Raw genomic sequence first — 57,671 nt, 5'->3', positions numbered from 1 at the left:
TGTCGACTTTCCTCCTCCACTCATCCCGACGAGCGCAATCGTCTCTCCTGCCTGAACGTCAAAATCGATATTTTGCAACACAGGTTGGCCTTCTTCATATTCAAATGAAACATTTCGAAAAGATAACTGTCCGTTCGCACGATTAATTGGTTTTGCAGACGGATCATTTTGAATGTCATACGGCTCGTCCATCAATTCTACAACGCGGTCCATCGAAGCGAATGATTGCGTCAATGTTGTCGAAGAATTGACGAGACGACGGAGCGGATTGTATAACTGATCGATATAGGCGATAAACGCAACCATCGTACCGAGTGTCAAGTTCCCTTGAATGACATGATACCCCGCATATCCGATGACGATGAGCGGTGCGACTTCTGTAATCGTATTGACGACCGCAAAAGCTTTCGCATTCCAACGCGAATGATTCAATGCTTTATCGAGAAATTGTCCATTTACACGGTCAAAATTTTCCTGTTCATGCTGTTCTAACGCGAAACTTTTCACAACACTAATTCCTGACACTCGTTCATGCAAATAACTTTGTACATTCGCGAGCGCTTGTGAACGTTCGCGAGTCAGTCCTCGTAAACGACCGAAAAAGTATTTAACACTAAACGCATAAAACGGGAAAGCAATCAATGTAATGAGCGTTAACTTCACATCGAGTGAAAACATAATACCGAGCGCGATCAGGATCGTCGCTAAGTCGAGCCAAACGTTCATGAGGCCAATCATAATAAAGTTTTTCGTTTGCTCCACGTCATTGATCACACGTGAAATAACTTCTCCTGCCCGTGTGTTCGAGTAATAACGCAAGCTTAACTTTTGTAAATGGCCAAAGAGTGACTGACGAATGTCGTATAAAATTTTATTGCTCACATTTTGAGCAAAATATTGACGGTAATACTCAACTGGTGGACGAATGACGAAAAATAAAATCGCCGTTCCCCCTAAATAAAGAAAGAGCTTCTCCGTCTTATCTGCCGCACTCATCGCATCGTTCGCCAAAATGCCATCGATTATAATCTTCATTAAAAATGGCAAAAATAACGGAATCGCAAACTTTAAAATTCCGATGACGAGCGTTAACGCAATTTCTCCCCAATACGGCTTCACAAAATCCATATATCTTGAAACTGTACTTCGTTTCGATTTCTCCATAGTACCTCCCCATTGAAAAAGCCTACTGCACATAAGCAGTGAGGCTAAAATTCTCGTTCATTTAATTGTTTGTAAAACTGATAGCGCTCTGTCCACACTTCGATAAACTCTGGCGCAAAAGGTCCTTTGCGCAGTTTAATCCAACGAATTAACTCTTCGATATTATGTTTCATGATCGGGTCAATTACAGGTGGATAGTTCATCAATCGTTTATGCAATGCATACTCGTCTTCATCTAATATGATGTAATTCATATCAGGGAAAACTTTCACATCGAGATCATAATCGATATATTTTAACGAACCGTGTTCAAATATAAATGGCGAGCTTAAATTGACATAGTAGTACACGCCATCTTCACGCAACATACAAATGATATTGAACCAATGTTTCGCATGAAAATAACAGATGGATGGTTCGCGCGTCAGCCACGTTCGACCGTCTGATTCCGTCACGAGAGTTTTTTCATTTCCACCGATGACGATATTTTTCGTCCCTTTTAAGACGACGGTCTCTTGCCAAACGCGGTGAATTTTCCCATCATGCTTGTAACTATGTACTTGAATTGTTTCTCCTTCTGTTGGAATTCCCATATTCATCCCACCTTTACACAACGAACGATTTAACTATATCTACCCATTATACCAACTCGTATGCAAAAGTTATACTAATTCACAATATGATATGATTGAGGATTTGTTTGAATAGGACTTGAACAGGCACAGCCATCGGAAGAGCTTTCATTTCTTCGATTGTAAAAAATTTCATCGTTGCTGTTTCTTTTATATCGTTTGAGTCGACAATTCGTCCATTTGTTGCGTAAATATTCCAATGCAAATGAGAAAAGATATGTTTATACGGTTCATACGTTTGTCCTACTTTTATTTTTGTGTTTAATTGTTTTTCGAGCTGTTGTTGTGGGTCTGTCAAATCTTCTGAGGCGCGCTCTACGTATGGAAACTCCCACATATTCGCAAGCAAACCTTCACTCGGGCGCTTCCTCATTAAATAACGCCCCTGTTCATCTTGCAAAACGAATGGAAAAATATCGACTTTGCGCACTTTCGTCTTTCCTTTTTTCACCGGATAGTCGAGAGGTGTGCCACTTGCATAAGCAGCGCAATGCTCTTGGACTGGACATAATAAGCAATGCGGATTACGCGGTGTGCAAACGACCGCTCCTAATTCCATAATCGCTTGATTAAAGCTAGATGGATCTTCATGACTGATCGTTTTCGTGACGAGTTCATCGAATATTTTTTTCGTCTTCGGCTTGCTAATGTCGTCCGGAATCTCAAACAACCTCGAATAAACACGCATCACATTACCGTCAACTGCATGTTCAGGCAAATTGTATGCGATGCTTAAAATCGCCCCTGCCGTATACGGACCGATTCCTTTTAATGAACTAATTTCTTTTCGCGTTTTCGGCACTTCGCTTCCGTAATGTTCCACGACTTCACGGACACCTATTTGTAAATTGCGCACGCGTGAATAATAACCGAGCCCTTCCCACAATTTTAAAAGTTCTTCTTCATCCGCTTCCGCCAATGACTCCATCGTTGGAAAACGTTCGATAAATTTTAAATAATAAGGAATGACCGTATCGACCCGTGTCTGTTGAAGCATAATTTCAGAAACCCAAATGTAATAAGGGTTTGAGGTGCGTCTCCAAGGTAAATCTCGCTTTTCCTTTTCATACCACTGTAATAAATCTTTTTGAAACTGTTCTTTGTCAAATGTTTGTCGCAATTGTAACTTCCTTCCTTAGCATATCGTTTACGTTTTTATAGAGAAAAAGGTATACTAGTGAGTAATTCATAGTGAGGAGTGATTATTTGGATACAGGCACACATATCGCGATGGGTGTTGCCTTAGGCGGATTAGCATTGATCGATCCCGTCATCGCTTCAGAACCGCTTACACATAAAGCAGTCATTTCAGGTGTACTCGTCGGTTCACTTATTCCAGATGTCGATACCGTTTTAAAATTTAGAAACAATGCTGTATATATTCGAAATCACCGAGGCATCACACATTCGATGCCGGCCGTCGCACTTTGGCCGATTTTAATTTCGGGGATTTTGTATTGGATTTACCCAGATGTGAACTTATTGCATCTATGGTTGTGGACATTTCTCGCTGTCTTTTTACACGTGTTCGTCGATATTTTTAACTCATACGGAACACAAGCGTTGCGGCCTTTTTCACATAAGTGGGTAGCGCTCAGCGTCATTAACACATTTGATCCGATTATTTTCGCTTTACATTTAATCGCATTCGGTGTCTGGTGGAAGACAGGAGAACCTGTTCCGACAATGCTCGGGTTGCTTGCGATTCTCGTTCTTTATTATATATTACGCTTCGCCATGAAACGAGCAGTCACTCATGCGGTCGAGCATACCGTTCCAAATGCTGAAGAAATTTTTGTCGCTCCGACGATGAGTTTCTTCCAATGGCGTGTTGCCGCTTCTACAAAAGAAGCACATTATGTCGGACGAGCATATGGCCGGTCTGTCACGATTTATGATAAGTTCGACCGCTTACCATTACCGACTGAAGAGAAAGTCGTCAAAGTAGCGATGACGGACTCCAATATGCGCGCTTTCACTTCATTTTCACCGACGTACCGTTGGGTCATCGATGAATTGAAAGACGGCGGATATGAAGTACGATTGATTGACTTACGTTACCGAAGTAAGGGATATTACCCATTCGTTGCCGTCGTCCATCTAGATGATGAATACAATATTTTAAATTCGTACACCGGATGGATTTTCTCCGAACAAAAACTTCAAAAGAAACTGCATATTGAAAAATAAAAAAGCGAAACAATTTTCGCTTTCTATATTGAAATATCCTTCACTTTTAAAAGGAGTGAAGGATATTTTTTATTTTATTTGTTCACTTTTCTTTAACGGTTTCAACATCGCAACAGGTAATGCTTCTTCTAACTTAGTCCCGCCGAGGCGATACCCCCAAGCGAAGCGCCCTTTTAAATAGTCGACGTGAAAATAAGCATCGTCCCCTTCAATCTTATAAATCTCTCCAGGAATAATGGTCGATAAATCGACGAGGTACGATTGCGCCATTAACGCTTTTCGTTGATAAACAGCATATTCATTAATGATGCCTAACGCTTCTGCTTTACGCGCTTTTTCCATTAAACGTCCGACTTCTTGACGAATTTCATGTTCTGACATGTCACGGTATGATTTTTCTTCAGTCATCTTCATTCTCCTTCATCTCGATGAACTCTTGAATGACTTCCATCGGGATTCCTTTACTATATAAATTTTGTTTCACACGATGATGTAAGTCTCGGCCACTATATTTGCGAGAAATGCGATTCCATGCTTTTTCTCCTTCTCGCTCTACAATTGCCCCCCACTCGTCTTCATCGCGGTCTAAATCAACTTCTTCTAATACATTTCGAATCATATCATAACTATACCCTTTTCTTAATAGATGTGATTCGATTTTTCTTTTGACTTGCAACGAAGCTTGACGCTCATTTTTACGCGCTACTTTTTCTGCTAAGTCTTTGGCGATTTCGAATTGTTCCGCTTCATTATACGTACTTAATAAATCATCTTGAATATCACGTGCAATTCCTTTTTGATTCATTTCACGCTTCAATGCTTGTGGACCTAGTTTTGTCGTTTGAATTTTTGTTTTCATAAATGCCTCCGCAAACTGTTCGTCGTTCACAAAATTTAAGCGTTTTAATTTTACAATCGCTTCTAATATGACCGCTTCCCCGTATTCTTCTTTTTTTAATTTATCTACAATCTCTTTTTCACTTCTCATGCGAAAGGATAAAAAATGCAACGCTCGGTTGAATGCTTTGTTAATCTCATTTTCATACTGCAATTCACCCAATGCCCAATCGTCTAACTCCATCCCTTTCGTTAAGCCAAATTGGACGAGTACAGATTCATGGACGCTAAAGCTATATTCCCCATCCAAAAAAATGTTAAATCTTTCGCTATCTCGTTTCTGTTGTGTTATTTTTGTAATAACAGCCAAAGTGAATCACCTCTCTCGTTACTATACATCGAACGGGAAGAGATTTCATACAATTGAAGCTTCAAAAGGGGGAAGATCAAATGCATATCGCAATTGCTGGAGGTTCTGGCCTCGTCGGTACTGCTCTACAAAATCTTTGGGACGCTGAGCATGACATAACAATTTTAACAAGACAGCCTTCTATGAAGAAAAATGGTGTACGTTACGTGCAATGGCTTTCAGACCGTAAGCAAACGATTGAAGAACTTGGATCTGTCGATGTTTTCATTAACTTAGCCGGTAAATCAATCAATGACGGACGTTGGTCAGAAGAGGATAAAAAAGCGATTTTACAAAGCCGCTTACAAGCGAGTGAAGAGCTCGTCGGTGTCATTCAAGAAATGGATACAAAACCGAAGCTCGTTTTACAAGCGAGCGCGGTCGGCGTGTACCATACAAGTGAAACAGAACGGTACACAGAACAGAGCGATACGTCAGGTGATGAATTTTTACAACGTGTCGTTCATCAATGGGAAGCGACCCTCGAGCCTTTACAATCTTTAGGCATCCGTACAGCATTCACCCGCTTCGGTGTCATTTTAAGTGACCAAGGTGGCGCATTCCCTCTCATGACGCTTCCTTATAAACTAGGCGTTGGAGGTAAAGTCGGAAAAGGAACACAATGGATTTCTTGGATTCATTTAGACGATGTGGCAAGAGGTATCGACTATATCGTTCAAGATGATCAGTTAGAAGGTGTATTTAATTTCACTGCACCGTTCCCCATTCAAATGGATGCGTTCGGTAAATTAATCGGCGAAGCATTACATCGCCCGCACTTATTCCCAGTTCCGGCACCTTTACTTAAAGTTGTGCTCGGAGACAAGCATATTCTCGTAACAAAAGGCCAATATGTCGAACCAGCACGCTTATTACAAACGTCGTTTACTTTCAAGTATCCGACTGCGAAAGAAGCGATCGATGCAATTTTAAAGAAGCCCTCTTAATCGAGCGCTTCTTTTTTCTTCATAAATAATGGTGAAAACAATAAAACGACAGTAATAAAAGCGAGTAAAATAACGAGAATCATTAAGTAATTCATCACCGTATGTTCCATCACATATCCACCTACGATAGGCCCTGATAAACTTCCAATGCTGAAAAAGAATCCGCACAATAAATTTCCCATCGGCAGTAATTGTTTCGGCACGAGCTCTGACATGTAAGCAATCCCTAAAGAGAAAGCTGATCCGATAAACATTCCTGCACAAAATACAGCGAACACGACCCACCACGAAGCGACGGGAATGAGTGTTGCAACGAAGAAAAATACCGTTCCCCCACCGAATGCAAGCAAGACGACCGCTCTTCTACCAATTTTATCACTTAGCATTCCGAGTGGTAACTGCGTTAAAATTCCGCCTAAAGCAAAGGCAGTCAATGTTTGCGAAATGAGGACGAGATTCGCTCCGTTACGCAAAGCATAAACGGGATACATCGCATTGAGTGATGATTCTAAAAAGCCGAATCCGAACGGACCTAAAAAGGCAGCCCAAGCAACAGAAGATGTTAATGTCACACGCTTCCAAAAGCCGACATCTTCCCCTTTCATTTGAACGTTTTCTGGAAACTCATTTTTCAATAAAAAGACGAAGGACCAGGCGAATAAACAAAGAAGACTTGAAACGATAAAAGGTAACCCTTCATAAATGTTCATGAGCGGTACGAATTGAGGTCCAACAGCGAACCCTACACCAAAAGACAATCCATAAATGGCGATATTTTTCCCGAGTCGATCCATTGATGAGAAACTCGTAATCCACGTTTGCGTCGCGAAATGAAGTGCGTGGTCTCCTATTCCGATTAACAAACGTAAAACGAACCAAAAGACGACAGACTTCCATAGTGGAAAAGCCATTAACGATACAAAGACGAGCGCCCCACCGTATAAAATGAGTGGTTTATAACCGAATCTTCTAAGTAATAATTCCATAAAAGGAGAGACGATTAACGTTCCAATATAGAGCGCCGTCGCGTTTAAACCGTTGAGCGTACTCGATACACCGTCTTTTTCAAAAATTGCTGATATTAAAGGGAGCAACATCCCTTGTGAAAAGCCTGAAATGGATACGATGATCACCAGTATCCAAAAACGTCTTGTTGGATTCATTTCACAAACTCCTTACTTTCATACAATACTTTCATTGTAATTCGTTTCACTCGCTTTGAAAACACATTCATTGTACTTCTTTCATCGCGAAGGTATACTTTTTACAAATATGAAAAACATTAGAAGAAAGTAGGAATAAGATATGAAATTTAATATGACAGACACAGGATATACGATGACGACAGACTTTGGCACAATCGATATTTCAGGAGATGCGACGAAAGGATTTAAACCGGGTGAATTGCTCGTTTCAGCAGTCGTTATTTGCAGTGCAGGGGTATTGCGTCAAGTGTTGAAAAAAATGCGCATCGATGTTAAAAATTTAGACGTTGAAGTGAAAGAAATCAAACGTGTAGAAGAAGAAGGGAATCGCATTAAAAAAATTCATTTCCACTTCACAGTAGAGGCTGATCATCTCACCGAGAAAAAGCTCGAAAAAGCAATTGAAGTGTCAACGAAAAACTGTGCGATGGCACAAACAGTTAAAAATTCGATTGAGCTCGTGAAGACTTATACAATCATCTAACTTCTCTATTGCGCTCCCTCGAAAAATCGCTTACGATAAAACGTGGAAATGAGGTGTCCGCATGTCTATCGAATCAAAAGACGATTCTGTTCAAACATTAAAAGAGAGATTCCACGTTCTTTTACAATCACTCGATCAAATCGAACCAGAAACGACAGACGTTCAACATATCGACGAATTATTATCGCTCATCGATGAAATCGAACAACAAGTCGAACGCATTAAAAACAATTAATTCAAAAAGTTGAGAGACTCCTCTCCCGCTAAAAAAGAAAGCCTTAATTACTCGAGGCTTTCTTTTTTTGTATTTATTCCATTGAAGAAGAGAATCTTTTTCATTTGCCTTCTCTCGTTCACATTTTAGACAAAATCAAAGTTTCACAATACATATTTGTTGCATCTATTTTCAGATGAAGTACAATTACATTATAATAATTATAAATAAAGAATTGTTGTTAAGAATCGTTTTCAATTATGAAAGCATTGATAAATCAACATCTCTTTATTTATGATAATTATTCTAAATGAAATAGATTATCAATTAGGAGGAATACAATGACAACTTGTGTAAATGATAAAATTCAAAATATCCAACAAGAAAAACCAAAAAACAATGCAAATCTCGAAGCGAAAATGGAATTAATCGCAGCGATTATCTCCGGAATATTGATTATCATCGCTTGGATTTTAGGAAAAAATGACTTCGAACAACCTTCTGTCATTATGTACATTATTGCTTTCATCATCGGAGGTTTTGCAAAAGCAAAAGAAGGAATCGAAGAAACGATTGCCAATAAAGAACTGAATGTTGAGATGCTTATGGTGTTCGCTGCAATCGGCTCTGGACTCATCGGCTATTGGGCAGAAGGTGCAATTTTAATTTTCATCTTTGCCATTAGCGGTGCGATGGAAACTTTCACATTGAACAAAAGTCACCAAGAAATCTCAGCTCTCATGGAAATGCAACCAGAAGAAGCTTGGCTCATTCAAGAAGATGGAACCGAAGTAAAAGTCGCAACTTCTTCTCTTCAAGTCGGATCGAAATTACTCGTCAAACCAGGTGAACGTATCCCTGTCGATGGCGCGATTATCCATGGTACAACGTCAATTGATATGTCAGCGATTAACGGTGAATCCGTACCCGTAACGAAGGAAATCGGCGATGACTTATTCGCAGGTACTGTCAATATGAGTGGTGCGATTCAAATGGAAATGACGAAACCGAGTGAGGATTCTCTATTCCAAAAAATTATTACGATGGTACAAAATGCGCAAAGCGAAAAATCTCCATCTCAACAATTTATCGAACGATTCGAAGGTACGTATGTAAAAATTGTTGTCGCATCTACGATTTTAATGGCGCTCGTCCCTCATTACACACTCGGATGGACATGGACAGAATCATTGTATCGCGCAATCGTTCTCCTCGTTGTCGCGTCACCTTGTGCATTAATGGCTTCGATTATGCCTGCGACACTCGCTGCGATTTCAAATGGAGCGAAGCGTGGCGTTCTCTTTAAAGGAGGCGTTCACTTAGAGCACCTCGCAACACTTGATGTCGTCGCTTTTGATAAAACAGGTACATTAACGACAGGTAAGCCAGTCGTGACAGACTTCATCGTGCGTGACGGTCTACAAAAAGAAGACGTCCTCGCTTTACTCGCAGGAATCGAATCACAATCGAATCACCCGCTTGCTGTTGCGATTACAAAATATGCCGAGGAACGCAATATTGCTTATAGCCGTTCACTAGAGATTGAAGACGTACCTGGTCACGGCTTGCGTGCTTATTCAAAAAATGAAGAAATTTTCGTCGGAAACCCACGTTTTATTGGAGAAAATCATGTAGCGAATTTCCAAAACAATGTCGCTGAACAACTTGCATCCGAAGGTAAGACAGTGATTTTCATGAAAGACGAACAAGGGATCATGGCTGCTGCCGCATTGAAAGATACGTTACGCCAAGAAGCGATCGATGCGATTCAAGCATTGAAACAACTCGGAATTGAAACGGTTATGTTAACAGGTGATAACGAACGTACAGCAGAAGTGATCGCGAAAGAAGCTGGCGTTGACCGTTACGTCGCTGAATGTTTACCTGAAACGAAAGTAGAGCAAATTAAAGCGATGATGCAAAATGGCAAACAAGTCGGAATGATTGGAGATGGTATTAACGACGCTCCAGCACTCGCTACAGCAACTTCTGGTATCGCAATGGGTGAAGGGACAGACGTTGCGTTAGAAACAGCTGACGTCGTCTTAATGAAAAATGATTTAACAAAAATTCCTTACACGATTCAACTTTCCGAAAAGATGAATCGTATCGTGAAACAAAACGTATTTTTCTCTGTTTCGGTCATTGCGATTTTAATCATCTCAAACTTCTTACAAGTCGTCGATTTACCACTCGGCGTCATCGGCCATGAAGGAAGCACCATCCTCGTTATTTTAAACGGCCTTCGTATGCTAAACCCTATCAAATAAAAATACCACCTTGTAGACTAGTCTACAAGGTGGTATTTTTATTGCGCTGTTCGATCGATCAATGATTCTTGTTCTTTTTTATGTTTTTCATGACGATCGTATAACACAGCATTCAATTGCCCACAGATGATTAAAATAATAGCTGAAAAATATAACCACATCATTAAAACGATAATCGCTCCGATGCTTCCATACGTACTAGAATAATTTCCGTAATTACTAATATAAAATGAAAACCCGAGCGATGTCACGATCCAACCGAGTGTCGCGATAATACTTCCTGGCAAAATGGTCATGAATGGCAAGCGTTTGCTTGGAACGACCCAATACATGAGCGTAAATGTAATAAAAATCATTAAAAATGGCACTAACCAACGCAGTTGATTCCATACTTGCATAAAACCATTTTCCAAACCTAAATAAGAGAATATTACAAGCCCAATTTGCTCACCAAAAATAGGTAAAGCTAATGCGCCTGTAATCGCTACAATTAACATAATGGTAAAGACGACAGACATCATACGAGCCACTGCAAAATTTCTCGTTTCTTCCACGTAATATGAACGGTTTAATGCTTTCGTCAAAGCATTCATTCCCTTTGATGCCGACCAAACTGTTGCTAATGCCCCGATAGAAAGCAAGCCTCCACTTCGATTTCCTAACACTTCTTTCAATGTCGTCTCAATTAAGGAAGCAACATTTTCAGGAGCATATTCACGAATGAACAGCAAGATTTGTGTTTGGTCTAAATTTAAAAATGGCAATAATGTCATCATAAATATGAGTAGAGGGAAGAGTGATAATAGAAAGAAAAATGCCAATTGGGAAGCAAGCCCAGACACGTCTACTTTTTGAATACGAACAATCAATTGTTTAACGAAACCTTCTTTCGTTGTCGCATCAAACTCTTCAATTGACCCATCCTTTAAATCATCGATAAATTGACCGACTTTCGTCTCTTCCATCAATTCTTCTTTTTTCTCTACAAATTTATTTTTCTTACCCATTGTCTCCCTCCCCCAGTTTCTTATTCTTTTTGATCAACGAACGCTTCTTTCGCTTCTACAACCATCTGTTTCACTTGTGGTGTTAATTCTTTCAAATCGCTAAATTGCTCTGCAAATGAAGCGATTTCGCCAGAGGCTTGCTCATAAATCGATGACCATTTATTCACTTGCTCTTCCACTTCTTCTTTTAAAATCGATGGGTTTTTTGCGTAGTATAAGGCACGGTCTGTACGTTCTTTCACAACTTCGCGTGTCCCACGATCCAATAAACTAAGTGCGCCACCTACGAGCGCTCCTAATACAATAAATTTCCCTAATTTGCTTTTTTTCATATAAAGCCCCTCCATATTAGTAATCATAACCTATCTGTATTATACCCTTTTCTCATAAAAAACAAACTGTAATCCACTATTCATACAATTGACTTCCACGTACATTCATGGAATGATAACAACATATGATTTTTTGAAAAGGAGGATTCACTTTGGACTTGTCACAACCTTCTTCAATCAATATCGAAACGATGATTGAAGCGATAAAAGATAAATTAAAAATGGCAAATGTCGATGCAATGAAAGCGGAACATTTCAATGATTCAAATTATGAAGATTTGAAATTCATTTATGAAATGGTTATGAAACGCCATCATATTTCAGCAAATGAAATGCAAGCCATTGCTGCTGAGCTGGGTAACTTACGCAAATAAAAAATCACCGTACTCTCATTTATTTGAGAATGCGGTGATTTTTTTATGGTAATGGTAATGAAGTGCCATCTTTCATAATGAGTGGTTGAATCAATACTTCTACACGACGGTTTTTACTTCTTCCTTCCGCCGTATCATTGGAAGCAATCGGCTGGTATTCCCCATACCCTTTCGCGCTGAAAAATGAAGGATCCATATCTTTATGTGCTACGAGCGCTCGCAAAAAGTTCAATGCGCGCATCATACTGAGTTCCCAGTTCGACGCATATTCCGCTGTATGAATCGGAATATTATCTGTATGCCCTGTGATAATTACTTGGCGTGGACGGTCAAATATTAAAAGCTCGGCCACTTCTTCAACTAATGGTAAATATTCTGCACTTACTTCAGCTTTTCCCATCTCGAACAAAATACTATCTCGAATCGTAATGAGCAAGCCTTCATCTGTCAAATGTGTTTCAAACTGCCCTTCTAATTCGTTTAATGCAATATATTCATCCAACTTATCTTGGATTTCACCTAACGAACGTTGATCCTCTAAATAAGATGCATCTTCTAATTCCTGATTGGAATCTCCCGGACGCGGAACTTCTGTCGGCGAGTTATTTTGCATAATTCCACTATTTCCATCAAAAATATCATTGAAAACAGAAGATAAACGTTGCATCCTTTCTTGGTCAATCGAACTCGATGCGAAAAGAACGATAAATAGAGCGAGCAGCAATGTTAATAAGTCAGCATAAGGTAGGAGCCAGGATTCGTCGGAACCTTCTTCTTGTTTTTTCTTACGTCTCTCTTTAGCCACTTACACTGTCACTCCTTTATTCATCATTGTCAGCCATCAATGCTTTGCGTTTGCTTGCTGGCAAGAATGATGCTAATTTTTGCTCAATGACACGTGGTGCTTCTCCTTCTAAAACAGAAAGTATTCCTTCAATAATCATCATTTTTTGTTGTGCTTCGACTGCTGATTTACGTTTTAATTTGTTAGCAAACGGGTGCCACATCACGTACCCTGTAAAGATACCTAATAATGTTGCGACAAATGCCGCAGAAATCGCAATCCCTAAAGCATCAATGTCGTTCATGTCTTTCAAAGCTGCAATCAATCCGACAACCGCACCTAGTACCCCTAATGTAGGAGCATATGTACCTGCTTGAGAGAAAATCAATGCACCGGATGCATGTCGTTCGCTCATCGCATCTACTTCCTCTGTTAAAACATCTCTTATGTAATCTGCGTTTTGCCCATCAATCGCTAAGTTCAATCCATTTTTCAAAAATGGGTCGTCGATATCTGAAGCTTTTGATTCTAATGATAAAAGTCCTTCACGACGAGCGACATCTGCCCATTCGGAAAACATTTTAATCAACTCTTCGTCTGACTGTAGCTTTTGTTCTTTGAATAATACGCCAAACAAACTAGGTATACGTTTTAGTTCGTTTAATGGGAAGGCGATAATAACCGTACCGATTGTCCCAGCAATAATGATGAGAAGCGCGGCAGGGTTAATTAACGCGTCAGGAGTTACTCCTTTAAAGTACATCCCGAGAAGTAAAGAGACGAACCCGACAATCAGACCAACAACTGTTGATATATCCATTTCCTAACCTCCAAACATTTTATTTCATTGTATTCGTAGTATACAATTTAAAAGTGATAATATGTGCAATTTTTATATTTCTTCTCAAATAATTGTACATACGATTACGACTTGATACCATTATAGCAGAAATTGAAAGGAGTTTTTAAGAGATGTTTGAACTAAATAGCAAACTTTTGAATTATGCTGAACTTATTATGAAAGTCGGTGTAAACTTACAGAAAGGCCAATCTCTACACATTCGATCCTCCCTTGAGTCGAAAGAACTGACACGTCTTCTCGTGGAAAAAGCTTATAATAATGGTGCTAAAGTAGTCCATGTTGATTGGACAGATGAACAGACGTCCAAAATCCATTATGAGAATGCACCTTTGGAATCACTTCAAACCTTCCCAGCTTGGAAAGCGCTCGAACGTAATACGTTAGCCGAGGAAAAAGCAGCATTTATTAGTATTGTATCTGAAGACCCTGATGCATTTGCCAATATCGCTTCCGAAAGATTGAGTGCTTCTCAGCGTGCATCAGCCGAAGCGCTCGTCCCATTCCGTCGTCTCATGCAAGCCGACCAATTTAGTTGGACGGTAGTTGCGGCCGCTTCTCCTAAGTGGGCAGCAAAAGTGTTTCCTGACGTCGAAGAAGAAAGCCAAGTGAATCATTTATGGGAAGCTATTTTCGCTGCTACTCGTGTTACGGAGAACAATGCAGTCGCAGCTTGGGAAAAGCACGATGCCATTCTTCATGAAAAAGCAGACGCTCTAAATGCTTTAAACATTGACGAATTAATTTACACAGCTCCTGGTACTAATTTAACGATCGGTTTGCCTGAAGGTCATATTTGGACAGGCGGCAGCAGTATCAATGCAGATGGACATACTTTCATGGCCAACATGCCGACAGAAGAAGTATTTACCGCCCCTCATAAAGATCGTGTTAACGGCTTTGTCTCAAGTACAAAACCTTTAAGTTATAGCGGAAATATTATCGATGATTTCACATTAACGTTTAAAGATGGAGTTATCGTAGATGTAAAAGCGGCACAAGGGGAAGATGTTTTAAAGCAATTAATCAATACAGATGAGGGTTCCAAACGTTTAGGTGAAGTAGCACTCGTCCCACATGATTCACCCATTTCAAACTCAAATACACTTTTTTATAACACATTGTTTGATGAGAATGCTTCGAATCATTTAGCAATCGGTAGTGCTTATACGTTTTGTTTAGAAGGTGGAAAAGAGATGTCACCAGAGGAGACAGCTACTCATGGACTAAACGAAAGTTTAACTCATGTCGATTTTATGATTGGTTCAGCGGAAATGAATATCGATGCGAAAACGCACTCCGGCGAACTCGTTCCCATTTTCCGTAATGGCAATTGGGCATTTTAAGAACTTTTTGTGAAAAGACTTAATTATTTTTTAGCTTTCATGTATAATGTACGAAGTATGTATTTAGGAGAGGAGTCGATTTTTTATGGCTTTAATGTACACAACAGTAATCGGATACATGGTTTTACTCGGTATTTCTTCTTATTTCACAACTTACTTTTTACAACGTGCTGTGCACTCAGAAGACGCATCAGTAGTAGATCCTAAACCAGAACATGATTACCGCTTAAATCACTAATCGCACAAACAATAAAGATCGCAAATGACGTAATACTTTATCAGTTTCATTCCCCCAATCATCAATAGGGAAAAATGACGCTTTTAAAGGAAATTACCCATTTGCGATTTTTTTGTCTATTCACATTTTTCGTTCAGTGGTATTATATACAAAAGAATGAATGTTCTTTTAATTAATGAAAGGTGGTTTCTTGATTGACTATTTTAGATGAAATATTACAATATAATGATTCATTCGTACAAGAAAAACAGTACGAACAATATCAAACAACAAAGTATCCAGATAAACATATCGTCATTTTATCATGCATGGATACACGCCTCATTGAACTTTTGCCAAAGGCGATGAACTTAAAAAATGGTGATGCTAAAATCATTAAAAGCGCTGGCGCGATGATCGCCCATCCTTTTGGAGGTATTATGCGTAGTGTTCTCGTCGCGATCTATGAATTGCAAGCAGATGAAGTATATATCATTGGGCATTATGACTGCGGTATGTCTAGCGTTAATGTGGACCGTGTTGTACACAATATGATCGACCGCGGAATTGATGAAAATACTTTTAAAATGTTGAAATATTCCGGTATCGATTTAGAAGATTGGTTGCGTGGTTTTGACAATGTCACTGAAAGCGTTACCGAAAGTGTTGACGCTGTTCGCAATCACCCGCTCATGGTGAAAAATGTTCCCGTACACGGACTCGTCGCAGATCCCGATACAGGAAAACTTGATGTCATTATCAATGGTTATGATTACATTTAAATCCGATAATAAAAAGGCCGTGCTATAGTTGCACGGCCTTTTTTAACGATTGTTTTGCATAGCATAATCTTTTTGTAAAAGCGCATATAAAAAATGATCTTCCCACTTACCATTAATATAAATTAATTCGCGCAATAATCCTTCTCGAATAAATGCATTTTTCTCTAATGTTCGAATCGAACCTTCATTTTCAGGTGACACGTAAGCCTCTAATCGATGTAAATGGAGACGTCGAAACGCATAGTCAACAATTAAGGACAACGCCTCCGTCGCATACCCTTTTCCAGTTTCTTGCTCATCGATTGAATACCCGACAAATCCGCTTAAAAAAGGAAGACGCTTTACGTTATATAAGGAAATATGACCGAGCAATAGGTTCGACTCATATGAATAAATGCCGAAATTAAATTCACGATTTTCTCGGTAGGCTTGCAAGGAACGTTTAATTTTATCACGTTGTGTATCTACCGTATAATAAGAGTCACTAAATTTTGGCTCATACATTGACCAATAAGCTTTATTGCGAATTAATAACTGAGTAAATACATACACATCATTTTCATTTAAAATTTTTAAATACATGCGTTCTCCATCTATTCTCATCGCTTTGCCCTCTCTATCTATTTATAATCTCATGACTTCATTTTTCTCATTCTCCCTATTTTTCTCATTTCTCAGTATATCATTTATTTGATTTTATAGATTGTCATTATTTTGTGACGAAACTTTCGATTTTTCATATACTTTCTAAACAGTTTTCTTTGTATACTATGATAGGGGGAGGTAGACAATGTTAACTCGATTATTGCTTATCCTTTCATTGCTCGCTGTCTCCATCGTAAACATCCTCGCAGATGTCTTGCCTTTTCATGGTGGGTCGACGAATGAAATCGTCAACCGCCTACCAATTCTCATCATGCCAGCTTATTACACTTTCTTTATACGTTTAGCCATTATTAGTGCTTTCATTTATTGGGTGTATCGCAGTTTTCAATCTGAAATCAATGCTACTTTCCAAACGAGAGCTTTGCTTTTAATTGGAATTTGGATATTGAACTTAGGACATTTAATGTTATGGCACAATGATTTTTATATGTATTCCACATTGTCATTATTACTTGCTTTACTTATTCATTACTTGCTTTATTTAACGTATGACAAACATATAAATCAGTGGGGCGGGAGAATTCCGATTAGTCTTTCATTCGGATGGACATTTTTAATGATGATGTTCGACTTTAATTATGCAATTACTTGGCATAATTGGTCTGCATTCGGCTTAAGTGATCCACTATGGGCCGTGATTATGTTAACGATTGCTACAGCTTTCGCTTTACATTTTGTTTATCATTATACAGACATCCCACTAGGACTCGTCTTTATTTGGACATTTGTAGGCATCGCAATGAAAAATGGATTTGAAGAATTATTTGTTTCTGTTGCTGCGCTGTTTCTCAGTGCTGTTATTTTTGGTTTTATTGTTTGGGTCAAACAATTCAAATACAAACTTGAAAGTATCGCCCGTTAGCGCGATACTTTTTCTTTATGGTATAGTAAAAGAACAAACTAAGTGTAAAGGATGAAAACAATGATCGTAACAAATGAAGAACAACTTGCAGGTCTTAAAAAAATCGGACAAATCGTCGCAATCATTCGTGAAGAAATGAAAGCCGCGACAAAACCAGGTGTCACAACGAAAGAACTCGATAATTTAGCAGAACAATTATTTAAAAAATACGATGCAGTCTCTGCACCAATTGACCAATATGATTTCCCAGGTCAAACATGCATTAGTGTAAACCACGAAGTCGCTCACGGTATTCCGAGTGATCAAGTGATTAAAGAAGGCGATATCGTCAATATTGACGTCTCAGGTTCACACGGTGGATATTTCGCAGATACAGGAATTTCTTTCGTCGTTGGGGAAGACGCAGAAAAGCAACAGCTCTGTGATGTAGCAGAAGAAGCGTTCAACTGGGCGATGACAAAAGTGAAAGCCGGTTCAAAATTAAACCAAATCGGCAAAGCAGTAGAAAGTGTCGCAAAACGCAACGGTTTGAAAGTAATTCGTAACTTAACAGGACATGGTATTGGAACATCACTTCATGAGGAGCCACAACATGTTTTAAACTATTACGATGCTTGGGATCAAACGATTATGAAAGATGGTATGGTGTTAGCGGTAGAGCCTTTTATCGCGCGTTCTGCTGATCAAATTATTGAGTCAGGAGACGGTTGGACATTTATCACACCTGACCGTTCACCTGTCGCTCAAATTGAGCATACAATCGTTGTCACAAAAGATAAACCGATTATTTTAACGCAATTGGACGAAAATTAAAAAATAGCTAGAGAACGACGTACCATTTCGTACCGTTCTCTAGCTATTTTTATTTGCGCTTTTTCTTTTGAAATTTCGGTTTGACTTCTTTTTGCTTTTCGCGAAGTTTACCATTTTGCCATTCTTTTTGTATCGGTTTATAAGCTTTCGTCAATTTGCGATAATTGCGTTCTTCCTTATATGAAATGAGCGATAGAGACTCGCCATCTTCGCTTGCTCGTCCTGTACGTCCAGAACGATGAATGTATTGTTCTTCAGAATGAGGGACATTCATATGAATGACATGCGTGAGTCCTTCAATATCTAGTCCACGCGCAGCGAGATCAGTCGCAATTAAAATTTTAATATCCCTATTGCGGAAACGGCGCAACACATCCGTACGATCTTTTTTACTCATCGTTCCGTACAAAATGCCAATCGGTGTATTCGTATAACTCAATTGCATTTCTTTAATCATAATTTGATCGACATTGTTAATAAAAGCGAGTCCGTACATATTTGGCAATGCTGCTAAACCACGTACTACCTTCAATTTATCACGCTCATCTACCTTCACATATGAATGTGTAATCGTGCTTCCTTGAATAATTTCACTCGCTTCTACTTGAATGCGTGCAGGCTCTTTCATAAAGCGCTTCGCCACAATTTCAATTTCTTCTGTAATTGTCGCTGATACAACCGCTACTTGACAATCATTTTGCGCGCGTTCGATAAAGTTTTTCACCATGACGCGATAGTCTCGTGACAACAATTGGTCTGCTTCATCTAACACGATATGAGATACTTCATGAATTTTAAATTTCTTATCACGTATTAATTCATTAATACGCCCTGGTGTCCCTACAACAATTTGCGGCTTCTTTTTCAAAGCTTCCATCTGTCTTTTCACATTCGCCCCACCGATGAGCTGTGTCACTTTAATCGAAGTCCCAACGGACCAATCGCGGATGACATTCACAATTTGCATCGATAGCTCTTGCGACGGTGTGACGATTAAAGCAGCTGTGCGGCCTTCTACATCTTGAACGAGCTCCAGAAGTGGTAACACGTAAGCGAGTGTCTTCCCTGTTCCTGTAGGCGATTCTGCGATAATGTCACGCCCTTCTAACATGAGCGGAATCATCTGTTCTTGCACAGGCATCATTTGATCAAATTTCCATTTATTTTGAATCGATTGCATTAATTGAGTAATCATCGTCTTCCCCCTTGCTCGATTAACCGAGACTTAAGCTCTTTCGAATTTCTTGTAATTTCGGCACGAGCTTCACGAACATTTTATACACCATCGGACGGTACACTTTATCTACTTCACCAATATAATGTGTCACACCATCTTGTTGACAGAATCCATTTTTAAAGTTAAAGAGTCCATCTTTTTCTCCGTCTAAAATAAATACGCCACCGAGGTCGTATTGATCCGCTCCCGCTTCAATTCCCCAAAGCATCATTTCATAATTGAGTAAGTGACTTGCGTTCATATTGCGTTTTTCATTTGAACTGCCTGCGTATAAATAATATAGCTTCCCTTCATAGTTAATCGTCACAGCCGCTGCTAAATAGTCTTCCTCATGCTTCGCAACGTAAATGCGTGCATCATTCGGGAATGCTTTCAAGATTTTAATGAAGTATTCGTAAGAACGAATCGAAATTTGGTTACGTTTCCCCATCTCTTCATAAATCGAATAGAAGATTTTTAAATATTGTTCATCTGTTCCATATGAAACTTCTACCCCTTCACGTGCTGCACGACGAATTTTACTTCGTGTGCGTCCACGGAATTTCAACATTAAGGACTCTGGATCTTCATCTTTTAAATGAACAATCATATTGAAGCGCGGTTGAATTAATTGTTCTTTCGTCGCACCAACGTTCGTCACTTCGTAACCTCGGTCGCGGTATAATGCGTCGAGCTCTTCTGTATACAATTGTTCTGGATCCATTTTCAAAGCGAATGCTTTATGCTTTTTCGCTACAACTTCCGCTTCCTGCAATAACTCTTCAACGAGTTCAATGTCATTGAAGTCACATAATGGTCCACGTGGTGCATAAAGCAATGAATATCCTCCTGGAACCGATTTAATTAAAATCGACATCGCCGCAACGATTTCACCGTCACGTTCTACGTACACTTGCTCATTTCCCCAATCATCTTTCACTTCTGACCAATATAAGTCCTGAGTTAAAGAACGGTACGGCGTCTCCCTTACAAACTTTTCATAACGTTCTACTTCCGCTGCATTCGTGCGATCTAAAACTGGCATTCTTCTGAACACTCCTTCATATTTTAAAAGCCTATTTCCAACTACTATTGCGGTATTTTTTGATGTAATTTAATTGACGCATCAATAAATACCATTTTCTTTTCAATAAATTATCCGCTTTGTAATCGAGCGGATCGATATATTTTCCGTGTTTTATGAGACGGTTCATCTCTTGCACAAGCTTCTCGTCTTGTACGTATTTGCGTAATACGTATTTCGGTACGACTGAAAATAACATCGGTTCTTTCACATACGCGAGCTCTTTTTTCTCACGATAAATTAAATCGTCAACGAATAATTTCGCCATGCTATAACCACAAGCATTGACGTAATAACTCGAACGTCCTTGACGAATATTCACTTCGAACACTTTAAATTTCCCATCGCGTTCATCGTATTTCAAGTCGAAGTTCGCAAACCCGACATAGCCGATCGCTTCTAAAAAGCGTGCGAGCTTCGTCATCATTTGTTCATTGTAGCGCGTGAGCAATGCTGTATAATTCCCGATGGCTGTCATCGCGTGTTCTTGCAATGCCACTTGCGCAAATGAAATAAGTTGGCCTTTTCCATCTTGATCTGCATAATAGACCGAATCCCACATATATGTATCATCCCCTGGGATAAAATCTTGGATGATTAAGTCTTCTTGATAACCACCTGTTTTCACAAGGCGAATGACTTCGTTAATTTCTTCGTACGAATCCACTTTATAAATTTTTTGCAAACCTTCGAACGGGTTGCGATAATATTGTACACCGTCACTCGGTTTGATGATGACGGGGAACATCACTTCTTCTGAAAACTCTTCATCTGATGCACATGAATGATAGTAGGTCGATGGAATATCGATTCCGTGCTCCCGACATAAATTGTAGAAGTTTTTCTTAATGTACACTTGTTCCATCAAATCTTCATCGATGTAATTAAATAAATAATGTTCACGCAACATCTCTTTATTTTCAATGATGAGCTGTACGTATAAATCATCCGTACCAATTAAAATATACTTCTTTTCTAAATTCGCATATTTACGTGCTACCCTATTCAAAAACGTGACGAATGTTTTCGGATTGTGCAAGTCTGCTTCATATTCATAAGCGTGCATAATTGTACTATATTCTGTGAACGGTAATGATGCTCGTCCAACAATAATTGGTTTCACTCCGTATTCTTCATGAAAGGAACGAGCCATCGTATAAGCGTTAATATTCGTACCGATAATTACTGGAATAAATGGATGTTCTGTCATAATAGCCTCCGTTAATCTTTAGTCAAATAAGTTCCAAGGCATACCTTTAGGTAATGGTGCTTCAAATGTTACAATTTCTTTCGTCGTCGGATGTGGGAAAGATAGCGAAGACGACCACAATGCGATTTGTTCTCCCTTTTTTACGCGCAAGCCACCATACTTCTGGTCACCGTGTAAAGGATGCCCGATCGTTTGAAATTGCACACGTATTTGATGAGAACGCCCTGTTTCTAGCTTCACGCGCACCATCGTATAACCTTCTTCACGCCCGATTACTTCATAATGTAAAATCGCTTTTTTCGCATCTTTCTTTTTTGAGTCGACCGCATACACTTCATTCTTTTGACGATCTTTCCACAAATAATGTTCAAGTGTACCTTTTTGCTGTTTCACTCGACCATGGACGACCGCGATATATGTGCGTTCCATATCACGTTTACGCAATGTGTCTGATAAGCGCGATGCTGCTTTCGATGTTTTCGCAAATACCATCGCTCCTCCTACCGGTCGATCTAAGCGATGAACGAGTCCTAAATAAACATTCCCCGGTTTATTGTAACGCTCCTTTAAATCCGCTTTTAAAATCGTTAACATATCTTGATCTCCACTCGCATCTTCTTGAACCGGAAGATTCGGCACTTTTTCAACGACGAGTAAATGGTTATCTTCATAAATAATCGGTATATTCAATAGCTTCTCCTTTTTACAACTGTTGTTCTTTAATAATTTTTTCCAATAAACGTTCGCTTCCTTCTAAAACGAGCTCATACGTTTCTTCAAAATCTCCTGAGTAATACGGATCCGGCACATCTTTATTCGTAACTTCAGTCAAATCTAATAATTTGAAGACGTGCGAACAGGCGTCAGAGCCTAATACACTGACGATATTATCGTAATTGCTTTGGTCCATCGCAACGATGTAATCGAACGCTTCACCATCGTCTTTGCGAAATTGACGCGCTACTATATTTTCCGATGATATGTTATATTTTTCTAATTTATCGAGCGTTCCGATATGAGGACGTTTATTAATATGCCAATTGCTCGTACCTGCAGAATCTACTTGAATCTTCTTATCATATCCTCGCTCTTTCACAAGATGGCGAAACACCGCTTCTGCCATTGGGGAACGACAAATATTACCGAGACAAACGAATACTACACGAATCATAACTAGCCTCTCCTTACGTATTTCTATGCTGTTCAAATTATAACATAAAGAAGCTTCCCGTTATATTATAACAAGAAGCTTCTCTTTTAGCGATTTAACGCATGTTCTTCCAATGCTTTCGCAATCATTTCTGCGTATTTCTGACCACCGCTCGGCTTCAAATGAGTCAAATCCGGCTCAAAGTGATCGAGATAGTTCGCGCTCAAATTGTACCAATCGATTAAATGTACATGCTCATAGTGATTCGCTATTTTTTGCAATGTCCCATTCACTCGGTCTTGCCAATGATCAGGCATGCGTGTATTGACGAAAAAGATATGACGTTCGGGCCCGAGTTGTTCAATCATTTTTTTAGCTATTTGTTCATTAAAAACACCATTTGTTCCGAGACTAAAAATGACGTAGTTATGCAATTTCCCTTGCTTATCTAATTGTTCAATAATTTCTGGAGCTGCGCGAAATTGACGTCCGATTTGAACATCGATTTCTCCTGCTGGAAATAATTCTTGTAAATAAGGAATTGCAGTGAGGGCGACGGAGTCACCGATAAAAACAATCGGCTCTTTATACAGTTCTGCTAATATTTCTTGCTCTGCCACTTCACGTGCCGCTCGTTCCTTCTCTTGCTGTTCTAGTCGTGCCGCTTGTTCTTGCTCGAATTGTTCCGTTAACGCCGCTTCTAAATCAGCTTCAATATGCGCGCTTTTCGCATAAGGTTCAGCGAAAATAATTCCATATGTTGCAATGGGGAGAAGAAGCAATAAAGGCTGCCAACGTCGACGCGTCGACAGAAGTGCTTCCATTACGGTCGTTTGACGTTTGCGAATCGCCACCATCCATTGTTTCATGCGCCCTCGCCGAATCGGATCTTCAATGAGCGTCCAAGATAGATTCGACATAATGAGAACGAGGATGATTTGAACAACGACTGTCAAACTCCACGTACCATCATTATAATACGAAGAACCGACGAGCATAATAATCGGATAATGCCATAAATAAATGCCGTATGAGCGCAAGCCGACCCATTCTAACGGTTTTATACTTAACAGTCGGCCAAACGTACTCGATGGATGTGCAGCGACCGCGATTGCAATCGCCATTAATCCTGAAATGAATAACATGCCCCCATAATATAAAATGGAATCAAATTGATCGATTGTTTTAATTAAAATAAAAATTAACATTAAACTCGTAAAGCCAACAACATCCAATAATGTTTTCGCGCCCTTCCCTACATTTGCTGATAATTGACGACTCGGCCAAACGAAAGCTAATAACGCTCCTACAAGTAAGGAAAATGCCCGTGTATCCGTCCCGTAATAAACACGTGTCGGATCTTCTCCTGGTTCATATAAAATACCCATCCAAACGGTCGAGGCGAGCATCATAAAAAATAAAATAAAGCCGACAACTCGTTTCTTTCTAAATAAGAAAAATAACGTAAATAGTATAATAGGCCAAATAATATAAAACTGCTCTTCTACTGCTAATGACCAAAAGTGAGTAACGACAGAAGGAGAATCATAAGTCTCAAAATAAGATACGTCTTTATAAATAAACCACCAATTACTGAAATAGAGAAAAACAGATAATAAATCTTCTTTTAAAGTATGTACTAATTGCCTATCAAATAGTGTGATCCATGCGGTAACCGCTATGACCATCACATACATCGCAGGAAGTAAACGTCTCGCTCTCCGAAACCAAAAGCGTTTAAAATCAATCGTTTGATCTCGTTTCCACTCTGCGACGAGTAAATCTGTAATTAAATAACCCGACAAAACGAAAAATAACGTAACTCCTAAAAACCCTCCGGACGCCCACGGAAAATTCATATGGTAAAACAATACGGCAATGACCGCAATTGCCCTTAGCCCATCGAGTCCTGTCATATAACGCCGCTCATTGTGAATCGATGGCTGACGTTTCAACACAATCACCTTCCTTGCTATTTGTACAATTATTAGACGTTAAATAATGCTAAAATGTTTGAACAATTTTATTTCGGGTAAACATATCATAATAAAACATTTGGAGGTTACATATTATGAATAAAGAACATGTAAAAGGGACAGCAGACGAAGTAAAAGGAAACGTGAAAGAAGCCGCTGGGAAAGCGACGAACGATTCATCTACAGAAGCAAAAGGGAAACTTGACCAATTAAAAGGGAAAGCGGAACAAGCTTTTGGTGATGTGAAGGATAAAGCGAGCCACGCTGCGGATGAAATGAAAGAAAAAACAGAAGAATTTTCCCACAAAATGAAAGAAAAATTCAATAAATAATACACGAAGACAAAGTTGAACAATCAACTTTGTCTTTTTTCATGTATGCTAAGATATATTCATTTTAATCGAAAGGTTGTGTACATATGCAAATTCAATTTCATCCGACGTGGGAACGTCAACTTTCAAAATCCGACCTAGACATATGGAAACAAACGTATGAAACGTCTACTTCAAAAACGAATGAACGGTTCTCACCGATTCTTCCTGTTCGCAAAAAAGACGGGGGGATCGCCGTTCATACATTTATCCAAAACGCTTCCGATCACATACTGCGCATCGAAGCACCTAAAATGAATTACGAAACGAACAACACACTCATTGCGACCGCTCAATTTCCGTACACGCTAGAGATCCCAGCCAACAGCGTCATGCCGTGGACATTCGTCTTTTCCAAAACGATGTTGCGAAATGACGAACATCTACACGGACAATTACATTGGACGAACTGTTAATATTTCAATCATTAGATGCCTGTTCCCTTATAGAATCGCGTGTTTAATAAGCGATTGGAAAAGGAATATTTATCTACTTTATATACAACGAATATAGATATTTAGTAAATGGTTTAGATTATGGCATAAGTAAACGAGGGGAAATGATATGACTTTAATAAAAAAAGAATCTTTCGTGTTTTTATCGCTTTTATGTGCAATAGGTGTATTTTTAATGAGTAGTGCATTTCAAAGTATGGCATACTGGGGAAATGATTCTACTTGGTATTGGGTTGGAGTTGTTTTGACTTATTTTCTTGGATTGATCGGGATCGTTTTTTTAGTCTTAGCAATTAAGAGAAAAACAATAGAAAACAGAGAACCAGCGTTTGGCATGTCAATCTTTAGAATCGTGACTTTTATTTTATTGATTTGTGGCTTGCTTTGGACAACTTTTATAATAATTGCAGGTAATTCGGGAATTTGATTTATTCACTTAAAGGATGCGCCTGTTGAAGTACCCATACTAAAAAACAATCGAGGAATGATTACATTCCTCGGTTGTTTTTTATTCCTTTCACCAGTTGGTCGAATATTTTCTAGCATCGACATGTTTTTCATTCTCTCAACACTAAAAGATGCACCATCCGTCAACTAAACTCTCATGACTGAATCTTATATTTCATGAAAATCTTACTACCCATTCCCTCAAAGCAAAAATGACGTAATTCTTTCTACTCTATAGATAATAACGCCACACATTCCACATGGGTAGAGTGGCCGAACATGTCGACAGGTTGTACTTCTTCTATGTTGTAGCCGCCTTCGTGTAAAATTTTTAAGTCGCGGGCTAATGTGGCCGGGTTGCATGATACGTAGACGACGCGTTCTGGTTTGTATGTGAGAATCGTTTCTAACAGTTGAGCGTCGCAGCCTTTGCGCGGAGGATCGACGACGAGAACGTCAAATTTTTTTCCTTCGGCATACCATGCCGGGACGATTTCTTCTGATTTTCCGACTAAGAACGTTGCGTTTTCGATGCCGTTTAGCTCCGCATTCCGCTTCGCATCTGCAATCGCAGCAGGGACAACTTCGACGCCATATACATGTTTCGCTCGTTTCGCTAAAGAAAGGGAGATGGTCCCGATGCCACAATACGCATCGATGACTGTCTCTTTGCCTGTTAATCCGGCATATTGCAGTGCTTGATCATACAATACTTCCGTCTGTTTGCGATTCACTTGATAAAACGAATTAGCTGAAATTTCGAATGTGATGCCATTCAGTTCATCTTCAATGACGGCTGGACCGTAAATCGGTGTCGATTCGTGGCCGAGAATGACATTCGTATTTTTCATATTCACATTTTGCACAATCGATGTAATAGTCGGTTCAATTTCGAGTAACTGTTCGACGATTTCTCGTTCTTTCGCTAACTTTTGCACATTCGTCACGAGAACAACCATCAACTGGCCCGTCGCTTCTCCGACACGGACGACGATGTGACGCAATGTTCCTTTTAATGTTTGTTCGTCATATGGTTCTAGCTGTAAACGTTGCAAATGGGGCAACATCCCATTCAAAATACGATCAGCATGTGCCGACTGAATGAGACATTCCGATGTTTCGACGACGTCGTGAGTTCGCGGACGATAAAATCCCCACACGGCACGCTCTCCTTGTTGTTGAAGCGGAACTTGCGATTTGTTGCGGTAGCGCCAAGGTTCACTCATTCCTTTCACAGGATGAACCGGAACATGTTGTAAATGTCCAATGCGATCTAATGTTTGACGTACGTTTTGCCATTTTTGTTGAAGTTGAGCCTCATAAGATAAATGTTGCATTTGACAGCCACCACATGCGTCGTATACCGGACAAGGTGGCTCTACTCGGTCCTGACTCTCTTCAAGAATCGTGAGTAATTTTCCAAAACCATATTTCTTTAATGTTTTTACAATTTTAATTTCTACTTTTTCTCCGACAAGTGCACCTGGAATAAAAATCGGATAATGCTCGATTTTAGCGACTCCGTGACCTTCTGAAGTTAAATCTACAATATTCACGATATGCTGTTCGTTTTTATGTACTACAAATGACACGTACGTTCCTCCTCAAAATTTACCGAATGATGATTCCAGCAAGAACAACTAATTTTTCTTGCTTCGCTTTTCATTATTGTAATTAAATGTAGTGTATCATGTTCGTTCGAGAGAAAGAAGCGATGTTTATGCGTTTCTGTCGATTCTTTTTTAACAAGTGAGCGGAAAGAAAAAAGCCGTCTGAACCGACTCGATCGTTGTCCATACGGCATTTCTTCTATTTGGTATGTTGTTCAATTGCCAGAAGTGGAGCGAATATTTCAATATGGCGTTCTAAGTTATCGAAAGTTGCAGGGAGCTTTCCTCCATATTCACCGTCTAAATTTAACAATACTTCATCATTTGAATGTACTTGAATTGATGACGCGCGCGCGTGGATGACGAGTGGGTCATTTAAATGTTCTCCTCGTAACGCATTCGTCGCCACGCGAATAAATTCAGCGACATTACATTTACGCAAAATGAGCAGTGTGAATTTCCCATCATTAATGCTCGCACCTGGCGCTAACTTTTCAAATCCGCCAATCGAATTCGTTAATCCTACTAAAAATAACATCGCTTCTTCATCGAACACTTCCCCATCGTATTCAATGTGTACATGACTCGCATGAATGGAAGGCAACATTTCAATCCCTTTTAAATAGTAAGCAAGTTGACCGAGCATTGTTTTTAATTTAATTGGGACTTCGTAGGTGAGTTCCGTAATTCTCCCGCCCCCTGCGATATTAATGAAATGGCGTTCGCCATTCATTAAACCGACATCCACAGGCAATGAATGGCCGTCTACAATAATATCGACCGCTTCTTCAATTTCACGCGGGATATGTAAAGCGCGCGCAAAATCATTTGTCGTTCCTGTTGGAATGAGCCCGATTTTAGGGCGAGTGTCAAAATGAGAAATACCGGCGACCACTTCATTTAATGTTCCATCGCCTCCTGCAGCAATGATGACATCATACCCTCGCTCTACCGCCCATTCTGCTGCGCTCTTGGCATCGCCTTCGCATGTCGTCGCATGCGTACTCGTTTCATAGCCACCGCGTTCTAACTTTTCTAAAACCGCGGCCAAATGTTTACGTATGATTTCACGACCAGAAGTCGGGTTGTAAATTAATCGTGCACGTTTCATATCTTTCCTTCTTTCTCATCGTCATTTACTGTAATGATAACGTTCCACGCTTCAAAATGTTCCTATCCCTTAGTAAGCCACATCACTAATTCATCATGAACCGCCAACCAGTAATCACGATTTTCTTGATATTGTGTCGTCAATAGTTGAACCGCTTCTGAACGCTGTTGCTCGAAATTCGGATCATTCTTTTCAGGTAAACGGCTCATCGTTTGTGTCACATCACGCTGAATCGTTTGCGCACGTGGTCCCCATTTTCCGAGCACTTCTCCTTCGTCATCTAACAATAAATAAATTGGAATCGAGCGTCCACCATTCGTTAAATGGCGATCAATTAACGTCGTGTCTGCATCTCGGTAAGCGATGCGAATATCAAGGTTGTACACTTCGCCTAAATGACGCAAAATTGCATTGTTCATCATCGCATCCCCGCACCAGTCTTCCGTGATGACTAACACATTTTGAGATTTCGGACGGAACGCTTCGTAATAATGCGCAGCTTTTGGCAATTGAAACGTTTGATAAATCTTTGCACTCTCTTCTTTTTTCTCCGTCATCTGTTCCATATACATTTGTAATGAAATACCTTTTTCAAAAAATTGACGTTCAATGGTCATTCGATTTTCCTCCATTTGAAAGAAACACCCAGCGCACTGGGTGTTTCTTTTAGTCTTATCGTTTTTGAATTTCTTCCATTAAAATCTTGTTGACGAGTTGTGGGTTCGCTTGACCTTTTGATAATTTCATCACTTGGCCAACGAGGAATCCGACTGCTCGATTTTTACCTTCTTTGAAGTCAATGATGGATTGTTCGTTATTGTCGAGCGCTTCTGTAACAAATGCTAACAATTGCTCTGGATCAGAAATTTGAATCATTCCTTTTTCCTTCACAATTTTATTTGCATCTCCACCATTTGTGACGAGCTCTTGGAATACTTTTTTCGCGATTTTTGAAGAAATCGTACCGTCTGAAATTAATTTCACCATGCTCGCTAAGTTTTCAGGCGTTAATTTCGTATCGTGTAATTCGATTTGTTCTTTATTTAAGTATGCTGAAACATCACCCATTAACCAGTTTGATGCAAGTTTCGGGTCAGCTCCTGCTTTTACTGTCGCATCGAAGAAATCTGACATTTCTTTCGTCAATGTTAAAACCATCGCATCGTATGCTGGAAGGTCATACTCTTCTACGTAACGTTGTTGACGAGCATCTGGAAGTTCTGGAATTTCTGCACGTACGCGCTCAATCCATTCTTCGTCAACATGTACTTCCGCTAAGTCTGGATCATTGATGAAACGGTAGTCGTCGGCGCTCCCTTTAATACGCATGAGCGTCGTTTCACCTGTCGCCTCGTCGTAACGACGTGTTTCAGATTGGATTTCTCCACCCGCTGTAACGACTTCGATTTGACGTTGTACTTCTCGCTCAATTCCGCGACGGACGAAGTTGAATGAGTTTAAGTTTTTCAATTCTGTCTTCGTGTTGAATCCTTCTTGACCGTATGGACGAATCGAAATATTCGCATCACAACGAAGTGAACCTTCTTCCATACGTACGTCAGAAACGCCCGTATATTGAATGATTGCTTTTAATTTTTCTAAAAACGCATACGCTTCATCTGCGGAGCGAATGTCCGCTTCTGTTACAATCTCGATTAAAGGTGTTCCTTGACGGTTTAAGTCTACGAGAGAGTATCCTGGTCCGTGTGTTAATTTACCTGCGTCTTCTTCTAAGTGAATATGGTGAAGGCGGATGCGCTTTTTCACACCGTCGACTTCGATATCGACATAACCGCCGACACCGATCGGGCGCTCATCTTGTGTAATTTGATACGCTTTCGGATTGTCTGGGTAGAAATAATGTTTACGGTCGAAATGTTGCTCGCGAGAAATTTCACAGTTCAACGCGAGTGCCGCTTTCATTCCATAATCGATCGCACGCGTATTCAACACAGGAAGCACACCTGGGTATGCTAAATCTGTAATGTTAATATTCGTATTCGGTTCAGCACCGAAATGTGCAGGTGCTGGTGAGAAAATTTTCGTATCTGTTTTTAATTCAACGTGAACTTCAAGTCCTACAATTGTTTCGAAATTCATGCGTTCGCACCTCCTGCTAATTGTGGTTGTTGCTCATAAAACTTCGTCGTTTGCTCGTAAGCATGAGCGACTTGATATAATGTCAACTCATCGAAATGTTTACCCATCAATTGTAAACCAACGGGTAAACCATCAACGAATCCACAAGGAACGCTAAGTGCTGGAATGCCTGCTAAGTTCGCTGGCGTTGCTAAAATATCATCCATGCGTGAACGTGCCGGATCAGCTTGCGCTTTGAAATCATAAGCGACACTTGCCGCGGATGGACCTACGATAATATCGTACTCATTCAAAACATTTTGAACGTCTTCTGTCATGCGCGCGCGCACTTTTTGTGCTTGTACGAACAATGGATCATGATGTTCTGCACTTAAAGCGTATGTGCCGAATAAAATACGTTTTTTCACTTCTGGACCGAATGCTTCCGCACGTGACATCGTGTACACTTCGTCTAAGTTCTTCGCATTTGGTGAACGGTAACCGAAATGAATACCGTCATAACGCGCTAAGTTTGATGAAGCTTCCGCATAAGCGATCACCGCATACATTTCTGCACCGTAAACGACATGTGGAATTGACACTTCGTCTACCGTTGCGCCGAGTGCTTCTAATTGCTTAATCGCTTCTTCTACTTTTTCTTTTACTTGTGGGTCGAGACCTTCACCGAAAAATTCTTTCGGCATTGCGATTTTGAGTCCTTTTAAGTTGCCCTCTAATTGCGCCACATAGTTCGGTACTTCTTCAGTTGCTGATGTCGTGTCATAACGGTCTTCTCCTGCAATCGTTTGTAAAACGAGCGCATTGTCTGCAACTGTTTTTGTCATCGGACCGATTTGGTCAAATGATGAAGCGAATGCTACGAGACCGAGACGTGACACACGTCCGTAAGTCGGCTTCATACCGACGATTCCACAAAATGCTGCAGGTTGACGGACAGAACCACCTGTATCTGTTCCGAGTGCGAATGCTACTTCATTCGCTGCTACTGCTGCTGCAGAACCACCTGAAGAACCTCCTGGAACTTTCGCAGTATTCCATGGGTTGCGCGTCTGTTTCATCGCGGATGTTTCTGTCGTTGAACCCATTGCGAACTCATCTAAATTTAATTTACCGAGTGATACTGCACCCGCTTCGTTCAATTTTGTCACGACGGTCGCATCATAAACAGGTACGAAGTTTTCTAACATTTTGCTTGCGCACGTTGTCGTAATATCTTTCGTTACAATATTGTCTTTAATTCCTGCTGGAATACCGAACAGTGCTCCTTCTTTTGAATCCGCATTGTCGAGCTCTTCTGCGCGAGTGAGTGCTTCTTCTTTCGTCACTGTGATGAAGGCTTGTACTTCTTCTTCTACACTCTCCGTTTGAGCGAGTGCTGCTTCCGTTAATTCCTTAACAGAAACTTCTTTATTTTGAATGAGTGATTGAAGTTCAATCACCGATTTTTTCATTAAGCTCATCTTTCAAGGATCCTCCTCGTTTAAAATGTATTCGGTACTTGAATCATGCCGTCTTCATGTTCTGGAACGTTTTTCAACATTTCTTCACGGTCTAATAAGTCTGCTGGCTTATCTTCACGTAATACGTTCACGCGATGTAATGGATGTGTCATCGGTGCGACACCTTCCGTATTAACATCTTTCAACTTTGCTGTAAGTTCAACCATTTGTTGTAGTTGCTCTGCATACGCTGCTTTTTCTTCTTCTGTTAATGCGAGACGTGCGAAGTCTGCAAAGTATTGAACATCTTCTTTTGTAAAGTTTGACATAATGCGCCTCCTATCTTGTACTCTACCTATCATAACATCGTTTTTGTAACGTGAAAAGTTGCCATTTCACATTAATAATCGTAAATGTGAACAAATGGCTCATCACTTTGAGCTGGTTTGACAATTAATGCTTCCGGACCGTTCGTCGACGTAATATTCACTTCGACATTCGTTGATGAGAAATGCTTTTGAACGAGACCAGTCACATGTTGAGTAAATCCGATTAATTCGCTCGTACCGAAAAATTGAATCGGCATACGAATCGTCAATTGTTGCATATCTCCATCTTTATAAAATGCTTTTCCGACAACGTTCACAAAGCTCGGGAAATATTCATCCACTTCTTGTTTAAAGTTTTTGAATTTCATATTGACATCACGATATTTTTCAATCGTGTTATCCGTTGGCAACAGCACGTATTCTTCTTGAATCGCTGTCCAATTTCCAACACTCGTCTTCCCTTTATCTGCTTTTCCTACCGCAAAGTACGTCCCTGGAACGATCGCATTGCGCGGTTGCTGTTTAAATAAACCGACCACGATAGGTATATTTTCAATTTCCAACTCTTCTCGCATTCGCTTCACAATTTCATTGGCGAGTTTTTCGCCTTCTGCTTTCACTTGAGCATCGCTAAGTGGAAATTCTTTTCCTTCTAAGTTGTAGTAAACAGAATTCAAGGCAAGCCCAATCGTAATTCCTTCGACAACAACTTTATCATCCGATGTTCTTTTCAAAAAGTTTTGCTCCATAATATGTGCTAAAAAGAGTGGATTTTGTTCATCACGACCTGTATTAGAGCTCGCAGGATTCAATCCTTTTTCATCCGCTGACACCCGCTTTAGCCATTGTTTCACAATATCTTCTGATAAGTATTGTCCCTCTTGATAAAAGTAATCTTCGGTTGAAAAGTATTCAGACGATAAGCGAAGTAGCCCTTCTTCTGCTTCCTTCATATCATATTTTGTATAAATATTGTTGACAACAAGTCCATGTACTGGGCTCTTTTTGAATGGTAATAATGTGCGGTAATAACTTTCTTTCAATTGCACTTCAGGAATCATGACGACTTCTTCTTGGCTCTCTTCTGTTTCTTGCGTGAGTGAATCTTCTTGAGAGAGCGATGGGATACATCCCGCTAACAACAAAGTCATACTAGAAACGGCAAATAACCGTTTCATATTTTTGTTCATAAAATCCCCTCTTTCTTCAGAAGCTCTACGAATTGTTCTTCTGTCCACACGTCAACTTCTAACTCTTCGGCTCTTTTTAACTTTGAGCCTGCTGCTTCTCCAGCGATGAGTAATGTCGTATTTTTACTGACACTCCCTGTCACTTTGCCACCGAGTTGCTCAACATATTGTTTCGCTTCGTTACGTGTCATTTGTTCAAGCTTTCCTGTTAACACAACAGTATGTTCAAATAACGGGGCTTCTTCATTGCTTGATGGTGCGACAGGTCCTTTATATGTCATATTCAGTCCATAACGTTCCAAATCTGCGATTAATTGTTGCACTTCTTCCGTAGCGAAATATTGAACGATTGTGTTCGCTACAATCGGGCCAATTTCATCGATTGCGACGAGCTCTTCTTCCGTCGCTGCCATCAAGGCGCGCATCGTGCCGAACGATTGTGCAAAAATAGAAGCGACCTTCGCTCCAACATGGCGAATCCCTAAACCGAATAATAGTTTTTCTAATGAATTTTGTTTCGAGCGTTCTAAAGCGTCAAGTAAGTTCGTCACGGATTTTTCTCCCATGCGTTCTAGTTCCAAAAGTCGCTCTTTTTCAAGCGTGTATAAATCACTCAGTTTCGTCACGAGCCCTGCATCATATAATTGATATGCTACTTTTTCACCGAGGCCATCGATGTTCATCGCATTGCGTGAAGCGAAGTGAATGATGGATTCTTTTATTTGTGCAGGACAGCTCGGATTGACACAGCGAAGGGCTACTTCTTCCGCTAATCGAATGAGTTCCGATTGGCAACTCGGACATTCATGAGGCATGCGGAATGGAATTTCTTCTCCTGTTCGACGTTCTTCAATCGGCTTTACAATTTCAGGGATGATATCTCCTGCTTTTCTTAAAACGACATGATCTCCTATACGAATGTCGCGTTCGACGATATAATCTTCATTATGAAGTGTAGCACGTTGTACCGTCGTTCCCGCTACTTGTACAGGGTCTAAAATAGCGGTCGGTGTGACAACTCCTGTACGGCCTACACTCAATTCTACGTCACGAATGACTGTCGTCACTTCTTCTGCTGGGAATTTATAAGCGATCGACCAACGAGGGCTTTTCGCCGTATAGCCTAATTGCTCTTGGTCTTCAAATGAATCGACTTTAATGACAATGCCATCGATTTCGTACGGTAAGTCATGACGATGTTCTGTCCAATATTCCGTATATGCAATCACTTCTTCAATCGTTTCGCAAATGCGCCGTTCTCGGTTCGTCACAAAATTCAACTCGTCTAAACGTGCGAGTGCCTCTGAATGAGAAGTGATGCCATCTAACGTTCCTTGTTCTCCTAAAGCATAGATGAACACTGCTAAATGACGACTCGCTGCAATTTTTGGATCTAATTGACGCAATGAACCCGCTGCCGCATTGCGCGGGTTAGCGAATAACGCTTCTCCCGCCTTCGCGCGCGCTTCGTTCAACCTTTCGAACGATTGAATCGGCATGTACGCCTCGCCTCGCACTTCGAGAGTTTCTGCAGTCGGTAAAGCTAATGGGATCGTTTGAATCGTGCGTAAGTTAGACGTAATATCTTCCCCTATAACACCATCTCCTCGGGTTGCTCCTCTTACAAACTGTCCATTTTCATACGTTAATGAAATCGCTAATCCATCGATTTTCAACTCACAAACGTAAGTAGGTGTCATTTGTAAAGATTCCGTCACTCGCTCATGAAAGGCACGCACATCTTCTTTCGAAAAAGCATTTCCTAAACTGAGCATCGGCGTCGTATGGGTCACTTTTTCAAATTTTTCTAAAGGAGTGCTTCCCACTCTTTGTGTCGGAGAATTTGAAGAAAAGTGTTCAGGATGCTGATCTTCTAATTGAATTAACTCTTGCATGAGTTGGTCGTATTCATAGTCTGACACGGTTGGATTATCCAATGTGTAATACTCTTTTCCGTATTGTGTCAATAAATTGCGCAACGCTTCAATACGCTTTTTTACGTTTGACATAATGCTCACAACTCCTTCTCAATCGGTGCAAATTTTGCGAGCAATCGCTTAATACCTGTCGGTTGTGGGAAGGCGATATCAAGTTCCATATCATCTCCTGTACCGCGAACACTGACGACTGTTCCAACGCCCCATTTTTTATGACTCGCTCGGTCTCCTGCTTGCCACGCTAATTTTTCACTGCCACTCTTTTCATAAACCGGCTTGCGAATCGTCGTCCGTTGTACGGGTTTACGAGATGCGAACGGTACATTCGATTGAACGACGACATTTTCTTGGTGGAGCATCTCTGTGCGTTTAGCATCGATTTCGCTGATGAAACGTGACGGCATATTAAAGCTCGTCCGGCCAAATAACATGCGGCTTGAAGCACATGTTAAATACAGTTCTTTTTCCGCACGCGTAATCGCGACATAAGCGAGACGACGCTCTTCTTCCATCTCTTCATTATCATGCATCGAACGAATATGCGGGAAAATATTTTCTTCCATACCGATGACGAAAACGACCGGGAACTCTAATCCTTTCGCCGAGTGCATCGTCATTAAGACGATTTTTTCGCTCTCTTGTTCCTCTTCTTGATCGAGACTATCAATGTCCGCGATGAGCGCTAAGTCGGTTAAAAACGAAACGAGAGACTTATCTTCCCCTTCATCCATCGCACGCTTTTCAAACGCATCTGTCACCGATAAAAATTCATCGATGTTTTCTAAACGACTTTCCGCTTCAATCGTTTTTTCGTTTTTTAACATATCGCGATAACCTGTGCGCTCCAATACTTCTTCGACAAGCTCAGAGACCGATAAGTACTCTTGCATTTCTGTTAAATGGCGAATCCCTTCACGGAATGTGCGGGCTGAATTGGCTGCTCTCGCAGAAAGTCCCATGAAATCGACTTCTTGCAGTGCATCAAAAATTGAACGATCATTCATCAAAGCGAAGTTCATCATTTTGTCGAATGACGTCGCTCCTATACCGCGCTTCGGCTCGTTAATAATTCTCGCTAAAGCTAGGTCGTCATTATTGTTCGCAATTAATCGTAAATAAGCTAATAAGTCTTTAATCTCTTTACGTTCGTAGAATTTTGTTCCACCGACAACGGTGTAATTTAAATTTGATTTCACTAAATATTCTTCAATCATTCGCGATTGCGCATTCGTTCGATACAAAATCGCAAAATCATCTAATGTGTAGCCATTCTCTTGACGCAACTCCATAATTTTTTCAACGATAAATTGCGCTTCTTGTTTTTCATCACGCGCTTTATAAATATAAATCGGCTCGCCGTCTGCATTGTCTGTACGCAATTGTTTGTCATAACGGCTTTCATTATTTTGAATGACATCATTCGCCGCTTCTAAAATCGTCTTCGTCGAACGATAGTTTTGTTCTAATAAAATGACTTTTGCTTCTGGATAATCTTTTTCAAATGATAATATATTGCCGATATTCGCTCCGCGCCATTTATAAATCGACTGGTCCGAGTCACCGACGACACAGACGTTGCGGTGCGCTTTCGCCAACAGTTGAACGAGTTCGTATTGCGCATCGTTCGTATCTTGATACTCATCGACATGAATATATCGGAAGCGGTCTTGATAATGTTCAAGCACTTCCGGTATTTCTTTAAACAGTTGAATCGTCTTCATGATGAGATCATCGAAATCGAGAGACTCATTTTTCTCAAGCATTTTCGCATAACCTTCGTACACTTCCGCTACACGTCGCTCGCTCGGGTCTGTTGAATGTTCAATTTGTTTTTTATATTGTTTTACATCGATACATTCGTTTTTCAAAGAGCTGATGGCACTGAGTAAACCGCGTGGATCGTTCAATTTTGGATCTAAGTTTTGTTCTTTCAACACATTGCGGATGGCCGTTAATTGATCCGCACTATCTAAAATCGTAAAGCTTTTTGAAATACCGATGCGGTCGATATCCCGTCTTAAAATACGAACACACATCGAGTGGAATGTCGATACCCACATGCGCTCACTCGTTCCCGCTCCAAGCAATCCGTCAACGCGCTCTCTCATCTCACGCGCTGCTTTATTCGTAAACGTAATCGCTAAAATATTGGAAGGGTATACTCTTTTTTCGACGACTAAGTACGCGATGCGATGTGTTAATACGCGCGTTTTACCAGAGCCTGCTCCCGCCATAATTAAAAGCGGTCCTTCTGTCGCTTGCACCGCTTCTTGTTGCTCTTTATTCATTCCTTTTAATAAATTGGCTGTAATTGAATCCAATGTTATCCCACCTCTTTTAGAACATTTGTTCTATTATACAATTTTTGCAGTTTCTTTTACAGCGTTAACTGTGCGCAATGCTTCTTTTAAGTCGGTATAGACGACATTTCCGACGATAATCGTATCTGCATATTGCGCCATTTCTTTCGCGCGCTCTACCGTGTCGATGCCACCGCCATAGAAAAGACGCGTTTTTTGAAGCTGATATGCTGCTTCTTTCACAATTTCGGGCTCTCCGTACGTACCGCTATATTCTAAATAAAAGACAGGTAGCCCGAAAAGATGCTCAGCCATTTGTGCATAAGCGATAACATCGTCTTCCGTCGGCTGCTTGAGAACTTCTGCTTGCTTCGCTGCTTTACAGTCTAAATTCATAATGCAATAACCTTCTGTCAGCACTTCATCCCAATTCATTAAGTGACCATATTCTTTTAACGCTTCATGATGTAACCCGTTCATCCATTTCACATTCGTTGAATTTAAAACAGTCGGGATAAAATAAAAATCGAATCCGAGCGAGACAGATTCAATCGTTGACACTTCTAAAATGACAGGCACTGAAAAACGTCGAATACGCGCGAGTAAATCGAGCACATTTTCAAGTGTTATGCCATCTGTTCCTCCTACGACAATCGCGTCTGTTCCTGATTCTGCTATTTTCTCTAAAGCCTCATCCGTTAAAGGCTTGGCTGGGTCTAATTTAAATAAATGACGCCAATTTTTCTCATACATCGTTCATCATCCATTCTTCTATATCATTCATTCATTTAGTATAGCAAAAAACCGACCTGAATGACATTTCAGGTCGGTCATAGATTGTGCTTATTTCGATGATCGTATATTTTGCAAAACTTTTTCGTATCCACCTGAGCCGTAATCAACACAGCGTCGCACGCGTGAAATCGTCGCTGTACTCGCGCCCGTTTCTTTTTGGATAGAGTCATATGTCTTTTGGTCTTGCAGCATGAAGGCAACGTCCAAACGTTGTGCTAATGATTGGACTTCACTAATCGTGCATAAGTCATCGAAAAACTGATAACAATCATCTAAATTTTCAAGTGATAAAATCGCTTCAAACAGTTGCTCTGTCTGTCTTCCTTTAATTTTATTAATTTGCAAAATATTCACCTCTGCTCATAGATTTACCTCGAACGATACTTCCGTAAATCTATTGTAACACTTTCATGCACTAATGTGCGAAAGATTTATTTTTGAGCAGGGACGAGCACTTCTCGCTTTAAAACATTCATCATCCCTTGACGCGTAATGCGAATGAAAGGAAGATGCATCGACTGTAAAAATAAAAAAGTAAACACGAAATTGTTCAAACGATACCCGAGCCTTTGCGCCTCTTTTTTGAAATGACGCTCCCTCTCAATCAATTGTTCGAATGACAAATTCGGAAGTAAACCTGCAATCGGGGTTGGAATCGATGCGATGATTTCCCCCTCTTCAACGAGCGCATAACCACCTTGCATTCGCAATACTTCATCAAATGCACGAATCATGGCTTTCTTATTTTTTCCGATGATGATGAAATCACCCGTATTGGAATAGGACGTTGCAATTCCATCGATGCGATCTGCAAAACCTTTAATCATAGAGCTCATACGAATTGTTCCATCTCTTGAAATGACCGTTAAAAATGATTCATCATGCGCATAACTTAAATGATCGACCGTTAAGTCTAGTTCTGATTTATACGGTTTCGTAATCACATCATTTTCTAAAGAGATTCCGAGATTAGTGATCGGTGTGAGAAGCTCCTCTGTTAAGATTACATTCGTTTCTAACGTGCCGAGCATCGACCAGTCAACTTCAATATCCATCGGTTGCGCTTTTCCATCTTTTACAATCCATTGCCCGTCCGATAGAACGCTTATTGGTGTCGCATCAGATGGGTCTTGCAATAAGTTAATCATCGCGCGACGACCAGTCGCAATGACGCCGAGCGTGTCGCTGAAATTATAATAGCGTGCCGGATTGTAAGATGCCATTAAATAGGCGTGAATAGGGTCCACTCCTACATCAATTGCTACTTGAATACAATCATTAATGACGCCCGTCTCATGGAAAAGAGGCGATGAACCGTCTGTCGTCATCATTAATTGATCCCACACATCCCATCCTTCTGCGATAATTCCTTTCAACATATCCGCTAAATCGGGGCGGATGGAGGAATGACGCAACGTTACTGCATAGCCATGTTGCAATCTCTTCTCCACATCTTCCAATGTCATCGACTCATGATCTCCATCAATGCCGAGCAATTTCAATTGAGCAAGCGTCCGCTCTGACGCTCCAGGTAAATGACCTTCTACTTTCAGACCGTTCTGTTTCGCTAAAGCGACCATATCACTCATTCGCTCATCGCCATTTAATAACACCGGCCAAGCGGTTAGTTCCCCGCCCATAATGACATCAGGACGCGCCATCCAACGCTTTAACTTTTCGCTATTGAAATAGTCTGCTTCATCCGCTAAAGCCGTTTGGGAATCGAGTCGACTCCACCAATAAAAAGCATAGGGCAAACGTTGCAATTCATCATGTATCGCTTCGTTCATCTTTTCATCAAATTGCATGTGAAGAAGTAAATTGTCAGAAATAAATCCTGTCGTTCCTGTTTTCGCAGCATAATTGGCATACGACTCCATATTGTACAATTGAGTAGGATGACTATGCGGTTCAATATAGCCAGGGACAGCATATCGTCCACTGCCGTCAATCACTTCTGCACCTTCCAATACATTTGGCATTTCTGTCCCGACATAAACGATACGATCTCCGTCAATCCAAATATTGCCGACTTTCCACTGTTTAAAAAATGCATGCAAATACGTCACATTTTGAATAACGATTGTCGGTGCTTTCTTTCCTCGTATAACAGCCAGATGTTGCTCCTGCAAATCTTTCGTCCACATATGTATCACCTCTTGGTCAAATTATCGCAAAATATGAATAGTCATTCAACTTTTTCTTCATAGGAAACACTGTTTTCTAAAGACAAATCAGCTGGAATCGCATGGATGAATGTTTTCCCTTTTTCGTAAGGTATTTCAACGCCATCGACAAATGAACGAATCATCCCTCCATCATATGTCCACTCGATGCGTAATACATTTCCATTTTGGAAGAGCAATCCCCGTCCTCCTTGTTGTAAATCAAAATTTCGGCGCCCTTCTTGATCAATCCAATCGTACGTTCCTTCAATGACAATGACGTTTGCATAAGGCACCGCTTCTCCTGTCAATCGTTCGATAAACGTTTCACCGTTCACTGAACGAATATATGTCCCGTCTTCTTGTAAACGATAGTCACTTTTAAATAAATTGCTCGAACCATAACGAACAGACATCGTTTCCACCGTTCCTCGCGTTACAGGCTCTTCATTAAATGTTAACTCTGGCAATGTTTTTTCATCGAGAGGTGTACTCGTCATATCCATCGCTTGTTGAATCGCTTCGTATGTAATGTATGAATTGTGTGGGGCATAGCGATCGGAAGAACGTTTAAATAACGAGCCGTCATGTTCCATCCCATTCACATGTTTAATCGCTCCTTGACTGAGCTGTTGACGAGCTAACGGACTATATCCATGTGCGACGTAAAATGCTTGCAGGTCTTGAGGGATCGGTAAGAAATAGTGACGCGCACTACGCATCGGTCCAATTTGTTCAGGCATTTCTGAGTGATACACTGCAAGATAACGTGTCCCTTGTCCTTCGATTAAAAATTCATACATGACATCCGCAGCTCCGACACCCGTTTGTGGACGAGCTTTCGGATCATTGTTAATGGTCGCAACAATCGGTTTTAATTGATTTTCTTCTTCAATTTCAATGCCCGTTAACGCATCATATAATACAACTTCCTCTACCACTTCCTCAGGTTCTTCTTGCATCGTTGACTCTTCTTTCACTTCTTTGTCTTTCGAACAAGCGACGAGCGCTAAACTACATGCCATCGCAATCCATAATTTTTTCATCTTTCTACTCCTTTTTGATTATAGTCTTTCCACTTGAACGATAGGGAACCTCCTATCCATTGTCAAGATGATTTTTAGAAATAAGTATATTTATGTAAAAAACAAAAATTCATCACTTTAAGTTTCTTTCCACTCTTAAAGTGATGAATTTTTAAACTACGTATGAATATACTCAAGCTTTTCTGTAAATTCTTTCGTGGAGACCGGCTTACTGAAATAATAACCTTGAATCATATCAGCTTCTAATTTTCTTAAAATAATTAATTCAGATTCTTTTTCTACGCCCTCTACGACAACTTCTAAACCGAGCGCATGACCGAGTTGAATCATGACAGCAATAATCGCCGAACTGTCGCTATTTGTTGACAAATCTCTCACAAACGATTGATCAATTTTTAAAGAATCTACAGGGAATTGCTTTAAAAAACTAAACGATGAATACCCTGTTCCAAAATCATCAATTGCTAATGTTATGCCATACTCTCTCAACGTAGATAATACTTTCATTGTATGTTCAGTCGATTCCATCATACTTTCTTCTGTAATTTCTAATTCGATAAATTTAGGATTGACCCCTGTTTCTTTAATCGTTTGTTTCACATTGCTCAAAAAATTCGGTTGAATAAAATGTGTCGGCGAAATATTGACTGCTACTTTATATTCTGTACCAAATCGTTCATTCCATTCTTTCACTTGATAACAAGCTGTACGTAGAGACCATTCTCCAATATCGTTTATCAAACCACGCTCTTCTGCGATTGGAATGAATTTACTAGGAGAAATAAAGCCTAATTCATCATCAATCCAACGCGTGAGTGCTTCCATACCAACCACTCGCTGTGTCTTGGCATGTACTTTAGGTTGATAATGTAATTGCAATGTGCCATCTTCTAGTGCTGTACGAAGCTTGCGTTCAATAATCAATGTTTCTAATTGATCTTTATCCATCGATTCATCATATATTGTACAATGGACACCAGCCTGCTCTTTCGCTTTTGATACGGCGATGCTCGCTTTATCTAATAAATCTTCTGTCGTTCGTGCATGATTGGGATAGAAACTTACCCCCATACTTGCGCTCGAGTAAAACTCTTGGCCATCAATTATAAAACTTTTCGAAAAAATGAATTTCAGATTAGCAATTAATTGCTTTGTTAACTGGTCTTCTTCAGATAAAGATAAAATCATAAATTCATCAGCCGTTAAACGATAGGCTTGCGCTTCAAATTGCGCACAAATATTTCCTAAACGTCTCCCCACTTCGAGTAAAAATAAATCACCCACTGCTCGTCCAAATCCTTCATTCACTTTTTTAAAGTCATTAATGTCAATACAGATTAATGAAAAGCGTTCTTTCTCAAAGTCTTTCACTAATAATTGTTCAACATCTTGGATAAGCTTCCGGCGATTCGGCAACCCTGTCAATTCATCTGTATAAGCCATTTGTTGTATTTTTTCGATGCTTTTTTGAGCAGTAACATCTGTTCGTACAGCGATATATTGATACGGCTTTCCCACTTCATCTAAAAAAGGAACAATCGTCGTCTTCACCCAATAAATGGAATGGTCTTTCGCTCGGTTACAAATCTCTCCATTCCAAATTTCTCCTGCGGAAATCGTTTCCCACATTTCTTTAAAAAATGTTTTAGGGTGAAAGCCTGAATTAAGCAACCGATGATTTCTTCCAATTAATTCTTCTCTCGTATATTTTGAGATTTCACAAAAATGATCATTCACATATGTAATCGCGCCGCGGTGATCAGTGATGGCAACGATGACAGAATGATTCATAGCAACTTCAATATCCATTAATTCACGAATCGAATACTCTCTACTGTTATGTTCAAATGTACTATTCTCAAATGTATGTGTCATCTTACACCCAGTCCCTCATCCATAATAAAATTTCATTTTATTGCTCGACAATTTCATGTAAACGGTCTGCCGACTTCACAACAACGTCCATTACTTCATCAATATCTCGAAGCGCATCATGCTGACTTTCTACTTGCTTTTGAATATTGCGATTCGTCTGCAAATTATTGGTCATCGCTTGAATAATGGATTCGAAATCACGGTATGTTTTTTGGGAAGTTTCGCTCGTTTCTTTCACTTCTTCAGTCACAGTGCCGAGTGATTGAATTAATTCTTGCGTGTATTGATTTGACGTTTGAACGAGCCCATGAATTGTGGAAATCGAACTTTTCGTTTGGTCGGCTAAATGACGTACTTCATCCGCTACTACAGCGAAGCCCCTTCCATGTTCTCCAGCTCTCGCTGCTTCAATCGCTGAGTTCAATGCGAGTAAATTCGTCTGTTCTGCAATTTCTTCTACGATTTTTACAACCCCTGTAATTTGGTTTGAAGAGTTTTCGACATTTTGTACAATTTTATTCATACCTTCAATATTTCTAGCAATCATTTCTACTTTTTCAAGTAAATTTTTTAAAGTTTGTTGACCAACTTCACCAATTTCTTTCGTCTCTTCTGCTTGCTCATGTCCTTTAGTAGAGATTGAATACACCGCTTCACTACTGTGCACTAATGTTTCGATTAAAGCATTCGCCTCTTGAGACGATCCTACGAGTTGATCACTTACCGAAATGACTCTTTTCTGAATTTCTGCCTGTCCTTCTACGAAGCTCTCTTGCATCCCTTTTCTCGTTTCCGTCTCGTAAGCTTCTAATACTAGCTGTTGTTCTAAACTTAAAATACGTGTAATAGATGAAATGAAATCCATCCATTCGTTTGGATCTTCTACATTTTCGCAGACGATATCTAACAAGGAACGCTGTAACCCCTGAAATGCCGCTAAATACCAAGCAGGTTTCAGTCCGATTTTATAATGGACATGCGCCACTGTTAAACGTTTTTGAACAAACTGCTCATCAATCACACCTGAAAACAACTCGAGTAAGTGGGGAAATAGAACACCTTTTAGTCTGTCAATCGAGCTATGTTTTTGAATCATAAGCTCTAATTCTGGCACTAACATGATTGTATCATAAAACTTTTGAACTATCTTATGCATATTCTTTTCTACTATCGGATAGAGTGTTTTTAATACTTTCAAATCATGAGCTGTAAATGAGATTAATTTCATCTTTTCCATCAAGTCGACATCAGATGTTTCAAACACTACTCTTTGTTTATCTACCTCTGACAACATACTTTTCTTCTTCATTCGGCTACCGAAACAACATTTTTTCCTCCCTCTCTCAATCGAATAATGTTATTTTCATGACTTTTTACCTCCACCATATAAACGATACAAATATACTATACTTTATTATATCGGATATTATCACAAAATTTAGTAATGATTACAAAAATTTAGATTTACTTTAAATTTAGATTCAAAGTATCATTAAAAACAAAAAGAGAAATCATTTTATTAGTAAAATGATTTCTCTTTTTGTTTATTTATTAAAAGTTCTCCACCCAATATCTTTTCGGTAGAAGAAATGATCCCAATTGTATTTCGCAATTTCATTATATACATTCTGGTGGGCTTCTTTTAAATCTTTTCCTCGACCGTTTAATAATAAAATACGGCCTCCATTACCAACGAGTACGCCATCTTTCTCCTGTGCTCCTGCATAGTATACCTCTACATTCGATTCAATCGCTGCCGTTAAATCAGGAAGTGGATTTCCTTTCTCCACATCACCAGGATAACCTTCTGCTGCGACGACAACACCTAAAACCGCTTCATCTGTCCAACGTAATTCATACGGTTCTTCGTTCATCAATGCTTGCATAAACTCACCGAAGTCTGATTCCATACGTGGCAATACAACTTGCGTTTCTGGATCGCCGAAGCGTGCGTTAAATTCAATCACTTTCGGACCGTCCTCTGTTAAAATGAGTCCCGCATATAAAATACCTGTAAATGGAGCACCTTCCGCTTCCATCGCTTTCACTGTTGGAACGACAACTTCGTCATACGCTCGTTGAACGACTGCATCAGAGATTTGAGGTACTGGGGAGTAAGAGCCCATTCCTCCTGTGTTCGGGCCCGTGTCGCCGTCATATGCACGCTTATGATCTTGGGCGATCACCATCGGGTAAATTTGGCCTTTATGGACGAATGACATGTATGAAAACTCTTCACCATCTAAAAATTGTTCGATGACAACTTTCGATGAAGAATCGCCGAACATTTGATTGCCGATCATATCTTCTACCGCTTCAATTGCCTGTTCTTCCGTTTCTGCGACGATGACGCCTTTACCTGCTGCAAGACCGTCTGCTTTGACGACAATCGGTGCGCCCATCTCGCGAATATACGCAACGGCTGGTGCTACTTCCGTAAATGTTTCATAGCTAGCAGTTGGAATATTGTATTTCGTCATAATTTCTTTCGCGAATGATTTACTTCCTTCAATTTGTGCTGCTTTTTTCGAAGGACCGAATGCGACGAGTCCGACGTTTTCGAAATAGTCGACAATTCCTTCCGCGAGAGGTTGTTCTGGTCCGACGAATGTTAAATCGATTTCTTGATCTTTCACAAATTGTGCTAATACTTCAAAATTCAAAGCATCGACTGGAACGAGTTCAGCATCTTGTTTCATTCCGTCATTTCCTGGTGCGACATATACTTTCGATACGGACGGTGACTGATTGAACTTGCGCGCTAATGCGTGTTCACGTCCTCCGCTTCCTACTACTAATACTTTCATAACGTTTCCTCCTAATAAAGAATCGGACAGTCGTCTGCCCGATTCTTTTATTTTAATGTTTGAAATGACGTACTCCTGTGAAGACCATCGTCATCCCATATTCATTTGCTTTTTCAATTGAATCAGCATCGCGCACAGAACCACCTGGTTGAATAACCGCTGTAATTCCCGCTTTCGCTGCTTCTTCTATTGTATCAGGCATTGGGAAAAATGCATCCGATGCGAGTGCCGCACCTTTCGCACGCTCACCTGCTTGCTCTAATGCGATTTTTGCCGCACCGACACGGTTCATCTGTCCAGCGCCGACACCGAGTGTCATATTTTCATCTGTCACAACAATCGCATTTGATTTCACGTGTTTCACGACTGCCCAACCGAGCTTTAATGCTTCCCACTCTTCTTCTGTCGGCTGACGGTCTGTCGCAACGCTAATTTCCGCTTCTTCAAAACCATACGTATCTGGTGACTGCATGAGTAATCCACCTTCAACCGATACCGTATTCCACTTGTCTTCTGTCGGAGAATCGAATGAGATCGTTAAAAGACGAATATTTTTCTTTTTCGTTAAAAGATCAAATGCTTCTTTCGTAAAGCTTGGAGCGATGACGATTTCTAAGAAAATTTCAGAAAGTTGTTCCGCTGTCGCAAGATCAACTTCGCGGTTTAATGCGATAATGCCACCGAAAATGGATGTTGGATCTGCTTCGTATGCTTTTTGAAAAGCGTCCGCAATCGTTTCGCCCGTTCCAACACCGCAAGGATTCATATGTTTCACAGCAACGGCTGCTGGCATGTCGAATTCTTTCACAATTTGAATCGCTGCGTTCGCATCTTGAATATTGTTGTATGATAATTCTTTACCGTGCAATTGGTCCGCATAGGCGATCGAGAAATTCGAGCCGAGTGGGCGTGAATAAAATGCCGCTTTCTGATGTGGGTTTTCACCGTATCGAAGAGGCTGTTTTAATTCATACGTTTGTGTCACTTGCTCTGGGAACTCTTCACCTGCGAGCTCTGTCATATAGTTCGAGATTAACGCATCATACGCTGCCGTGTGACGGAATACTTTTGCCGCAAGACGTCTGCGCAATTCAAGTGTCGTTTCGCCTTCAGTTTGCAATTGTGCGAGCACCTCATCGTAGTCTGCAGCGTCAACGATTACAGTGACGTACTGATGGTTTTTCGCTGAAGCGCGCAACATCGCTGGTCCACCGATGTCGATATTTTCAATCGCATCTTCCACTTGTACATCCGGCTTTGCAATCGTCTGTTTAAATGGGTATAAGTTAACACATACGATATCGATTCCTTGAATGCCGTGTTCTTCCATTTGTGCGATATGATTTGCATCGTCACGTTTCGCTAACAATCCACCGTGAATCATCGGATTTAATGTTTTTACGCGGCCTTCCATAATTTCAGGAAATTTTGTCACTTCATCTACTGCTGTCACTTTTACTCCGTTTTCTGCTAAATGTTTCATCGTACCGCCTGTCGATAAAATCTCATAACCGAAACGCTCTAAAGTTTGTGCGAATTCTAATACGCCACTTTTGTCTGATACGCTAATTAACGCTCTTTTTGTCAATGGTAACCCTCCACGTGTCATTTCATTATTTGTTGGATTGCTTCTTTGTATAGTTCATGTTCCACTTGATGAATCGCTGTTGCTGTTGCTTCTACGTCTCCATCTACCACATTTACCGCACGCTGCATAATAATCGGTCCCGTATCCATTCCGGCGTCAACGTAATGAACGGTTACACCCGTCACTTTTACTCCATGTGCCACCGCTTGTCCAATTGCATCTTTCCCTGGAAATGAAGGGAGTAAAGAAGGGTGAATGTTCACGATTTGATTCGGATACGCACTTAATAACGTGTCCCCGATTAAACGCATATACCCCGCTAAAATGAGAAAGTTTGGCTCAATCATTTCAAGTTCGGCTAAAATTGCTTGCTCATACGCTTCTTTTGATTCAAACGTTTTGGGCAACAAGACGATCGAACGAATGCCATACTTTTTCGCTCGTTCAATCGCATATGCTTCTTCTTTATCAACGATGAGAAGCTCAATTGTCGCTTCGAGTTCGCCTTTTTGACAAGCCTCTGCCAACGCTTCAAAATTGCTCCCGCTTCCTGAAGCGAAAACGACTAGCTTTTTCATTACGCTAAACTCCCGTCGTGTTCACCTTTAAATTGAAGGTCTTCTCCTTCAATCACTGTACCGATTTGATAAGCGCGCTCTCCATGCTTTTCTGCAATCGCGATAATCTCATCTGCTTGTTCAGCTGACACTGCTACAATGTAGCCAATCCCCATATTGAACACACTGTATAAATCTTTATCTTGCAACTTGCCTTTTTGTTTTAACATTTGGAATACCGGCAATACTTCCCAGCTTCCTAATTCAATTTCTGCTGTTAAGCCGTCTTTTAACATACGCGGTACGTTTTCGTAGAAACCGCCGCCTGTAATATGTCCCATTGCGTGAATATCTGTCGCTTTCAACATATCTAAAACAGGTTTTGCATAAATTTTTGTCGGTTGTAAAAGTGCATCCCCGACTGTTCCAAGTTGTTCAAATCCTTCAATCGTATCGTTCACCGTATATCCTGAATCTTCAAGAACTACTTTACGCACAAGTGAGTAACCGTTTGAGTGAATACCGCTTGATGCGATTCCGACTAATACGTCCCCTGCTTGCACTTTTTCACCTGTCACGATATTGCTCTTCTCACAAGCACCGACTGCAAATCCTGCTAAGTCATACTCTTCTTCTGCATAGAGACCTGGCATTTCTGCTGTTTCTCCACCGATGAGCGCTGCGCCTGATTGAACACAACCGTCCGCAATTCCTTTGACGATCGCTTCTACCTTTTCAGGTACTGCTTTGCCGAGTGCGATGTAGTCGAGGAAATAAAGTGGTTCTGCCCCTTGTGCGACGATATCGTTCACACACATTGCGACACAGTCGATTCCGATCGTATCGTGCTTATCTGCCATAAATGCTAGTTTCAATTTCGTGCCAACACCGTCTGTTCCTGAAATGAGCACAGGTTCTTTATAATTTAAAGCAGATAAATCGAACATTCCACCGAAACCACCAAATGTTCCTGCAACTCCTAAACGATTCGTACGTTCAACATGTGATTTCATACGCTTTACTGATTCGTACCCTGCTTCAATATTAACTCCTGCTTGTTCATATGCTTTTGACATGAATATCCTCCTAAACGTTTATCGTGCGAGATCCTTCTCATGGGGCAATACTGTATCTGAATAAATTTCTGTCGGATATTCTCCTGTGAAACATGCGACACATTGTCCGCAATTTTTCATTTCTTCTGAACGACCGACCGATTGTAATAAACCTTCTACTGATAAAAATGTGAGCGAGTCCGCTTCAATTAAATCGCGCACTTCATCCACTGTACGGCCTGTAGCAATCAGTTCTGAATCCGTACTAATGTCGACTCCGTAATAACAAGGGTTGACGAGTGGTGGTGATGCAATCACGACGTGAACTTCTGTCGCGCCGGCTTCTTTCAACATTTTGACGATGCGACGTGATGTCGTACCGCGAACGATTGAATCGTCTACCATGACGACACGTTTTCCACTGACGACGTGGTGAACGGGAGACAGTTTCATTTTGACCCCTTTTTCACGAAGCGCTTGAGACGGTTCAATGAATGTACGTCCGACGTAACGGTTTTTAATAAGTCCTAATTCGTACGGAATACCTGTCGCTTCTGAAAATCCAATCGCTGCCGAAATACTAGAGTCTGGCACACCTGTGACGACGTCCGCTTCTAAATTACCGACTTCTTTCGCTAATTGAATACCGCAACGTTTGCGCGCATTATGGATATTAATGTCATCGATATTTGAATCCGGACGTGAGAAATAAATGTATTCCATCGAGCAAATCGCACGATCATCCGCTTCTTGAAAACGATCAGAGTGCAAACCATCTTTTGTAATCGTAATGAGTTCTCCTGGTTCAACCGAACGTACATGCTTCGCTCCAATAATATCGAATGCACATGTTTCACTTGCGACAACCCATGAATCTCCGAGCTTTCCTAAAGAAAGAGGACGCAATCCATTCGGGTCTTGTGCCACCATTAAGCTGTCATCCGTTAAAATGACGAAGGCGAAAGCGCCTTTTAACGTTTTTAAAGCAGATTTAACACGGTCTCGTTGATTTAAAGAACCGCGGCTTCGCTTAATTAAATGAGCGAGCACTTCCGTATCAGAATTCGTTTGAAAAATACTTCCTTGTTGTTCTAACGACTCTTTCAAATCGCGAGCATTGACGAGGTTACCGTTCATCGCAATCGCAAGACTTCCTGTCGTAGAACGGAAGACGAGAGGCTGGACGTTTTCAATTCCACGTCCACACTCCGTCGTATAGCGCACTTGTCCAATCGCTGCATGTCCTGTTAATGTATCAAGTGTATTGCCTGAGAACACATCATTCACAAGCCCCTCGCCTTTAATGACTTTCAAGCCATTTCCACTCGTCGTAACAATCCCTGCACCTTCTTGACCACGGTGTTGCAATGCGTGCAATCCGTAATATGAAAACTGTGCTGCTTCCTCATGCCCCCATATGCCAAAGACGCCACACTCTTCATTTAATCCTCTGAGTTCAGCAAGCATTCAAGAGCTCCTTTCCAAGCATCGTGAAATTCTGACGCTGTTCCAGCAATCCATACGTCGCCGTCTTCACCTTTAATTGATACTTCTTGAGCTGTTACTGTTCCGACATGTACGGCATCTTCAACAATCGCTTCAAACGCTTGACGGTTTTCTTCACGGACTGTTAAGACGAAGCGTGATTGTGTTTCACTAAATAGTGCTGTCACTGCTTCTCCTCGTAAAGTTACATCTAATCCGAATACCGTTTCACCGAATACGGTCTCGAATAATGCGACCGCTAAGCCACCTTCTGAAACGTCTGTTGCTGAAGCGACGACACCTTCACGAATCGCTTGAAGCACTTGATTTTGACGTTTTTTCTCTACGTCTAAATCCAATTGTGGTGCACGACCGCGAATGTCACCTTCTAGCATTTGTTGCAATTCGCTACCGCCAAATTCAGGTAAAGCTTCCCCGATTACATAAATCGCGTCTCCTGCTTGTTGAGCGGTTGATGATGTCACTTCTGATAAATCATTGACTAGTCCAACCATACCGATTGTCGGTGTAGGTTTGACAGATTGTCCGTTCACTTCATTTGATAATGATACGTTTCCGCCGATGACAGGTGTATCTAATGCTAAACAAGCTGCCGAAATTCCATCTGCGGATTGTTCTAATTGCCAGAAGACTTCTGGCTTATCCGGGCTACCGAAGTTTAAGCAGTCTGTAATTGCAATCGGTTCTGCACCTGAACATACTAAGTTACGTGCCGCTTCTGAAACCGCAATTTTACCGCCTGTTTCTGGGTCTAAATAAATGTAGCGAGAGTTACAGTCCGATGTCATCGCAAGTCCTTTATTCGTTCCTTCTACACGGATAATTCCTGCAGATGAACCTGGTGCAACGACCGTATTACCACGCGCTTCTGAATCGAATTGATTGTAAACCCATGCTTTCGATGCGATTGTCGGACGTTGTAATAAATCGAGTGCCGTCTGTTTCACATCTTTTACTTCTGGTGCGACATTGTCCATCGCTTGATATTCAGCGAAATACGCTGGCTCTTTTGATTCTTTATGATAAACCGGATTATCTTCCGCTAAGTCGTCTGCTTTAATTTCTGCGACAACTTCCCCTTTATGGAGAAGACGCAACATTTTGTCATCTGTTACTTTACCAATCGCACATGCTTCAATGCCATATTTATCGAATAAGTCGATCACTTCTTGTTCATGACCTTCTTTAACGACGATTAACATACGCTCTTGTGATTCCGATAACATCATTTCATAAGCCGTCATCCCTTCTTCACGTTGAGGCACGAGGTCTAAGTTTAACTCAACACCGTACCCTGCTTTTGAAGCCATTTCAGCTGCAGATGATGTTAAACCGGCTGCTCCCATATCTTGAATTCCGATGAGTGAATCGTAATGAACGAGTTCTAAACATGCTTCCATGACGAGCTTTTCTAAATAAGGGTCTCCCCCTTGCATAATTGGAAGTTCTTCTTCCTCTTCAATCGTCACTTCTGCAGAAGACATCGTCGCACCGTGAATACCGTCACGACCTGTTTTCGCACCAGCGTAAATAACCGTATTACCGACACCTGATGCGACACCTTTTTGAATGTCTTCATGATTTAATAATCCGACCGCCATCGCGTTAACGAGTGGACGGTGTGAATAACTTTGGTCAAATTGCGCTTCCCCTGCAATCGTTGGAATTCCGATGACGTTTCCGTAATGCGCAATTCCTGCTACTGCTTCTTTAAATAAGAAACGGTCGCGCGCATCTGTTAAATCACCGAAGCGAAGTGAGTTAACGAGTGCTACGGGACGAGCTCCCATTGAGAAGACATCGCGTAAAATTCCCCCAGCTCCTGTCGCTGCGCCGATAAATGGCTCGATCGCAGAAGGTGAGTTATGTGATTCCATTTTGAATACTGCCGCTTGGTTATCCCCGATATCGACAATTCCCGCTCCTTCTCCTGGCCCTTGTAAAACACGTGGACCTTTCGTTGGGAATCGTTTCAATACAGGTGTCGAACTTTTATATGAACAGTGCTCTGACCACATAGCAGAGAAAATACCTGTTTCTGTATAGTTCGGTGTACGGCCGAGCATTTTTTCTGCGAGTGCGAACTCTTCATCCGTCATACCCATTTGCAAATATAATTTTTCTTCTTTTACTTGTTGCGCTGTAGGTTCAACCATTTATTGTTCACTCCAATTGTTTAAAATAGATTCGAAAAATGGAAGTCCGTCCGTTCCACCGATCACTGCTTCCGTTGCACGTTCTGGCAATGCGATAATGCCACATACATTGCCGCCTTCATTCGTCAATGCCGCAATCGATTGCGTGCTATTGAACATATTGTTTTCAAATGTCATCACAATTTGTTCCTTAGCGATTGGCGTGTCATTGTAATACGTCGCAAATTGTTGAGCGTACGGTAAAGTAATGACCTCTTCTCGATATTGACTTGTAAATTTCGTCTTTCGATTCACACGTAATGCTGCTTTCCCTGATTGGAAAGTGAGTGATGGATTTTGTAAAAAAGCACCTGGTAATAGGCCGATTTCAACTAACACTTGAAAACCGTTTCCGAGACCGACGACTGGTTTCCCAGCTTGTGCAAATGTTTGTAACGCCTTTGTAGCAGGTGAACTTTTCGCTAATGCGCCTGGACGTAAATAGTTTCCATACACAGCTCCGTTAGGAATAACAACTGCATCGTACGCTTCTAGCGATGTCGCGTCTGCATGCCAAATGATTGTCGGTTCTGCTTTAACAATCGTTTGAAATAATCGTTCTACTTCCGTTTCACAACTCGTTCCTGGAAAGTTTAAGATCGCAACTTTCATCATTACGCCTCCTCAATATCAAAACGATAGTCTTCGATTACACGGTTAATTAATAAATCTTTACACATTGCGTCTACACGTGCTTCTACATCTTCTGCTGAACCGTCTAGTTCTAATTCAATCAAACGACCAAAACGTGCGTTTTGTACTTCGTTATAGCCCATTTTGTGTAAAGCTTCTTTTGCTGCTGTTCCTTCTGGATCTACGACGCTCTCTCTTAATGTTACGTATACTTTTGCAATTTTCATGTTAGTTCCTCCTATTAGTTCGATGTCCAAATCATCGATTGTTCAATATCTTCTAATGTTTGTTCTATATGTTCAGTCATGATTGTCACATGGCCCATTTTGCGATTTTCTTTCGCTTCTTCTTTGCCATATAAATGAATCGACCAATCTGGATAAGATGCGATTTTTTGTTCGAGCGGTGCCACGTGCTGTCCTAAGACGTTCACCATAATGGACGAAGCCCACAATTTCGGTTTGCGTAGTGGCCATCCAGCAATTGCTCGGATATGTTGATGGAATTGCGAAATATTGCACGCTTCAATTGAATAATGTCCGGAGTTATGCGGACGTGGTGCTAGTTCGTTAATGATGATTGTGTCATCTGCAAGGACGAACATTTCAACTGCCAATGTTCCGACCAAATTTAAATGATCCGCAATTTTTTTTGCCGCGTGCGCTGCTTCATCTAATACTGTTGGAGAAACACGTGCTGGCACGATCGACTCATGCAAAATATGATTGACATGAATATTTTCTGCAACCGGTAATGAATATGATTCGCCCGCTGCATTGCGTTGAATAATGACCGAAATTTCTTTTTCAAACGATACGAATGCTTCTGCAATGCATGGAGAAAATTCGAATAACGCCTTCGCTTCTTGTAAATCATCTGCGCTACTCACACGAACTTGTCCTTTTCCGTCGTATCCTCCGAATGCTGTTTTCACGACAGCGGGATATCCGATCTTATCGATTTGTTGAATGAGTTCATCGAAAGTTTGCGCTTCGATATATGGAGCAACAGGTACACCTGCTTGTCGAATTTCACGCTTTTCAGCGATGCGATTTTGTGTAATGCGTACAAGTTCAGCACCTTGTGGAACATACGCTTTTTCACCTAAACGCTTCAAACCTTCATAATCGATATTTTCAAATTCATACGTAATGACGTCGCTCACTTCGGCTAATTCATTTAATGCTCGTTCGTCATCATACGGAGCAACGATTTGAATGTCCGCAATTTGTCCACATGGTGAATTACGTGTCGGATCGAGCACAGCGATTTTAAATCCTGCTTCTTTTGCTGCGAGTCCCATCATGCGACCTAACTGTCCTCCACCGATAATGCCGATTGTTGAACTAGGCTGAATTACTTTCATATTAGTTCACTACTACTTTCTAAAGCAATTTGCTTCATATTTTCTCTACGCGATGCAATCGCTTGTTTTACTTTGTCATCCGTTAAGCTAACGATTTGTGCTGCGTACAAACCTGCATTTGTCGCTCCTGCCGTTCCAATCGCCATCGTGGCAACAGGGACTCCACCTGGCATCTGAACGATTGATAATAAAGAATCCATCCCTTTTAAAGCGCGTGATTGAATCGGAACCCCAATAACGGGCACTAATGTTTTAGATGCGACCATACCTGGCAAATGCGCTGCTCCTCCAGCTCCAGCGATAATAACTTGTAACCCTTTCGCTTCGGCTTGTTCCGCGTATTCAAACATGAAGTCTGGTGTTCGATGCGCTGATACAACCTTTTTTTCGTAAGGTACTTGCAATTCATCCAACACATCACAAGCTAACTGCATCGTTTCCCAATCACTTTTACTGCCCATGATGACGCCTACTTTCGGTTTCACAATCGATCCGCTCCTTCTTTTTATCAATTAAAAAATCCTCGAATAAACTGCTTTTCCACTTTGTTTCGCGTGAAAAGCAGCTCATTCGAGGATATGACGATTTGCGTGAAGATGTTTTGATAAAATAACCATTCGCACCGACACAGCTTTCGCTCCTTACTCAAAAGTCACTTTCCCGCATAGTTAGGACATTCCGGTGCCCTGTAGAAACATCAAAGCCTATTCTTCGACTTATATGTGGGATTTCTTATTACTCTACCTATTTTAACAAGCATTTTTCGGTTAGTCAATGCAAATATACGAACGTTAAATTATTAGTCACATTATAACGTTCGGTTTTATTTCAAGCAGGATCCTTTATTTTCACATGAAATTGAATATTTTGATGCAACCACTTCTTTTCGCCATTCTCTTCAATAAACACCGGTTCTTCACGTCTCCCGATGACTTCATAGCCTGCTGCAACAAGTCGATCATACGCTTCAGCTACTGTTTCACCCTTTTCAACGCTCACCCATTCACTTTTTTTCATTCTTTTTTTCGCCATTTTTAAACAACCTACCTTTTCGTACTGTTTTCACCCAAAACCCACCATGAATCATTTTTGGTTCATAGGAAATGATAAATGCCTTTGGGTCTAATTGTTTGATTTCTTCATACAATGCGAGCTCATATTTTCGTGGTGTTAAAATTTGCATTGAAGTTCGATCTCCATTTAAACCATGTGACACCCAATCTGTGACACCATATCCTTTTTGGCGCAGTTGAGAAGTCATCTGTTTGTCGACATCTGCTGTAATGACATTCACCGTCACATAACCTAACGCTAATTTCTCTTCAATTTTCGTACCAATAATAACCCCACATCCATACCCGACAGCATAAGCAATTAAGTTTTGTATTTCATTTAAATTGTCTAATACTAAACCTAAACCGACAACATAAATAACGACCTCCACCATGCTGACGACGGCTGCAATGTAGCGATATCCTTTCAATGTCAAAATCATACGCACTGTAAAAAACGAGACATATACAATATTGATTGAAAAGATAATAAGCAACATGAGCAACACGCATCCCTACCTTTCTTCTTCTCTCATTTAACCATACTCTTTTTCATTTTTAGACGCAACTTGATTGTAAAAAAGAAGAGGTCAAAAAAGCATATTCGATGATAGAAAATATATTTCTCATCATCGAATATGCTTATGTTAGAGTGCAATTATAAAAATATTAGTCTTTATATAAAAAGACATGATGCAATATGCATCATGTC

General features: G+C 40.6%; 57 protein-coding genes, 1 pseudogene and 1 riboswitch (1 of these 59 running past the window's edge). Of the genes and pseudogenes, 14 read left to right on the top strand and 44 right to left on the bottom strand.

All coding sequences use genetic code 11. The features are described 5' to 3' along the window. The 3 genes from IRY55_RS12595 to mutY all read right to left on the bottom strand — a co-directional run. Positions 1-1,164 carry the 5' portion of an ABC transporter ATP-binding protein gene (locus IRY55_RS12595; RefSeq protein ID WP_235961141.1) on the bottom strand. The gene continues 591 nt to the left of window position 1, outside the view, so only the first 1,164 of its 1,755 coding nucleotides appear in the window; its start codon is at positions 1,162-1,164; its stop codon lies off the left edge, out of view. Positions 1,165-1,208: 44 nt separating this feature from the next. Beyond that, complete coding sequence (ntdP, locus tag IRY55_RS12590) at positions 1,209-1,757, bottom strand: nucleoside tri-diphosphate phosphatase (protein ID WP_194563685.1); 549 nt, start codon at positions 1,755-1,757, stop codon at positions 1,209-1,211. Positions 1,758-1,836: 79 nt separating this feature from the next. Then, positions 1,837-2,916, bottom strand: coding sequence for an A/G-specific adenine glycosylase (mutY, locus tag IRY55_RS12585; RefSeq protein ID WP_194563684.1), 1,080 nt, complete (start codon positions 2,914-2,916; stop codon positions 1,837-1,839). An 86-nt stretch (positions 2,917-3,002) separates the two neighbouring features. Between mutY and IRY55_RS12580 the strand changes: the two genes are divergently transcribed. Next, on the top strand, positions 3,003-3,986 hold the full coding sequence (locus IRY55_RS12580; RefSeq protein WP_194563683.1) for a metal-dependent hydrolase: 984 nt from the start codon (positions 3,003-3,005) through the stop codon (positions 3,984-3,986). 69 nt (positions 3,987-4,055) lie between these two features. On the opposite strand, the gene IRY55_RS12575 is transcribed toward IRY55_RS12580, so the two are convergent. Together IRY55_RS12575 and recX are read right to left on the bottom strand one after the other, a co-directional pair. After that, complete coding sequence (locus tag IRY55_RS12575) at positions 4,056-4,394, bottom strand: YfhH family protein (RefSeq protein ID WP_194563682.1); 339 nt, start codon at positions 4,392-4,394, stop codon at positions 4,056-4,058. Continuing rightward, positions 4,387-5,193, bottom strand: a complete 807-nt coding sequence (recX, locus tag IRY55_RS12570; RefSeq protein ID WP_194563681.1) for a recombination regulator RecX — start codon at positions 5,191-5,193, stop codon at positions 4,387-4,389. The genes IRY55_RS12575 and recX overlap by 8 nt, the downstream gene beginning before the upstream one ends. Before the next feature lie 80 nt (positions 5,194-5,273). Here recX and IRY55_RS12565 point away from each other — a divergent pair, with 80 nt between their 5' ends. Then, the gene (locus IRY55_RS12565; protein ID WP_194563680.1) at positions 5,274-6,179 is read left to right on the top strand and encodes a TIGR01777 family oxidoreductase; all 906 of its coding nucleotides are present in this window, start codon (positions 5,274-5,276) and stop codon (positions 6,177-6,179) included. Here the strand turns inward: IRY55_RS12565 and IRY55_RS12560 are convergent. Then, complete coding sequence (locus IRY55_RS12560; protein WP_194563679.1) at positions 6,176-7,342, bottom strand: MFS transporter; 1,167 nt, start codon at positions 7,340-7,342, stop codon at positions 6,176-6,178. The two genes, IRY55_RS12565 and IRY55_RS12560, sit on opposite strands and share 4 nt — an antisense overlap. Positions 7,343-7,484: 142 nt before the next feature. On the opposite strand from IRY55_RS12560, the gene IRY55_RS12555 reads away from it, so the two are divergent. The 3 genes from IRY55_RS12555 (at position 7,485) to IRY55_RS12545 (ending at position 10,352) form a co-directional block, all read left to right on the top strand. Beyond that, a complete protein-coding gene (locus IRY55_RS12555) occupies positions 7,485-7,868 on the top strand; it encodes an OsmC family protein (RefSeq protein WP_194563678.1) in 384 nt (127 codons plus the stop codon). A 61-nt stretch (positions 7,869-7,929) separates the two neighbouring features. Next, on the top strand, positions 7,930-8,103 hold the full coding sequence (locus IRY55_RS12550) for an SE1561 family protein (RefSeq protein ID WP_194563677.1): 174 nt from the start codon (positions 7,930-7,932) through the stop codon (positions 8,101-8,103). Between the two features lie 320 nt (positions 8,104-8,423). Next, a complete protein-coding gene (locus IRY55_RS12545) occupies positions 8,424-10,352 on the top strand; it encodes a heavy metal translocating P-type ATPase (RefSeq protein WP_194563676.1) in 1,929 nt (642 codons plus the stop codon). Positions 10,353-10,390: 38 nt separating this feature from the next. On the opposite strand, the gene IRY55_RS12540 is transcribed toward IRY55_RS12545, so the two are convergent. After that, complete coding sequence (locus tag IRY55_RS12540) at positions 10,391-11,359, bottom strand: YihY/virulence factor BrkB family protein (RefSeq protein WP_194563675.1); 969 nt, start codon at positions 11,357-11,359, stop codon at positions 10,391-10,393. A gap of 20 nt (positions 11,360-11,379) precedes the next feature. Continuing rightward, the gene (locus tag IRY55_RS12535) at positions 11,380-11,691 is read right to left on the bottom strand and encodes a YtxH domain-containing protein (RefSeq protein ID WP_194563674.1); all 312 of its coding nucleotides are present in this window, start codon (positions 11,689-11,691) and stop codon (positions 11,380-11,382) included. A gap of 152 nt (positions 11,692-11,843) precedes the next feature. Here IRY55_RS12535 and IRY55_RS12530 point away from each other — a divergent pair, with 152 nt between their 5' ends. Then, positions 11,844-12,065: a DUF1128 domain-containing protein gene (locus IRY55_RS12530; protein WP_194563673.1), complete on the top strand. Its 222-nt coding sequence runs from the start codon at positions 11,844-11,846 to the stop codon at positions 12,063-12,065. Between the two features lie 43 nt (positions 12,066-12,108). Here the strand turns inward: IRY55_RS12530 and motB are convergent, their stop codons facing one another. Together motB and motA are read right to left on the bottom strand one after the other, a co-directional pair. Then, a complete protein-coding gene (motB, locus tag IRY55_RS12525) occupies positions 12,109-12,870 on the bottom strand; it encodes a flagellar motor protein MotB (RefSeq protein ID WP_194563672.1) in 762 nt (253 codons plus the stop codon). Between the two features lie 16 nt (positions 12,871-12,886). Continuing rightward, the gene (gene motA, locus IRY55_RS12520; protein WP_194563671.1) at positions 12,887-13,669 is read right to left on the bottom strand and encodes a flagellar motor stator protein MotA; all 783 of its coding nucleotides are present in this window, start codon (positions 13,667-13,669) and stop codon (positions 12,887-12,889) included. 152 nt (positions 13,670-13,821) lie between these two features. Here motA and IRY55_RS12515 point away from each other — a divergent pair, with 152 nt between their 5' ends. The 3 genes from IRY55_RS12515 to IRY55_RS12505 all read left to right on the top strand — a co-directional run bounded on the left by IRY55_RS12515 (position 13,822) and on the right by IRY55_RS12505 (position 16,053). Continuing rightward, entirely contained in the window at positions 13,822-15,054 is a 1,233-nt protein-coding gene (locus tag IRY55_RS12515) for an aminopeptidase (protein ID WP_194563670.1), read from the top strand. Positions 15,055-15,139: 85 nt separating this feature from the next. Further along, on the top strand, positions 15,140-15,292 hold the full coding sequence (locus IRY55_RS12510; RefSeq protein ID WP_194563669.1) for a hypothetical protein: 153 nt from the start codon (positions 15,140-15,142) through the stop codon (positions 15,290-15,292). Positions 15,293-15,486: 194 nt separating this feature from the next. After that, positions 15,487-16,053 carry a beta-class carbonic anhydrase gene (locus tag IRY55_RS12505; RefSeq protein WP_194563668.1) on the top strand — a complete coding sequence of 189 codons (567 nt, stop codon included), beginning with the start codon at positions 15,487-15,489 and terminating at the stop codon, positions 16,051-16,053. Positions 16,054-16,095: 42 nt separating this feature from the next. Here the strand turns inward: IRY55_RS12505 and IRY55_RS12500 are convergent, their stop codons facing one another. After that, a complete protein-coding gene (locus IRY55_RS12500; RefSeq protein WP_194563667.1) occupies positions 16,096-16,656 on the bottom strand; it encodes a GNAT family N-acetyltransferase in 561 nt (186 codons plus the stop codon). A gap of 187 nt (positions 16,657-16,843) precedes the next feature. Here IRY55_RS12500 and IRY55_RS12495 point away from each other — a divergent pair, with 187 nt between their 5' ends. Together IRY55_RS12495 and map are read left to right on the top strand one after the other, a co-directional pair. Beyond that, on the top strand, positions 16,844-17,581 hold the full coding sequence (locus tag IRY55_RS12495; protein WP_194563666.1) for a tryptophan-rich sensory protein: 738 nt from the start codon (positions 16,844-16,846) through the stop codon (positions 17,579-17,581). 60 nt (positions 17,582-17,641) lie between these two features. Beyond that, complete coding sequence (gene map, locus IRY55_RS12490) at positions 17,642-18,394, top strand: type I methionyl aminopeptidase (RefSeq protein WP_194563665.1); 753 nt, start codon at positions 17,642-17,644, stop codon at positions 18,392-18,394. A 49-nt stretch (positions 18,395-18,443) separates the two neighbouring features. Here map and IRY55_RS12485 read toward each other — a convergent pair whose 3' ends face one another. From IRY55_RS12485 to IRY55_RS12460, 6 genes are all read right to left on the bottom strand, one after another. Then, complete coding sequence (locus tag IRY55_RS12485) at positions 18,444-19,589, bottom strand: DEAD/DEAH box helicase (RefSeq protein ID WP_194563664.1); 1,146 nt, start codon at positions 19,587-19,589, stop codon at positions 18,444-18,446. Between the two features lie 19 nt (positions 19,590-19,608). Continuing rightward, positions 19,609-20,655 (bottom strand): lipid II:glycine glycyltransferase FemX, encoded by a 1,047-nt coding sequence (locus tag IRY55_RS12480; protein ID WP_194563663.1) that lies wholly within the window; start codon positions 20,653-20,655, stop codon positions 19,609-19,611. Positions 20,656-20,686: 31 nt separating this feature from the next. Then, positions 20,687-21,904 (bottom strand): carboxylate--amine ligase, encoded by a 1,218-nt coding sequence (locus tag IRY55_RS12475; RefSeq protein ID WP_194563662.1) that lies wholly within the window; start codon positions 21,902-21,904, stop codon positions 20,687-20,689. Between the two features lie 18 nt (positions 21,905-21,922). Then, positions 21,923-22,594 (bottom strand): RluA family pseudouridine synthase, encoded by a 672-nt coding sequence (locus tag IRY55_RS12470; protein WP_194563661.1) that lies wholly within the window; start codon positions 22,592-22,594, stop codon positions 21,923-21,925. 13 nt (positions 22,595-22,607) lie between these two features. Further along, positions 22,608-23,075 (bottom strand): low molecular weight protein-tyrosine-phosphatase, encoded by a 468-nt coding sequence (locus IRY55_RS12465; RefSeq protein ID WP_194563660.1) that lies wholly within the window; start codon positions 23,073-23,075, stop codon positions 22,608-22,610. 86 nt (positions 23,076-23,161) lie between these two features. After that, positions 23,162-25,009, bottom strand: coding sequence for an acyltransferase family protein (locus tag IRY55_RS12460; RefSeq protein WP_194563659.1), 1,848 nt, complete (start codon positions 25,007-25,009; stop codon positions 23,162-23,164). Positions 25,010-25,125: 116 nt separating this feature from the next. Between IRY55_RS12460 and IRY55_RS12455 the strand changes: the two genes are divergently transcribed. The 3 genes from IRY55_RS12455 to IRY55_RS12445 all read left to right on the top strand — a co-directional run bounded on the left by IRY55_RS12455 (position 25,126) and on the right by IRY55_RS12445 (position 26,283). Next, positions 25,126-25,362 carry a CsbD family protein gene (locus IRY55_RS12455; RefSeq protein ID WP_194563658.1) on the top strand — a complete coding sequence of 79 codons (237 nt, stop codon included), beginning with the start codon at positions 25,126-25,128 and terminating at the stop codon, positions 25,360-25,362. An 86-nt stretch (positions 25,363-25,448) separates the two neighbouring features. Next, positions 25,449-25,817 carry an SLAP domain-containing protein gene (locus tag IRY55_RS12450; RefSeq protein WP_194563657.1) on the top strand — a complete coding sequence of 123 codons (369 nt, stop codon included), beginning with the start codon at positions 25,449-25,451 and terminating at the stop codon, positions 25,815-25,817. A 148-nt stretch (positions 25,818-25,965) separates the two neighbouring features. Then, on the top strand, positions 25,966-26,283 hold the full coding sequence (locus IRY55_RS12445; RefSeq protein WP_194563656.1) for a hypothetical protein: 318 nt from the start codon (positions 25,966-25,968) through the stop codon (positions 26,281-26,283). A gap of 247 nt (positions 26,284-26,530) precedes the next feature. On the opposite strand, the gene rlmD is transcribed toward IRY55_RS12445, so the two are convergent. The 27 genes and pseudogenes from rlmD to IRY55_RS12310 all read right to left on the bottom strand — a co-directional run bounded on the left by rlmD (position 26,531) and on the right by IRY55_RS12310 (position 57,459). Then, complete coding sequence (rlmD, locus tag IRY55_RS12440; protein ID WP_194563655.1) at positions 26,531-27,895, bottom strand: 23S rRNA (uracil(1939)-C(5))-methyltransferase RlmD; 1,365 nt, start codon at positions 27,893-27,895, stop codon at positions 26,531-26,533. Between the two features lie 217 nt (positions 27,896-28,112). Further along, positions 28,113-29,024, bottom strand: coding sequence for a diacylglycerol kinase (locus IRY55_RS12435; protein WP_194563654.1), 912 nt, complete (start codon positions 29,022-29,024; stop codon positions 28,113-28,115). A gap of 62 nt (positions 29,025-29,086) precedes the next feature. After that, positions 29,087-29,641, bottom strand: a complete 555-nt coding sequence (locus tag IRY55_RS12430; protein WP_194563653.1) for a thioredoxin family protein — start codon at positions 29,639-29,641, stop codon at positions 29,087-29,089. Between the two features lie 55 nt (positions 29,642-29,696). Continuing rightward, positions 29,697-31,124, bottom strand: a complete 1,428-nt coding sequence (gatB, locus tag IRY55_RS12425) for an Asp-tRNA(Asn)/Glu-tRNA(Gln) amidotransferase subunit GatB (protein ID WP_194563652.1) — start codon at positions 31,122-31,124, stop codon at positions 29,697-29,699. After that, positions 31,121-32,584, bottom strand: coding sequence for an Asp-tRNA(Asn)/Glu-tRNA(Gln) amidotransferase subunit GatA (gene gatA, locus IRY55_RS12420; protein WP_194563651.1), 1,464 nt, complete (start codon positions 32,582-32,584; stop codon positions 31,121-31,123). The genes gatB and gatA overlap by 4 nt, the downstream gene beginning before the upstream one ends. Before the next feature lie 20 nt (positions 32,585-32,604). Beyond that, positions 32,605-32,892: an Asp-tRNA(Asn)/Glu-tRNA(Gln) amidotransferase subunit GatC gene (gatC, locus tag IRY55_RS12415; RefSeq protein WP_194563650.1), complete on the bottom strand. Its 288-nt coding sequence runs from the start codon at positions 32,890-32,892 to the stop codon at positions 32,605-32,607. Positions 32,893-32,963: 71 nt separating this feature from the next. Next, positions 32,964-34,082, bottom strand: coding sequence for a CamS family sex pheromone protein (locus IRY55_RS12410; protein WP_235961140.1), 1,119 nt, complete (start codon positions 34,080-34,082; stop codon positions 32,964-32,966). Continuing rightward, positions 34,079-36,091, bottom strand: coding sequence for an NAD-dependent DNA ligase LigA (gene ligA / locus IRY55_RS12405; protein WP_194563649.1), 2,013 nt, complete (start codon positions 36,089-36,091; stop codon positions 34,079-34,081). Before ligA ends, IRY55_RS12410 begins: the two co-directional genes overlap by 4 nt. A gap of 5 nt (positions 36,092-36,096) precedes the next feature. After that, entirely contained in the window at positions 36,097-38,340 is a 2,244-nt protein-coding gene (gene pcrA / locus IRY55_RS12400; protein ID WP_194563648.1) for a DNA helicase PcrA, read from the bottom strand. Between the two features lie 33 nt (positions 38,341-38,373). Next, positions 38,374-39,072, bottom strand: coding sequence for a heptaprenylglyceryl phosphate synthase (gene pcrB, locus IRY55_RS12395; protein ID WP_194563647.1), 699 nt, complete (start codon positions 39,070-39,072; stop codon positions 38,374-38,376). Positions 39,073-39,162: 90 nt separating this feature from the next. Beyond that, complete coding sequence (locus tag IRY55_RS12390; protein ID WP_194563646.1) at positions 39,163-39,459, bottom strand: YerC/YecD family TrpR-related protein; 297 nt, start codon at positions 39,457-39,459, stop codon at positions 39,163-39,165. An 86-nt stretch (positions 39,460-39,545) separates the two neighbouring features. Beyond that, complete coding sequence (locus IRY55_RS12385; RefSeq protein WP_194563645.1) at positions 39,546-41,261, bottom strand: adenine deaminase C-terminal domain-containing protein; 1,716 nt, start codon at positions 41,259-41,261, stop codon at positions 39,546-39,548. A 41-nt stretch (positions 41,262-41,302) separates the two neighbouring features. Next, complete coding sequence (locus IRY55_RS12380; RefSeq protein WP_194563644.1) at positions 41,303-42,325, bottom strand: DUF3048 domain-containing protein; 1,023 nt, start codon at positions 42,323-42,325, stop codon at positions 41,303-41,305. A 156-nt stretch (positions 42,326-42,481) separates the two neighbouring features. Continuing rightward, positions 42,482-44,200, bottom strand: coding sequence for a putative bifunctional diguanylate cyclase/phosphodiesterase (locus tag IRY55_RS12375; RefSeq protein WP_194563643.1), 1,719 nt, complete (start codon positions 44,198-44,200; stop codon positions 42,482-42,484). A gap of 37 nt (positions 44,201-44,237) precedes the next feature. Then, a pseudogene (locus tag IRY55_RS12370) lies at positions 44,238-45,428 on the bottom strand (protoglobin domain-containing protein); the annotation flags it as partial. 316 nt (positions 45,429-45,744) lie between these two features. Next, positions 45,745-47,007, bottom strand: a complete 1,263-nt coding sequence (purD, locus tag IRY55_RS12365; protein ID WP_194563642.1) for a phosphoribosylamine--glycine ligase — start codon at positions 47,005-47,007, stop codon at positions 45,745-45,747. A 52-nt stretch (positions 47,008-47,059) separates the two neighbouring features. Next, complete coding sequence (gene purH / locus IRY55_RS12360; RefSeq protein ID WP_194563641.1) at positions 47,060-48,595, bottom strand: bifunctional phosphoribosylaminoimidazolecarboxamide formyltransferase/IMP cyclohydrolase; 1,536 nt, start codon at positions 48,593-48,595, stop codon at positions 47,060-47,062. A gap of 17 nt (positions 48,596-48,612) precedes the next feature. Continuing rightward, on the bottom strand, positions 48,613-49,173 hold the full coding sequence (gene purN / locus IRY55_RS12355) for a phosphoribosylglycinamide formyltransferase (RefSeq protein WP_194563640.1): 561 nt from the start codon (positions 49,171-49,173) through the stop codon (positions 48,613-48,615). Beyond that, positions 49,173-50,228 carry a phosphoribosylformylglycinamidine cyclo-ligase gene (gene purM, locus IRY55_RS12350; protein ID WP_194563639.1) on the bottom strand — a complete coding sequence of 352 codons (1,056 nt, stop codon included), beginning with the start codon at positions 50,226-50,228 and terminating at the stop codon, positions 49,173-49,175. Before purM ends, purN begins: the two co-directional genes overlap by 1 nt. An 18-nt stretch (positions 50,229-50,246) precedes the next feature. Next, positions 50,247-51,674 carry an amidophosphoribosyltransferase gene (gene purF / locus IRY55_RS12345; RefSeq protein WP_194563638.1) on the bottom strand — a complete coding sequence of 476 codons (1,428 nt, stop codon included), beginning with the start codon at positions 51,672-51,674 and terminating at the stop codon, positions 50,247-50,249. Continuing rightward, positions 51,650-53,869 carry a phosphoribosylformylglycinamidine synthase subunit PurL gene (gene purL, locus IRY55_RS12340; RefSeq protein ID WP_194563637.1) on the bottom strand — a complete coding sequence of 740 codons (2,220 nt, stop codon included), beginning with the start codon at positions 53,867-53,869 and terminating at the stop codon, positions 51,650-51,652. Before purL ends, purF begins: the two co-directional genes overlap by 25 nt. Continuing rightward, complete coding sequence (gene purQ / locus IRY55_RS12335) at positions 53,870-54,520, bottom strand: phosphoribosylformylglycinamidine synthase I (protein WP_194563636.1); 651 nt, start codon at positions 54,518-54,520, stop codon at positions 53,870-53,872. Positions 54,521-54,522: 2 nt separating this feature from the next. After that, positions 54,523-54,768 carry a phosphoribosylformylglycinamidine synthase subunit PurS gene (gene purS / locus IRY55_RS12330; RefSeq protein WP_194563635.1) on the bottom strand — a complete coding sequence of 82 codons (246 nt, stop codon included), beginning with the start codon at positions 54,766-54,768 and terminating at the stop codon, positions 54,523-54,525. Positions 54,769-54,782: 14 nt separating this feature from the next. Beyond that, positions 54,783-55,907 carry a 5-(carboxyamino)imidazole ribonucleotide synthase gene (purK, locus tag IRY55_RS12325; protein ID WP_194563634.1) on the bottom strand — a complete coding sequence of 375 codons (1,125 nt, stop codon included), beginning with the start codon at positions 55,905-55,907 and terminating at the stop codon, positions 54,783-54,785. Then, entirely contained in the window at positions 55,904-56,392 is a 489-nt protein-coding gene (gene purE, locus IRY55_RS12320; protein WP_194563633.1) for a 5-(carboxyamino)imidazole ribonucleotide mutase, read from the bottom strand. The genes purK and purE overlap by 4 nt, the downstream gene beginning before the upstream one ends. Before the next feature lie 160 nt (positions 56,393-56,552). Continuing rightward, positions 56,553-56,651, bottom strand: a riboswitch (purine riboswitch). Between the two features lie 84 nt (positions 56,652-56,735). Next, complete coding sequence (locus tag IRY55_RS12315) at positions 56,736-56,939, bottom strand: NETI motif-containing protein (protein WP_194563632.1); 204 nt, start codon at positions 56,937-56,939, stop codon at positions 56,736-56,738. Then, positions 56,911-57,459 carry a DUF2179 domain-containing protein gene (locus IRY55_RS12310; RefSeq protein WP_194563631.1) on the bottom strand — a complete coding sequence of 183 codons (549 nt, stop codon included), beginning with the start codon at positions 57,457-57,459 and terminating at the stop codon, positions 56,911-56,913. Before IRY55_RS12310 ends, IRY55_RS12315 begins: the two co-directional genes overlap by 29 nt. Between the last annotated feature and the right edge of the window lie 212 nt (positions 57,460-57,671).

The sequence above is a fragment of the Savagea serpentis genome, assembly GCF_015351395.1.
Lineage (GTDB): Bacteria > Bacillota > Bacilli > Bacillales_A > Planococcaceae > Savagea > Savagea serpentis.
The sequence above is the reverse complement of the archived record's forward strand: the minus strand, read 5'-3'. Positions and strand labels throughout refer to the sequence as shown.

What these genes read in the sequence shown, in the direction of transcription:
- IRY55_RS12385 (WP_194563645.1), bottom strand. Translation starts at nt 41,261, where the DNA reads ATGTGGACGAAAGATTTGCAGGAGCAACATCTGGCTGTTATACGAGGA.
- IRY55_RS12575 (WP_194563682.1), bottom strand. Translation starts at nt 4,394, where the DNA reads ATGACTGAAGAAAAATCATACCGTGACATGTCAGAACATGAAATTCGT.
- IRY55_RS12475 (WP_194563662.1), bottom strand. Translation starts at nt 21,904, where the DNA reads ATGACAGAACATCCATTTATTCCAGTAATTATCGGTACGAATATTAAC.
- motA (WP_194563671.1), bottom strand. Translation starts at nt 13,669, where the DNA reads ATGGATATATCAACAGTTGTTGGTCTGATTGTCGGGTTCGTCTCTTTA.
- IRY55_RS12315 (WP_194563632.1), bottom strand. Translation starts at nt 56,939, where the DNA reads ATGGCGAAAAAAAGAATGAAAAAAAGTGAATGGGTGAGCGTTGAAAAG.
- IRY55_RS12445 (WP_194563656.1), top strand. Translation starts at nt 25,966, where the DNA reads ATGACTTTAATAAAAAAAGAATCTTTCGTGTTTTTATCGCTTTTATGT.
- IRY55_RS12380 (WP_194563644.1), bottom strand. Translation starts at nt 42,325, where the DNA reads ATGAAAAAATTATGGATTGCGATGGCATGTAGTTTAGCGCTCGTCGCT.
- IRY55_RS12435 (WP_194563654.1), bottom strand. Translation starts at nt 29,024, where the DNA reads ATGAAACGTGCACGATTAATTTACAACCCGACTTCTGGTCGTGAAATC.
- IRY55_RS12310 (WP_194563631.1), bottom strand. Translation starts at nt 57,459, where the DNA reads ATGTTGCTTATTATCTTTTCAATCAATATTGTATATGTCTCGTTTTTT.
- map (WP_194563665.1), top strand. Translation starts at nt 17,642, where the DNA reads ATGATCGTAACAAATGAAGAACAACTTGCAGGTCTTAAAAAAATCGGA.
- gatB (WP_194563652.1), bottom strand. Translation starts at nt 31,124, where the DNA reads ATGAATTTCGAAACAATTGTAGGACTTGAAGTTCACGTTGAATTAAAA.
- IRY55_RS12485 (WP_194563664.1), bottom strand. Translation starts at nt 19,589, where the DNA reads ATGATTACTCAATTAATGCAATCGATTCAAAATAAATGGAAATTTGAT.
- pcrB (WP_194563647.1), bottom strand. Translation starts at nt 39,072, where the DNA reads ATGTATGAGAAAAATTGGCGTCATTTATTTAAATTAGACCCAGCCAAG.
- purQ (WP_194563636.1), bottom strand. Translation starts at nt 54,520, where the DNA reads ATGAAAGTTGCGATCTTAAACTTTCCAGGAACGAGTTGTGAAACGGAA.
- IRY55_RS12465 (WP_194563660.1), bottom strand. Translation starts at nt 23,075, where the DNA reads ATGATTCGTGTAGTATTCGTTTGTCTCGGTAATATTTGTCGTTCCCCA.
- ligA (WP_194563649.1), bottom strand. Translation starts at nt 36,091, where the DNA reads ATGTCAAACGTAAAAAAGCGTATTGAAGCGTTGCGCAATTTATTGACA.
- IRY55_RS12480 (WP_194563663.1), bottom strand. Translation starts at nt 20,655, where the DNA reads ATGCCAGTTTTAGATCGCACGAATGCAGCGGAAGTAGAACGTTATGAA.
- IRY55_RS12540 (WP_194563675.1), bottom strand. Translation starts at nt 11,359, where the DNA reads ATGGGTAAGAAAAATAAATTTGTAGAGAAAAAAGAAGAATTGATGGAA.
- IRY55_RS12560 (WP_194563679.1), bottom strand. Translation starts at nt 7,342, where the DNA reads ATGAATCCAACAAGACGTTTTTGGATACTGGTGATCATCGTATCCATT.
- IRY55_RS12455 (WP_194563658.1), top strand. Translation starts at nt 25,126, where the DNA reads ATGAATAAAGAACATGTAAAAGGGACAGCAGACGAAGTAAAAGGAAAC.
- IRY55_RS12500 (WP_194563667.1), bottom strand. Translation starts at nt 16,656, where the DNA reads ATGAGAATAGATGGAGAACGCATGTATTTAAAAATTTTAAATGAAAAT.
- IRY55_RS12515 (WP_194563670.1), top strand. Translation starts at nt 13,822, where the DNA reads ATGTTTGAACTAAATAGCAAACTTTTGAATTATGCTGAACTTATTATG.
- IRY55_RS12535 (WP_194563674.1), bottom strand. Translation starts at nt 11,691, where the DNA reads ATGAAAAAAAGCAAATTAGGGAAATTTATTGTATTAGGAGCGCTCGTA.
- purL (WP_194563637.1), bottom strand. Translation starts at nt 53,869, where the DNA reads ATGGTTGAACCTACAGCGCAACAAGTAAAAGAAGAAAAATTATATTTG.
- IRY55_RS12375 (WP_194563643.1), bottom strand. Translation starts at nt 44,200, where the DNA reads ATGACACATACATTTGAGAATAGTACATTTGAACATAACAGTAGAGAG.
- purM (WP_194563639.1), bottom strand. Translation starts at nt 50,228, where the DNA reads ATGTCAAAAGCATATGAACAAGCAGGAGTTAATATTGAAGCAGGGTAC.
- purS (WP_194563635.1), bottom strand. Translation starts at nt 54,768, where the DNA reads ATGAAAATTGCAAAAGTATACGTAACATTAAGAGAGAGCGTCGTAGAT.
- gatC (WP_194563650.1), bottom strand. Translation starts at nt 32,892, where the DNA reads ATGTCAAACTTTACAAAAGAAGATGTTCAATACTTTGCAGACTTCGCA.
- IRY55_RS12565 (WP_194563680.1), top strand. Translation starts at nt 5,274, where the DNA reads ATGCATATCGCAATTGCTGGAGGTTCTGGCCTCGTCGGTACTGCTCTA.
- IRY55_RS12510 (WP_194563669.1), top strand. Translation starts at nt 15,140, where the DNA reads ATGGCTTTAATGTACACAACAGTAATCGGATACATGGTTTTACTCGGT.
- IRY55_RS12430 (WP_194563653.1), bottom strand. Translation starts at nt 29,641, where the DNA reads ATGACCATTGAACGTCAATTTTTTGAAAAAGGTATTTCATTACAAATG.
- purF (WP_194563638.1), bottom strand. Translation starts at nt 51,674, where the DNA reads ATGCTTGCTGAACTCAGAGGATTAAATGAAGAGTGTGGCGTCTTTGGC.
- purN (WP_194563640.1), bottom strand. Translation starts at nt 49,173, where the DNA reads ATGAAAAAGCTAGTCGTTTTCGCTTCAGGAAGCGGGAGCAATTTTGAA.
- IRY55_RS12495 (WP_194563666.1), top strand. Translation starts at nt 16,844, where the DNA reads ATGTTAACTCGATTATTGCTTATCCTTTCATTGCTCGCTGTCTCCATC.
- IRY55_RS12450 (WP_194563657.1), top strand. Translation starts at nt 25,449, where the DNA reads ATGCAAATTCAATTTCATCCGACGTGGGAACGTCAACTTTCAAAATCC.
- purK (WP_194563634.1), bottom strand. Translation starts at nt 55,907, where the DNA reads ATGAAAGTAATTCAGCCTAGTTCAACAATCGGCATTATCGGTGGAGGA.
- IRY55_RS12410 (WP_235961140.1), bottom strand. Translation starts at nt 34,082, where the DNA reads ATGAACAAAAATATGAAACGGTTATTTGCCGTTTCTAGTATGACTTTG.
- gatA (WP_194563651.1), bottom strand. Translation starts at nt 32,584, where the DNA reads ATGAGCTTAATGAAAAAATCGGTGATTGAACTTCAATCACTCATTCAA.
- IRY55_RS12550 (WP_194563677.1), top strand. Translation starts at nt 7,930, where the DNA reads ATGTCTATCGAATCAAAAGACGATTCTGTTCAAACATTAAAAGAGAGA.
- IRY55_RS12545 (WP_194563676.1), top strand. Translation starts at nt 8,424, where the DNA reads ATGACAACTTGTGTAAATGATAAAATTCAAAATATCCAACAAGAAAAA.
- purD (WP_194563642.1), bottom strand. Translation starts at nt 47,007, where the DNA reads ATGAAAGTATTAGTAGTAGGAAGCGGAGGACGTGAACACGCATTAGCG.
- IRY55_RS12555 (WP_194563678.1), top strand. Translation starts at nt 7,485, where the DNA reads ATGAAATTTAATATGACAGACACAGGATATACGATGACGACAGACTTT.
- ntdP (WP_194563685.1), bottom strand. Translation starts at nt 1,757, where the DNA reads ATGGGAATTCCAACAGAAGGAGAAACAATTCAAGTACATAGTTACAAG.